The sequence below is a fragment of the Paenibacillus sp. 01T47 genome, from assembly GCF_056398245.1.
Genome location: NZ_JBFTPA010000028.1, coordinates 1 through 47,214 on the forward strand (window position 1 = coordinate 1; position 47,214 = coordinate 47,214).

General features: G+C 44.7%; 27 protein-coding genes and 7 pseudogenes. 5 read left to right on the forward strand and 29 right to left on the reverse strand.

The window, feature by feature from the left end; genetic code table 11:
• Positions 1–161 precede the first annotated feature (161 nt).
• Entirely contained in the window at positions 162–950 is a 789-nt protein-coding gene (locus AC1DOV_RS31300) for a hypothetical protein (RefSeq protein WP_477551902.1), read from the reverse strand.
• 458 nt (positions 951–1,408) lie between these two features.
• On the opposite strand from AC1DOV_RS31300, the gene AC1DOV_RS31305 reads away from it, so the two are divergent.
• On the forward strand, positions 1,409–2,377 hold the full coding sequence (locus tag AC1DOV_RS31305) for a copper amine oxidase N-terminal domain-containing protein (protein WP_477512041.1): 969 nt from the start codon (positions 1,409–1,411) through the stop codon (positions 2,375–2,377).
• 306 nt (positions 2,378–2,683) lie between these two features.
• On the opposite strand, the gene AC1DOV_RS31310 is transcribed toward AC1DOV_RS31305, so the two are convergent.
• From AC1DOV_RS31310 to AC1DOV_RS31365, 12 genes and pseudogenes are all read right to left on the reverse strand, one after another.
• Positions 2,684–3,919: a CynX/NimT family MFS transporter gene (locus AC1DOV_RS31310; RefSeq protein ID WP_477551903.1), complete on the reverse strand. Its 1,236-nt coding sequence runs from the start codon at positions 3,917–3,919 to the stop codon at positions 2,684–2,686.
• Between the two features lie 220 nt (positions 3,920–4,139).
• Complete coding sequence (locus tag AC1DOV_RS31315) at positions 4,140–4,706, reverse strand: helix-turn-helix domain-containing protein (protein WP_477551904.1); 567 nt, start codon at positions 4,704–4,706, stop codon at positions 4,140–4,142.
• A 158-nt stretch (positions 4,707–4,864) separates the two neighbouring features.
• Positions 4,865–5,250 (reverse strand): annotated as a pseudogene (locus AC1DOV_RS31320) (manganese catalase family protein); the annotation flags it as partial.
• A 302-nt stretch (positions 5,251–5,552) separates the two neighbouring features.
• Positions 5,553–6,434, reverse strand: coding sequence for a sugar phosphate isomerase/epimerase family protein (locus AC1DOV_RS31325; protein WP_477551905.1), 882 nt, complete (start codon positions 6,432–6,434; stop codon positions 5,553–5,555).
• Positions 6,431–7,489: a Gfo/Idh/MocA family protein gene (locus AC1DOV_RS31330; protein ID WP_477551906.1), complete on the reverse strand. Its 1,059-nt coding sequence runs from the start codon at positions 7,487–7,489 to the stop codon at positions 6,431–6,433. Before AC1DOV_RS31330 ends, AC1DOV_RS31325 begins: the two co-directional genes overlap by 4 nt.
• 25 nt (positions 7,490–7,514) lie before the next feature.
• Complete coding sequence (locus AC1DOV_RS31335) at positions 7,515–8,840, reverse strand: carbohydrate ABC transporter permease (RefSeq protein ID WP_477551907.1); 1,326 nt, start codon at positions 8,838–8,840, stop codon at positions 7,515–7,517.
• Between the two features lie 22 nt (positions 8,841–8,862).
• Positions 8,863–9,627 carry a carbohydrate ABC transporter permease gene (locus AC1DOV_RS31340; RefSeq protein ID WP_477551908.1) on the reverse strand — a complete coding sequence of 255 codons (765 nt, stop codon included), beginning with the start codon at positions 9,625–9,627 and terminating at the stop codon, positions 8,863–8,865.
• 247 nt (positions 9,628–9,874) lie between these two features.
• Complete coding sequence (locus AC1DOV_RS31345; protein ID WP_477551909.1) at positions 9,875–11,299, reverse strand: extracellular solute-binding protein; 1,425 nt, start codon at positions 11,297–11,299, stop codon at positions 9,875–9,877.
• A 92-nt stretch (positions 11,300–11,391) separates the two neighbouring features.
• Positions 11,392–13,029: a response regulator gene (locus AC1DOV_RS31350; RefSeq protein ID WP_477551910.1), complete on the reverse strand. Its 1,638-nt coding sequence runs from the start codon at positions 13,027–13,029 to the stop codon at positions 11,392–11,394.
• Positions 13,007–14,893, reverse strand: a complete 1,887-nt coding sequence (locus AC1DOV_RS31355; RefSeq protein WP_477551911.1) for a cache domain-containing sensor histidine kinase — start codon at positions 14,891–14,893, stop codon at positions 13,007–13,009. Before AC1DOV_RS31355 ends, AC1DOV_RS31350 begins: the two co-directional genes overlap by 23 nt.
• Before the next feature lie 167 nt (positions 14,894–15,060).
• Positions 15,061–20,547, reverse strand: a complete 5,487-nt coding sequence (locus AC1DOV_RS31360) for an S-layer homology domain-containing protein (RefSeq protein WP_477551912.1) — start codon at positions 20,545–20,547, stop codon at positions 15,061–15,063.
• A gap of 165 nt (positions 20,548–20,712) precedes the next feature.
• On the reverse strand, positions 20,713–21,825 hold the full coding sequence (locus tag AC1DOV_RS31365) for a Gfo/Idh/MocA family protein (RefSeq protein ID WP_477551913.1): 1,113 nt from the start codon (positions 21,823–21,825) through the stop codon (positions 20,713–20,715).
• A gap of 122 nt (positions 21,826–21,947) precedes the next feature.
• Between AC1DOV_RS31365 and AC1DOV_RS31370 the strand changes: the two genes are divergently transcribed.
• A complete protein-coding gene (locus AC1DOV_RS31370; RefSeq protein ID WP_477551914.1) occupies positions 21,948–22,871 on the forward strand; it encodes an AraC family transcriptional regulator in 924 nt (307 codons plus the stop codon).
• Between the two features lie 455 nt (positions 22,872–23,326).
• Positions 23,327–24,297 (forward strand): annotated as a pseudogene (locus AC1DOV_RS31375) (transposase).
• A gap of 397 nt (positions 24,298–24,694) precedes the next feature.
• On the opposite strand, the pseudogene AC1DOV_RS31380 reads toward AC1DOV_RS31375, so the two are convergent.
• From AC1DOV_RS31380 to AC1DOV_RS31430, 11 genes and pseudogenes are all read right to left on the reverse strand, one after another.
• Positions 24,695–25,081 (reverse strand): annotated as a pseudogene (locus AC1DOV_RS31380) (manganese catalase family protein); the annotation flags it as partial.
• 479 nt (positions 25,082–25,560) lie between these two features.
• Positions 25,561–25,650, reverse strand: a pseudogene (locus tag AC1DOV_RS31385) (flagellar biosynthesis protein FliA); the annotation flags it as partial.
• 528 nt (positions 25,651–26,178) lie between these two features.
• Positions 26,179–29,010, reverse strand: coding sequence for a sugar-binding domain-containing protein (locus tag AC1DOV_RS31390; RefSeq protein ID WP_477551915.1), 2,832 nt, complete (start codon positions 29,008–29,010; stop codon positions 26,179–26,181).
• 32 nt (positions 29,011–29,042) lie between these two features.
• Positions 29,043–30,641: a response regulator transcription factor gene (locus AC1DOV_RS31395; protein WP_477512038.1), complete on the reverse strand. Its 1,599-nt coding sequence runs from the start codon at positions 30,639–30,641 to the stop codon at positions 29,043–29,045.
• A complete protein-coding gene (locus tag AC1DOV_RS31400) occupies positions 30,641–32,428 on the reverse strand; it encodes a cache domain-containing sensor histidine kinase (RefSeq protein WP_477512037.1) in 1,788 nt (595 codons plus the stop codon). Before AC1DOV_RS31400 ends, AC1DOV_RS31395 begins: the two co-directional genes overlap by 1 nt.
• 90 nt (positions 32,429–32,518) lie before the next feature.
• Entirely contained in the window at positions 32,519–34,219 is a 1,701-nt protein-coding gene (locus tag AC1DOV_RS31405) for a type 2 periplasmic-binding domain-containing protein (RefSeq protein ID WP_477527907.1), read from the reverse strand.
• 75 nt (positions 34,220–34,294) lie between these two features.
• On the reverse strand, positions 34,295–35,191 hold the full coding sequence (locus AC1DOV_RS31410) for a carbohydrate ABC transporter permease (RefSeq protein ID WP_339208289.1): 897 nt from the start codon (positions 35,189–35,191) through the stop codon (positions 34,295–34,297).
• 3 nt (positions 35,192–35,194) lie between these two features.
• Positions 35,195–36,088 carry an ABC transporter permease gene (locus AC1DOV_RS31415; RefSeq protein ID WP_339208288.1) on the reverse strand — a complete coding sequence of 298 codons (894 nt, stop codon included), beginning with the start codon at positions 36,086–36,088 and terminating at the stop codon, positions 35,195–35,197.
• A gap of 500 nt (positions 36,089–36,588) precedes the next feature.
• On the reverse strand, positions 36,589–37,566 hold the full coding sequence (locus AC1DOV_RS31420) for a glycosyl hydrolase (protein ID WP_441884480.1): 978 nt from the start codon (positions 37,564–37,566) through the stop codon (positions 36,589–36,591).
• 134 nt (positions 37,567–37,700) lie between these two features.
• A pseudogene (locus AC1DOV_RS31425) lies at positions 37,701–38,044 on the reverse strand (hypothetical protein); the annotation flags it as partial.
• A 29-nt stretch (positions 38,045–38,073) separates the two neighbouring features.
• Positions 38,074–40,251: an alpha-galactosidase gene (locus tag AC1DOV_RS31430; RefSeq protein WP_477551916.1), complete on the reverse strand. Its 2,178-nt coding sequence runs from the start codon at positions 40,249–40,251 to the stop codon at positions 38,074–38,076.
• A 203-nt stretch (positions 40,252–40,454) separates the two neighbouring features.
• Here AC1DOV_RS31430 and AC1DOV_RS31435 point away from each other — a divergent pair, with 203 nt between their 5' ends.
• A complete protein-coding gene (locus AC1DOV_RS31435; protein ID WP_441884474.1) occupies positions 40,455–41,273 on the forward strand; it encodes an AraC family transcriptional regulator in 819 nt (272 codons plus the stop codon).
• A 29-nt stretch (positions 41,274–41,302) separates the two neighbouring features.
• Here the strand turns inward: AC1DOV_RS31435 and AC1DOV_RS31440 are convergent.
• Both AC1DOV_RS31440 and AC1DOV_RS31445 read right to left on the reverse strand, forming a co-directional pair.
• A pseudogene (locus AC1DOV_RS31440) lies at positions 41,303–41,595 on the reverse strand (GNAT family N-acetyltransferase); the annotation flags it as partial.
• Between the two features lie 533 nt (positions 41,596–42,128).
• On the reverse strand, positions 42,129–42,971 hold the full coding sequence (locus tag AC1DOV_RS31445; protein ID WP_477512031.1) for an AraC family transcriptional regulator: 843 nt from the start codon (positions 42,969–42,971) through the stop codon (positions 42,129–42,131).
• Between the two features lie 116 nt (positions 42,972–43,087).
• On the opposite strand from AC1DOV_RS31445, the gene AC1DOV_RS31450 reads away from it, so the two are divergent.
• On the forward strand, positions 43,088–45,073 hold the full coding sequence (locus AC1DOV_RS31450; RefSeq protein ID WP_477512030.1) for a beta-galactosidase: 1,986 nt from the start codon (positions 43,088–43,090) through the stop codon (positions 45,071–45,073).
• A 405-nt stretch (positions 45,074–45,478) separates the two neighbouring features.
• Here the strand turns inward: AC1DOV_RS31450 and AC1DOV_RS31455 are convergent.
• The 3 genes and pseudogenes from AC1DOV_RS31455 to AC1DOV_RS31465 form a co-directional block, all read right to left on the reverse strand.
• Positions 45,479–45,610: pseudogene (locus AC1DOV_RS31455) on the reverse strand (transposase); the annotation flags it as partial.
• A 219-nt stretch (positions 45,611–45,829) separates the two neighbouring features.
• Positions 45,830–46,519, reverse strand: coding sequence for a CPBP family intramembrane glutamic endopeptidase (locus AC1DOV_RS31460; protein WP_477512029.1), 690 nt, complete (start codon positions 46,517–46,519; stop codon positions 45,830–45,832).
• 449 nt (positions 46,520–46,968) lie between these two features.
• Positions 46,969–47,214, reverse strand: a 246-nt coding sequence (locus AC1DOV_RS31465) for a transporter (RefSeq protein ID WP_477551917.1), incomplete at its 5' end; no start/stop codon positions are given.

The following is a 47,214-nucleotide window of genomic DNA, read 5'->3' on the forward strand; positions in this document are numbered from 1 at the left end:
GTAATTTGTTCAATCCGTTGATTTTGTGCGTCTGATTGCTTAAACTTCATAGTAAGAGCGCCTCCTTGATGTGTTGTCGACAAACCCATCATACCGAGGTGCTCCTTTTTTGACAAAGACTATTTCTTAGCCTCAACAGGAATGTTTAGAGCTTAACCAATTTACGGATTCACCAAGACTCTAACATCGAAAGCTGAAAGAGACTTTAGACCAATTTTATTTAGATATGATAGACGCAATTCCAGATCATTAATCAATTCGCAAAAATTATCTAATACTTGTTTGTCGAGGCAATTACGTAATTTCTGGACAACTAATAGTGATTCTGAGATCGGCATTCTCAACACATCTGAAAGGGAACTCCCCATAACCAAGCGTTCCTGTTCCAACAAGCTTTCGGTACAATTTGGACACTTTCCATGTTCGGAGAATAATTTTATTGCCCAAAGGTTTCCTTTACTAGTTGTTCCTGTATCACGCATATGTTTCAAATCGAAAACGCACCCACGATAATAGTTTTTATGTTCCCTTTTCTTGTAAACGTATGTTACAGGTTCCTTATCATATCCATAAAGTAAAATATCGGTAAATTGCTTATCTTGCTCAACCAGTGGGCTTTCAAAGTCAATCCCGATCATTTTAGCCAGTTCTCTAATCTTTACAACAGGTCCGCAGTTAGTACCCGCCCATAAAAGCACAGCTCCTTTTTTAAGCGAGAGTTCAGTTGCGACCATACGACTTGAATCAATATCACCAAGGATTGTACCTGTACCGTTACATGTAGTGCATGTTGGAGTGCTTTCTGGTAAAGACCAAATGCCATTTTTCTCTCTGGACTCACCAATATTCGCATACAATGACGAAAGATGTTCTAAGACTCCGGTAATTGTACTAACAAGAGACCCTGGTCTTTTGGCGTTAAACTTTTTACGGGAAAGTCCAAATTCCAATTAAAAACACCCCTTTGGCTGTTTGCTCAATACCCTTAAATTATACCGACCACATGTTATTATGTAAATATTTACCTCTAAACTATCATGCCCGTTAGTTCAATGAAAGACTGAATAATTAAAGGCATCCAACAATACTATTGAACCTGATTAACTAAATTCTAAAAAAAATCGGCGATAACGTTCTCTCCGACGCTCTCCGCGGAGCTGAGCATAAATTTGCGTGGTCGATGCTTTTTCATGCTGAGATCGTGAACCGACCGACAGCCCAAAGTATGTAAAACGATTGATGAGCTTAAGCTGCAATTAGGTTAGCCTCTTTATTTGAGGGAATTCGAAAAAACATTGAATACTTGTGTCACATTTCGACAAAATAACTATCTTTTTTATTGACAGAGTTCCAAATGATAGTAAGATAGTAAATAGTGGAAAAAAAATCTAGTTCTGGAGGCGTTTCTTTGAAGAGATTGTCGATTACTGCTATGATTTGCGTTTTATTGTTCAGTATAGGTGTTATTCCTGTATCAGCAGCCAATAAAGGAGCTTATATTTTTGTAGATGGAGTCCCGCTCAAATCTAAATCAGTAAGCAAGAATGGAGTTTCCTTCGTTCCCTTCAGAGAATTATTTGGAAATTTGAAGATGGAAATTGGTTATGATGCAAAACTTAAACAAGTTACGGGCAAAAAGGATGATTTAAAGATTACATTTACGATTGGCAACAAAACAGCAGTTGTGAACGGCCAGAAGAAAGCATTGCAAGCAGAACCCTTTACGCAAAATGGCAACACTTACATCCCAATTCGAATCGTTGGGGAAGCAACAGGTAACTCCGTTTATTGGTCTGCAGAAGCGAATGTGATTCAAGTTAATAGTCCATCCTTTAAAGGGGCCTCTTACACGATCGATGGTATCCCGATATTTTTCAGTGCTGATGGAGTGATATCGTTTGGTCCCGCTGCAACCAACGCCCTGAATACCCAAAAAGAGTTAGCCGAGATTGATTCCATTACCAAGACAATTGCAAATTTCCCTGAATTCCGTGTTGTTGGTGCGCCACCAACAGAGAAAGAATCCAAACTACCAGGGTATAAAGGATATCCAGATTATTTTGACGCCAATTATGTAGCTGCAGCAGAGAATAAAGAAGCATTGCCGCCACTGATGAGCAAGGGATGGATTTCATTATCTATGCTGTCTGAAATCGAAGGCGTAAGCAAACTTGGCAATAGCAATGCCAACATCATTACGATAGGCAAATATGTCGGCTTCGAAATCGTCAGAGTGGATATTAATTTGACAGCGGAATACAAAAAGGCGACGGATGGCGACTTTACTTTAAGTGACATTCGTATTAAGAAATACAAAGGAACCATGTATCTGAACATTGAAGATTTAATAACAACTGGACTCATAGAATCTAATTAACACTCATTTTTTTCAATTAGGAGTCAAATCATTGCTAATTTAATCGATTGAGCTGATCATGATTGACGCTTGTAAAAAACTAGGGCCACTTTGGGGCCCTAGTTTTTTGTTTGTTAGCGATTATCCACTTTCAATGATAATCAACGAACGCCAATTTAGCTGTCGAAAGCCTTCGATACATATTCCTGGCTGACATTAACCAAGGTAACTTGAGCTTGTTTGTTTCAGGCTATTCAACGGTTGCATCGAGGGGTTTGTTCGTTATTTCAGCTTTATCAATTGCCACAATAATTTTGTCAAACCTATTCATCGTCCTTTCTGTGGCAGTTCATAACTATTTCGGCTACCTACAAAACGGTTTCTTCCTGCTCCTATACCGACTAAAAAGAGTAAGACCGAAGCGCCAAGCAGAATGAAAAGTGGTAGATTCCAACTATTTGTCAAATCATGCAGAAATCCTATAAGGGCAGGACCGATTGCGGCAAGAAGATATCCGATCGATTGCGCCATGCCAGACAGTTCCGCTGCCTGATGCGCATTTTCAGTACGTAATCCGAAAAACATCATGGACAAACTAAAGGCGCAGCCTCCACCAATTCCGAGTATTATGATCCATAACAGAATGATATTGGAGCTTCCATATAGAAGTCCGAGCGTTCCCGTCAAAAGCAAAATGGTTATGATGACCACTAACAAACGTTGACTAGACATGCGCCCAGCAATAACGGGCACAATAAAAGTAAATGGAAGCAGAGCTAACTGCATTATCGAGAGGTACCATCCTGATTGGTTTGAGTCAATTCCTTGCTGCTTTAAAATTTCAGGCAACCATGCGATCAACACATAGAAAACCATGGACTGTATACCCATAAACAAGGTTACTTGCCAGGCAAGAGGGGATTTCCAAACATTCACATCATTACTGGCTATCTGTTGACTCATCGTGGTTGTTTGCTTCGTTTGATTTCTTAATTGGGGTAGCCAACAGAGAATCGATACAAAGCTTAGAATCCCCCATATTCCCAATGCTCCCTGCCATTTTAGACCTGCGTTCACGGCTAGCGGTACACTGATTCCCGATGCGATTGCTCCAAATAAACTCATTGAAATGGAGTAAATACCTGTCATGGAGCCAATTTTATTTGGGAAATCCCTTTTGATTAAACTTGGCAATAATACATTACATATGGCAATTGCGAAACCAAGAATTGCTGTCCCAATATACAAATTAGCTATGCCAGATAAAGAACGTATTACAATGCCAACAGTCAGAAAGATTAGGGCAATCAAAATGATACGTTCAACACCATACCTTCGTCCTAATTTTGGTACTAGTGGCGATAATAAAGCAAAGGCAAGCAAAGGTACCGTTGTTATCAGGCCGGCTAATGTATTTGAAATAAGAACGTCATCCCTTATGAAACTCACTAGAGGACCGACTGAGGTTAAAGGAGCACGTAAATTAGCTGCAATAACAATAATGCCGAGAATTATCAGTCCGATAGAAGATGGTACGGCTTTTTTATTTTGTTTGTTCGACATTCTTCATTTCTCCTTCCTGAATTTATACGTATAATTTGTTTCCTACTGATTGAAAAACTATGAAATAACATCCGCGCGAATAATAAAAGTATATTATAGTATATTATTTTTAACAAGTGGTATTATATAATATACATAAAATCATCTGCAAACAAAAATACAACTCTGAATTCCCGTCATGGAATTCGGAGTTGTATTAAATAAGTAGGATTTCTGACTTTTAGAAATCATACTTTAAGCATATATGGAGCACTGTTTCGCTATTCGTATGATTGGTATAAGAGTGAGGACAATCTGCACGAAAACTGATCGTATCATATTGATTCAATGTGTAAACCTCTCCATTGACTTGAATTTCAATGGAACCCGTCATTACTGTCGCAATTTCATTTGTATTCGCATGATGACCTTCAGGGTGATACGAGCTATTCGGCTGTAAGTAAGCCCGACACATTTCAATATCGTTGCTTGTGTGTTTAAAGACTGGTTCAATGATCCAATTTTTTTGATCATTAGAAAACCGCAGTCCTTCTCCCGCTCGATACAAACTAACAGGCTCTTCTGATTTCAACAAAGCCAACAGCGGTAAAGACATGCCTTTTGAAATTTTCCAAATAATCGCCAAAGTTGGATTTGTATCGCCACGTTCGATATTCCCCAGAGTAAGTTTGCTTACACCCGTTAATTCCGCTAATTCGTCTAAGCTCATGTTTTTTTCTTTTCTGTACTTTTTCAAGGCACCGCCGATTTGTAATACAAGCTGTTTTGATTCATCGATTTCATCCATTTGATATTCACCTCAACAAAAAACAATTATAGCAAGTATACTGTTTATCTAGACTCTTTTCCATACAATTAGTATTGGATGGTGGACTATTCTCCTCTGTAAAATTCTGTACACAAACAAAAAAAACCTCCCCGCAGTACCCTGCAGAGAGGTTCCTTCTAATAGAATATCTTCTCATCCCGCTTATCCTTAAGTATTTCCACCGCTTCCCGAACCGCAGAGAGTGTATAATCTCCCGCTCCCGCAAATACTTCAAGCTATCCTGCAGATCCACATCATCCGTAAGATCAATTAGCCACTGATACGTCGCCCTAACCTTCTCCTCCGCCGCTATGTCCTCATATAGATCCGCAATCGGATCACCTTTGGCCTGAATGTACGTAGCCGTAAAGGGTACGCCGCCTGCATTCTCATAAAACAAGGCGCTGTCATGAGCCACATAATGAGCACCAAGTCCAGCAGCCTTAAGCTGTTCTGGCGTTGCATCTTTTGTCAGCTTGTAAATCATGGTCGCAATCATCTCAAGGTGTGCAAACTCTTCGGTACACTGACGTTATCAGTGATGATTTTCCTAGACACAGCAAGGCTTTTGGATTTTGAATATTTCGGTATTAATGCCTTTTGACTATGAAGCGGCTACTCGACGCCCGAAATAGTATCAGCTTAAGCACCTCAAAAGGGTGCTTTTGTTTCTTATCTTACTTGGGGTCAATTAGCAGTATCAGCCCGTTAGGTTAATCTCATTTTCGCTTCAATAAAGATTATCGATTCCAAAAATACAAAGGAGAGAAGCGATATCCACTTCTCTCCTTTAAGCCGTTCAGATATTAGTGAGACCCCGCTAAGCTAACTCTTGAATTTTTTCAAAAACTGCACCGCTTTAATAATATCCGCTTCGGGATTCGTGCCAACCTCACGTTCAATCGTTAAATATCCCGTATATCCAATATCGGTCAGTGCCTGCAAATAGCCATGCCAGTTTACGCTGCCTTCGCCTAGAGGAACCTCGCGAAAAAATTCGCCAGATTCGGCAGCTTCCGCGATCTGCTCATGATCAAGCAGCTCATAGCCAAGCGACCCATAAATCTGACGTGGGTCCGATTCACGCAGACGCACTCCATCCTTAGCATGGGTATGAACGATATAATCACGCAACGTATACACGCCTTGAACGGGATCATCCCCCGTCACCATAACCAAATTAGCCGGATCATAATTGACAGATACGCCCTTGGAGCCAAGTCCGTCGAGAAAACCCTTTAAGGTTGCAGCTGTCTCTGGTCCTGTCTCAATAGCGAAAAAGGCATTCATACTTTCGGCATACGCACTCAGCTCGGCACAAGCGAAATGCATCGCTTCATAAATCTCACTATTGTTATCTTCAGGCACGACTCCAATATGAGTGGTCACAACGTTTGCTCCGAGCTCAACAGCCAGATCCAATATTTGCTTAGATTTAGCTATCTTCTCGGTATTCGCCCGTTTGTCCTGAAAGCCGTGGCCGCCTAAATCACCAACTAATGCGGATATTTCCAGCCTTAGTGAAGCTATATAGGCTTTCCATTCCTGGCGAGCGGCAGGGATCAGCTTATCCGGAACGAAATCCCCGGAAGCAGCATGGATTTGTACCCCATCAGCTCCGACCTCTTTCGCCTTTATCAAGCCCTCTTTTACGCCAGCCCGAAAGCTGTCCACAATAACGCCAATTTTGTTAGAAACAAGGATCATAGGATAACCTCCACACCCTTCGCTGCCGACTCATAGATTCCGCACAGTATTTTCATAAGCTCCACTCCGTCATCAACCGGACTTAACGGCTGCTGTCCAGTTTGAACACAGTCGATAAAATGATTGATTTCATTCTGAAATGCGGAATCAACGTCAAGACTGGCATGATCAACTTGTGGCACGATATTCAGGATTGTATTATGTTTCTCCGTTACCATAAGTAGTGAAGGATCAATTTCGAAGCCGCCTTTGTCCCCATACAGCTTAACTGATCTTTCATCCTCTTTGATGTGAAGTGAGAAGCTGACATCCACCATCAAGGAAGCGCCGTTATCAAAACGGATCAAGGCGTTAGCCAAATCCTCGACTGTATTCGTCGCCGGATCCCAATCTGCTGCTTTGTAGAATGATAGATGCTGAATATCTGCGCGGTTACCGAGCTTTCGATACGTATTGCCGCTTACGGACTTCACCTTCGGCTTGCCCATCAGATACCAGCAAAGGTCGATCATATGCACACCGATGTCAATTAGCGGCCCACCGCCAGAGCGCTCAATATCAGCAAACCATCCGCCCGGATTGCCCAGTCGACGCAGAGAGGAAGCCTTAGCATAGTAGATATCGCCAAATTCTCCCTTATCTAGAAACGACCTTAACATTTGCACATTTGCATCATATCTGCGGACAAAGCCAACCTGCAGCAGCTTCCCGCTACGCTTCACCGCTTCCTGCATAAGCAAGGCTTCCTCTACCGTTTTGCATAGCGGCTTCTCCACAAGCACATGCTTGCCGGCATCAAGCGCAGCAATACTGATTTCAGCATGTGACACATTCCAGGTGCACACGCTGACTGCATCGATTTCCCTGTCCGCCAGCAGCTCCTGATAGCTTGAAAAGATGTTGGAAGCTCCATACTTTGCACCTTTGAGCCTTGCGCGTTCCTCGTTTATATCACATATCGCATAAATTTCTACATCCGGATGGTTTCGATACGCCTTTAAATGTTCGTCTGATATCGATCCCGCACCAATTACGGCGATTTTAAGCTTCTGCATCTCTCTGTACTCCTTTGATCATTATTTATCCTTTAACACCTGTCCATGCCACCCCACGTTCAATCAGCTTTTGACAGCTGATGAACACAAGCAGTAGCGGAATTGTTGCTATTGCAAGTGTTGACATTACAATATGGGGTCCCATCGACTGATTACTCGTAAAGCTGTTTATGGCTACTGTTAACGTCCAAACCTCTTCCTTGCGCCCCACAACAAGCGGCCACAAAAACTCATTCCATGTCGCCATAAAAGACATGACGCCAATCGTCGTAAAAATTGGAATCGACAAGGGAATAACCATCGTAAAATAAATGCGGTACTCCGAAGCCCCGTCAATACGGGCAGCTTGAAGCAGTTCTCCCGGAAGCTGATCGAAAAAGCCTTTGAATAAAAAGATAGCGATTCCCCATGCGGAATGCGGCAGGATGATTCCCCATAGCGTATCTACCAGTCCCATCTGTTCGATGGTCAAATACAAGGGGACAAGCACAGCAAATTCCGGAATCATAATCGTAGCTACAAAGAACATCGTCAAGCCGACTCCCCATTTCCTGCTAACAAGCCTAGACAAGGCGTAGGAAGCGGTACCGCCAATCAAAATGTGAAGCAAAATAGTAACAACCGTAACGAATATACTGTTGCCAATGTAGGTCTGTAAGCCAACTCCCGAATCAAGGCCCTTCGTCTTCCAGATAACCTTATAATTATCAAAAAAGTGCGCCCAGCTGCCCGCCTGATGAATGGCTAGCAATGATCCTTGCATGAACTGGGCCTTATCAAGAAATGCGCCAACTTGTATGCTAAGGCTTTGATCGGCGGTAATACCCTCTTGTAAGTTCTGCGTCTCTGCCCTGTCTAAAGCAACGCCAGTTGCATACGCCTTAAATTGGGTATAACCCTTATCGCGAATGATCGGAAGCTTCACCTTCATCATCTCATCGGTAAAGACTTGAGCAGGCACAATTTCGGGCCTTCCTGCCGTGAATAGATAAGAGGGCGTTATGGCCTCGAATATTTTGTGATCATCTTTCATCCCAATAACTTTCAATTCGCCAATCGCTTCATTCTGGAACTTCTTCCATGTATACCACGTCGCTTTGGCGGCCTCCCGCTCATAGAATTGCTCATCGGTCGCAGTAGTTCCGCTATAATCAATTATTATGGAGACAGCTTGCGGCAAAGAAGGTATCCATTTGGGGGGAAGAGAATAGATCGACTTCCCATCTTTAAGTGACGAACTGAGCATCCAGGCCATCGGAATCAAACTCACGGCAATAAACACAACCGTAATGATATAAGCTGCCAGCTTAAGGCTGCCCGCGTCTTTCTCTCGAATTCGATTGGATTTCATGTTGTAGCCCTCCTTTCCTTCCCTATTGTGTCTGATCCTTTGATAACCGCAGCTGTACCATGGTGATGGCCGCTATTAACAAAAACATAATTAAAGAAATTGCACCTGCCAGACCAAAGCGATATGATTTGAATGCATACTCAAATACGAGCATCGTCAGTACACGCGTGCTATCAACAGGACCGCCTCCGGTCATAATGTACATCGGTTCGAACGATAGAAATACAGAAGCGATAAACGCGATGAACTGAATACCAATGATGAATCGGAGCCCGGGGAATATCACTCTAAGGATTCGCTGCCAAGGATTCGCTCCATCTATTTTAGCCGCCTCAACCGTTTCTTCCGGTATGCTTCTTAGTGCTGAATAATAGATGAGCACATTGATGCCGCCCCCGAGCATACTCGGGATAACGATTGCCAACTTGGCGATTGCCGGATCGCTTAACCAGTTATATGGACCAAGTCCAACAAGGCCTAGCCACTCGTTCAAAAGTCCGTAATCGGGATTATACATCCACTTCCAGAGCACCAATCCAGCTACAGCTGGAACTGCTGCGGGCAGTAAATACAGCACCCGGAACAGCGAATTATTGCGATGAATTTCATTTAAAAATAGTGCTTGTACGATCGGCACCCAGAAGGTCAATCCGATATATAACGCGCTGAAAGCAAGTGTGTTGCCAAATGCCGTCCAAAAAATCGATGACTTAAACAACAATAAATAGTTACCCAGTCCTTCAAAATGGCCGGGGGGATTCATCAGGTTGTAATCAAAAAAACTCATATATACGGCCCGTATCAACGGAATATATTTAAACATCAGGAAAGCAACAACTGCAGGCGTTAAAAAAAGAATCGCTATCCAGTTGATTTTGCGGCGTTTACGCGGCGGCTTAAGCAACAAAACTTTAGATTGTGACGGTATGTCCAGCTTGATTACCTCCGTTAAATAAATTCCTCAGGGAATGGTTGAACTAGCATAAGCTGCCTGCCCATATCGATCCCTGAGGAAATATTCGAGACTTTACTCTTTATTCCTTAATTTCCTTGTTGTACGGATCAGCGACTTCCTTTTGCGCCAATTTCTCTGCAGCCGTCAATTCAGCAAGCGGATCTGCGTTCTCATCTGTCAATACTTTCTGGATCGCCTTCACGACAAAGCTTCCCAGACGTTCCTTCAGAAAGTACTCCAGTTGGACGTTTTCCGCTGTCTTAGTCACGCTGCTCACCAGATCTGCAGGCACATTACTTGAAAACTGTGATGCATCTACGTCCTTCCGGACGGACAGCAAGTTAGGCAAAACACCATTTTCAGACTGAAACTTCAACATTTTCTCCAGCGATTCTTTGGAATTTCTGAAAGCCACATAAGTCAATGCCGCATCCTGTCTTTCTTTGGGTACCTTTGGATTAATAATCCAATATTGCCCACCCGTTTGCGAAGGCGCAACGCCTGCAGGTCCAACCGGATATGGCGCAAAGCCAATGTCGTTCAAGTCCATTCCGCCCTGTACAACTCCTGCAAACCAGTCAGAGGCAGATAGGATCATTCCTACACGTCCCAGGAAGAAGTCCTTCTGATTATCCCCGATATCCTGCACGATATTTTTCTGAACAACCTTGTGTTTCCACTTTAGATCCTTATAAAATTGCAGCGCAGTTACAGCCGGCTGCTTGCTAAAGTCTAGAGTGACAGAACCGTCCTCATTCTTGGTTGTGAGATCTCCACCTGCTTGCCACACATAATACTCAAACCACCAATCTGCCCAATCCATGCCAAGCAAAGCATAACCGTATTGATTTTTGTCCGGCATTGTCAGCTTTTTAGCATAATCAACAAATTCATCCCAGTTGGCAGGCGCTTTATTCGGATCCAGACCCGCTTCTTCAAATAGCTTCTTATTGTATAGAAGTCCCATGGTATACATATTATTCGGGATACCGTAGACCTTCCCATCAATAGTCCCAGCTGCCATTGCTGAAGGGAGGTACTGATCCTTATCGGCATACGTCTCCCAGAAGGACGTCAGATCTAGAGCAAAGCCCTGTTTGGCCCAATCGCTCATAATCGGAAAGTAAGCTGCAGCGTAAGCATCCGGGCCGTTCCCGCCAGCCATTGAAGTGACGAACACTTCCCGGTCATTGTTACCGGCAGGCTGAACCTCATGCTTCACCTTGATATGAGGATACTTTGCATCAAATTCCGCAAAAATCTCATCATATACCGGCTTCAATATGTCATCCGGCTTCGCTTTATCCCAAACGGTAATTTCTATCGGCTCCTGGTTGACTGCGCTTTCATTTGTGGCGCTGTCCGTTGCTTTTTCTGTTTGTTTCGGAGCTGTCGTTCCTTCATTTGAATTGCCCCCTTGGCCACACGCCGCCATAACAAGCATCATCGCAGTGACGATAACGATGCCAAATCGTTTCGTTAAAACTCCTAAATTACTGTGCATTCCTTTACCTCCTTTGTATTGTGTACTTCCTTATCATAAGGGGTTCTAAAAGGAGAAAAAATCAATATATTAACTATTCAATTTTCGATTTCTTAACACGATGCGAGGATATCATCACGGTATTTTTTGGGAGATACACCGTACATCTTGCGAAAAACGCTGCTGAAATAAGCATGACTGTCATAACCGACAATACCGGCAATTTGCGCCAGCTTCAGATCGACATTGGACATCAGACGAACGGCATGATTCAACCGCACCTTCGTAAGATAATTATTGAAGTTTTCACCGCTGCGCATCTTAAACAGCTTGCAGAAATAGTTGGGATGAATAAAGTAATGGTCCGCCACCCACGTCAGCGTAATATTTTCATAGTAATGATGATCAATGTAATGCCTTACTTCATCAATAACATCATCATTCGAAGCCCCTTTGTCATCTGGGATGAGCAGCATAACGGTACGAGCCGTTTGAAAAAGCGCATCCTTCGCCACCTGCCAGGAACGACAGGACAGTAGAACTTCAAGAAAATGCTGCTGCTCGTTTAGAATAAGCTCACTAGAATCGATATACTCGCTTAAACATCTTCTAAGCAGAGAATAGATCTGCAGAGACAGCTTCTCAAAGTCTAAATAGCCTGCCTCCGGTAAACTACACAAGCTTAGATACTGCTGCTCCAGCCACTGGCTGATGCGCTCCTCATCCTTGTTTTGCAATAATTTCGCAAATACAATTTCCTGATCAACTGCAATAATTGTCGGTCCTCCGGCTCGTTCCTTGGAAGCTGACACACGAAGCGCAGAATAGGAATACACTTTGCCTGTTCCATGCAAAACCTCTCCCCGTACCGCCATTCGAGCTTGTTCATAGGCATTCTTCAAGCTTGCACCTGGAGCATTCGAATTACTGATGCCGACTGCCGCTTCCAGCTGCAAATACTGGCGCAAGGCATAAAGGGCTTGACTCGCGATATTCGGAAAGTCGTGCCCGTTCCCCCTTCCCCTTGTTGGGAGAATGGCAATCATTTCATCAGAATGATAGGCATGTCTAAATGCGCTGCCATTATGACCTGATTGAACAAGCAATTGCTCGACAATATTTTGCACACCGAACCAGATCAACTGCTCGTCCTCTACATGAAACCCTTTATGAGGAAAGGAATACGGACGTATACGAATAACAAATAGAGTAAAGTCCGAGGCTTGCATTCGTACGACCTGCGCTAGGTCTTCATGATCTTGCAGTTCGCGAGCTTCTTCCTGAATTCTCCATGTCAACATGCGCTCACGCTGTGACGTCCTATTCGCCTCGTAATGTCTGAGTAACAAGCTGCGGTAATCCTGCTCACTGTCTTTAGCCAGAAAATGTGCCTTTAACTTCTCCAGCACCTCCGCCAATTCCAGTGCATTTACCGGCTTCAACAAGTAATGGACCACCCCGAAGTTCATGGCCTTACGTGCATATTGAAAATCATCATACCCACTAATGACAACGAATTGAATGTTATTATCTATTTGTCTCGCCCGTTCCAGCAGCAATAGACCGTCCATCACAGGCATGCGAATATCAGTCAATACGATGTCTGGTTTTTTGTCTTGAATTTGCTGGAGTGCGTCCTGTCCATCGACTGCATCACCGACAAATTCCAGCTGCATAGCTTGCCAGTTTATTTTGCAGAAAACACCTTTTCTCATGAATGGCTCGTCGTCAACGATCAGCACTTTCAGCATCTTCTTCACCCCTCATTACGTTTAATGGCACAACAAAAGAAACGGACGTGCCAGCCCCATACTCACTATCAATGGTTAATCCGGCTTTTTCCCCGCAGAACAGCTTTAATCGCTGATTGACGTTTTGTAAACCAATGGATACCCGATCTCTGTTCAAGGGCTGCGCCTGCTTATAGTTGTAAGGATCCTGCATCATTTCCCTGATTGCTTGCAGCCGCCCGGTCTCAATTCCGGTTCCATTGTCACTGATTTGAATAAATACCCACTCCCTATCAAGCGCTCTGGCCATAATCGTAATCATTCCTCCCCGCTGCATATGCTCTATGCCGTGTTTGAATGTATTTTCGATAATAGGTTGTAAAATCAGCTTAGGCAGCCGGATTTGCTCTAGCTCAGGCTCCACGTTAAATTTATAAGAGAACCGATCTTCGTAACGGATTTGCTGAATCGACAAATATAGCCGTACCTGATGAACCTCTTCCCGCAAAGTGGCATATTGACCTCCGCTAATATTGTAGCGAAACATTCCGCCGAGCGACTGGCTAATAAAGCTGATAGATTCGTTGCCGTCGATGGCGGCAATCGCATCAATCGTACCCAGCGCATTATACAGGAAATGGGGATTAATCTGGGTTTGCAGAGATAGCCATTCGGCATCCCTTTTAAGTAGATTGGCCTCCACATTTTTTTTGACCAATCTATCGATTTTCTTTATCATCCTGTTAAAACTAACGCCGAGAAAGCCGATTTCATCATAGGTTTGAATCGGTACCGAAACGTTGAAATTCCCCATCTCCACCCGTTTCATATGGTGGCGAAGCCTATGTATGGGCTTAATCATCCTGCTTGAAATGAGATACGAGGCCAGCATGGCGACCAACAAGCTAAGCAAGCCGATTGTAATCGCATCATTGCGTACCTTCTTTACATCCGCCAATATCGTATTAAGCGGTATTTTTCCAACCAGCATCATTTCGTAGTTATTGAATTTACGGTAAATGGTGACGTATTGCTTGCCATCCATAACCATTTTCCCCTGACCCTTTATACCCGAAAAATCATTAATTGAGAACCCCGGATCATGCAGTATCGAGTGTCCGATCGTTTGATCATCCTCACTGGCAATAATATTTCTGTCACCATCCACAATACTGAAGTTATGCATGCCATTCGGGTCCATATCAGCCAACGCTTTTTTCAACACCTTCCCCCGCATATCAATGCGCATTACGCCAACTAGCTTTTGGCTGTAGGTGTTTAATTTTTTAAGTGGCTGAATGTAACTGAGCGTATACTCGGGCTCCAGCAGGTCTTCCGGCACCGATCGCCCCACATGCCACTGCGGAGTACTATCATCCTGATTAATCAAACGAAACAGCGTCTCCTTCTCCTGCTCCATTAAGCTTTCATAATCAAAGTCGCTTCTTTGTCCATCCAAATCCACGACATTTCTTTCCCCACTATTAAATTGATGACCCTGCTTATCATAGATGGCAATAATGGAAATTTGGTCATTTCTTAACCGTGTCATATGAATTTTGGATTGATAAAGTATCTTTTTTGTCGTATCCACTGACATGCCTTCGAGAAATTGCTGTAGCACCGAATCGGTAAAAAATGCCCATGCCTCATTCTGAATACCACCCATTTGCAGCTCAAGCCTCTCCACCGTCTGATCTGCCAGCTTCTCTATATTGGCGAGTGTATTTCTCTCCACGCTCTCAGACATTCGATGATAATAAATCATACCGGTTATAAATATGGCCAAATAGGCAACACCAAAGAAAGAGAGAATCAGCTTGGCCTTAAAACTGTACTGAATCCATTTCCATAGATTTGATATGGATTTCCAACTGTTATACAACACAAACCCTCCTCATGTAACGAATGTTCTCTGCTGCACTATTTCCCTTGTTCTACTAAGTATTCATCTATTATGTCACAGTTTATTTCCGATTTGCTGCCTTTTTCTAACGCATGAAAACCCGGACCGCTTTACCAATAATGGCAAAAAGGTCCGGGTCTATCAATCTATTGTTTCTTATCCAGCATTCGCATGAGCAGAACGATCACTTCAGCTCTCGTAGCCTTGTCATTCGGCGCCAATCGATTGCCTTGTTTACCTCGAAGCAATCCTTCATTTACCGCTGCTGACATCGCCTCTTTCGCCCAAGCCGGAATATCATTTGTATCATCATAAGTCAATACTGCGTCAACATTAGTCTGCAGTTGAACTGCTCTTGCTACAATAACTGCTATTTCTGCGCGACTAATCTGCTGGCTAGGGCGGAACGTATTATCACTGTAGCCTTTGATTAACCCTGCCTCCACTACTTTTCCCACAATCCCTGCGGCCCACGCCGGTATTTGTCCACTATCGGCAAAGGCTATCACCGAAGAGTTCCCTTCAAGCATTAACGCGCGAGCCAGCATCACAACAAACTCGGCGCGTGTAATGAGGCCGTTCGGTCGAAATGTACCATCGGAATAACCCTGAACAATACCAAGCTCTACCGCCTTCTCGATCTGCCCCTTAGCCCAGTGGAGTTGAATATCCTTGAAGCTCACCTTCCCAGGATTCGGGTTTGCCCCTTCGGTATTGCTCGATTGATGGGGAATCGGGTTCTCTTCGGTATCTGTCGGTGTTTTGGGAAGCTCAAGCGACAGCAGATAAGGTACTAATGGTGACACTGTCATCGGCTCCGCCGCCACACTCTTACCGCTGATCAAATCTGTCCATAACGTCGTTCTTATCCCATTAACCATGACGTATGCTTGCTTTGGCAACGATGTATAATTGACGACATTAACAAGAAGCTTGCCATTATGCTTGACACTGCGCCATTCCGTGCCTTGTATCGGTTCATTGGTCTCTGCATCGATGAGCATGACATCAATCATCTCGGAGGCTGTGAAGCTCGGAAGCAATATATTCCTGATGCCTTCTGATGAGGTATCCGTAGGAATAAGCAGCGTATTGCTGTTGCCCATCAATGCACTGCGGACGACATCCTGCAAAGGTTGATTATGTTCATCAAATTTTAATGCGTTATTGCCGATTATAACCACCTTACGCCCTTGTTCAGCATAATCACGTATCGCCGTCAGCGTCTCCTCGTTCACATGCGTCGCTTCAGGTATGATCAAATATTTGTACTGCTGTGAGCGCCCCTCTTTTAGCTGCTTTTCCGAAATAAAGCCTACTTTTAGTCCGCTTAAACTGATTGCTTCATAAGCGTTTGTTACCGCAGAGTAGTATTTCGGTGCGAAGACGGATGAAGGAATCGAGTACAAAATGGCGACTTCCGCTTGATCCTCCTGTAGAGCGGTTACTTCATAGGCAAGACGATTCAAGTCTAAGTTTGTCTTCCCTACAGCCGCCACAACATCCGGACGATGCAAAATGCTACCGTAGAAATCGCTCGTCGTGTTATTGCTTCGTTCCCATGACCATATTGTTGTAGCCGATTGACCATGAACAGCATCCTGCCACAGCACGGAACGGACGTGATTCGCTTGCTCCGGAATGTATATTTTATCGCCGTCCCGGATGACATGATTCTCTGAGTTAAACACTGGCGCTTTTTTAAACGAAGTTTGCATATCATAAAATTTCAGTTCACTCAAGAAGCCGTCTTTCCCTTGACCCCAATAATTGGAGTTGTCATTGCCGTTGATTTGGCTAAGTTCGCTGAACTGCTCCGGATCAGTTCCCCATGTTAATTGTTTGGTCGAATCCACCGATGTGTCCATGACCTTCGAATGAATCGGTATGTTCATGTCGATCTCGTGGATGATTCCCGCCATCCAGCTATGCCAATCAGAAAACAACTTATTGTTGAATATAACCCAATCATAAAACTGTGGTGTTGGCTCCGCGTGAAGCGGCACAGCTTTCGAGTCTGGAGGCATGCCCACTTCGTCAAATGAATCATAATTTGTTCCGTATATTTGGTTCAACGCACCGATATTACCTTCATAAATTCCCGATAAATAAGTATGCCATTTCGGTAGATTTATCGGATCGACCGCAGAAAAATAGGCAGGTTCATTCGATATTGTAATACTATGCAACGACGGATAGTCTTTAACCAGCGGTATGATCGTTCGTAAGTATGCTTCCATGATTTCTCTGGCTTTCGGCGCATCAATGTCAAATTTAATCCAACCTTCGCCGTTAGTCTTTAGTTCAGGCCACTTTTCCAGTGCCCATGCAGGGAAATAATGTGGCGATAGCAACAAATTGACCGCTATATTATGATCGCTTGCATTTTGTAGTACTTTCTGAATATCGTTTTTGATCGTAGCAGTGGATATGAGATAATCTTCTCCCCCATCGGACACTACATTGTTCTCAAACCCCGGATCCGTCAATAAATTAACTGTGCTTCCCTGAGCGGTCATACTGACATCATCAATCCAGACTTTGCCGATTTCATTCTCAGATAAAATAACAAACGGGAATGAAGTTTCGTTTGCCCCGGTCGTATATTCATAGGTAATCTCAGTCCAATCATACGTTCCCGCAGGGAACATCTTTCGATAATCCCAGTTCTTACCTCCTGGGAACCAGACGTCTTTCACATTCTGTCCTTTAACCCATGCCTTGAACTCGTATGTCGTATTCGGTTTCACGGCGATGTTCTGCATTACATTTATATATTTATTAGGGCTAAGCGGGGTACTGTTCGTAAGGAGAAGCGCGGCTTCACCGGAATGATATACACTCCAATCCACCTTAGCTTTCGCCTGTACGCCGCTTGTCGCATTGACCGTCCAGCCAAATAATGAATCAACCGCCCGAATAACACTGTCCGGCCCAATTTCAATCTGAACGATATTGGTTCCGTAACCCTCGAATTGCGGAATATCCTGCCTTACTTGTTCGAAATGTCCGTAACCTGTGAAAAAGACGGGTCTTTGCTCCGTTTGGTTAGTAGTGGAATCATACGAATTCGCAATGAAGGAATAATTATGAATCGTCGGCCGCTGCAAGCCAGTAATGTAGCGCGGCACAAGCTGCGAATTCTTGCTTCCATTAATATAGCCTTGCAAATTTCCTACAGCTTCGTCATAAAGCTTCTCCAGTTGCTCGATAACGTAAAAGGAACGTTCCAGCATGCCGTTTGCCGCATCTTCTTTGCCATATTGGATAAAGTTGCGGATAACCGTTGCATTAACTTGTTCATAATCCGTAGCAATATGGAGCACCTTGGCCTCAAGCAACAAGTTATCCAACAGCGGCATCTTAGCTGCCAATTCATCGAACTGTGCATGGTCAACTTTAAGTGTCAATGTCTCACTTTTACTTGTACCGCTAGCCGCTTCATGGACAGTAACCGTAATTGGGTATATCCCAGGCACCGAACGAGTGATGTCTATCTTTTTCTTCAACACCGTTTGTGCCGGAAATGTAATCGTTCGATTAAGTCCAAGCTCTGACGAGATCAGATCCAACGTAATCTCATGATCACTATAGTTCGGAATTTGTAGTAAATACATCGATGTTTCGTCTTTGGAAAGCACCGCTTTTCCATCGAACCAAACGCCCCAGTCCTCATTTTGCTGAACCAGATCGAGAACCGCGAATCGGCTAGGATCTTTGCCGTTACCAATGCCGCCAGTCCACTCGATCCACCCTCTTCGTCCATTGCCATCGTTATCATTAATCAGTAGCTCAGCTCTGAATCGATGGTCTGGTTTTCCCGCAGCAAATATCGCCTTCCATGGAATCTTCGCTTCATAAGTCGTCACGTTCATATTTCGCACAGATTTGAACACTACCGCTTCCTTGTCTAGAGACGCTGTCCCGCTGCTCCAGCGCCAAATATCAGGTTGACCATTCACAAGAGCAAGCCCATATTCCGGACCATACGTATTGCCATCCTGACTGAAGGCGATCTGAACACTATCCCCCATCCAAACCCCGTCACCAGCAACTGCTTCGTGGATGTTATCTTTCACTTCGACACCTAAATATAAGGCATCTTGGTCATAAGCAAACTGTGCATTGGCGGATAAATCCTCATTGCCCGACCATCCGTCGAGTATAACTTGACGGTCATTGTCCGAAGGCAGCGATATACCTGTAAAGCTGTCCCATTCATTCAGTAGCCCATTAACTTCAATTCCATCAGTCGCATTGAATACGTTTGCATATTTTCCACTACCAAGCGTACTATTGAAGTGGTTTAAGCTTATGAATGTCTCACCTGCCGTATCTGTTCCTAACGTATAGGCATAATCGGAAACCGCACTATCTATCAAGTCTGTTGCTGTAGCATAAGCCCTAATCAACATGGCTTTGTCCACAACGATGGGCTGACTGTAAGTTGCCCGCGTTCCTGAATTCCTCGGGTCGGTGCCATCAACCGTGTAATATATTGTTGAATCCAAGGTCTCGGAAGATAGTTGAACCGTTGAGTTTAGCAACACTTCTCCAACCCGATCAGCCATTACCCGCTTCACTTGCATCGGAATCAAGCTTCGCATGTTATCCAATAAATATGTCATACTTGTACGTCCTTCAAGATCTGACTTGCTGTGTATGAAGAAATTGATCATACCGATCTGATCCCTTGGAATCGCAATCGAAGCCAAGTCGATTTCCACTGTATTCCACTGATTGGCGACTAATTGTTCAAGTACGCTTTCGTAGACAACCCCAGAATCGCCTGAAATTTTCAGCGTAAGTGGCTCTTCAGCACCAGTCGTTTGCGACACCGGGTAGATATCAACCAACAGCTTCTCTGCCTTGGCAAGATTGAGCTTCGGCGCTGGATTCCAATAAAAATTAATATAACCATCTGCCTCAGAATGGACATTATAGGTTATTCGGGCCGCCTGAGTCCCTTCCGTCAGATTGGAATTCTCAAGTTCCACCGCAACATTGCCTGCTGCAGAGCTATCCCCCGTCCATTCCGCTAGATGATTGAAGCCATTTACAACTTCACTCTGCAGTTGCTTCTCGAACCCCGCATTGTGCAGCAGGTTCGTACCTGAGCCTGACTTGACCATGGACAGATCATCAAACCAGACAGAATCCGTTGTATTTTCCGTAAGAATACGGAAATCGAAGGTATGTTCATTGCTGCCAGTCGTATAGGTTGTCGTCACCTGCTGCCAGTCGTAGCTTCCCGTGGGAACTCCTTGCTGCAGGGACCAGCCTGGAGCTCCGCCGAACCAAGTATTGTTAACATTCGTTCCTTTAACCCATACGGAAAGCACATATTCCGTGTTCGGCTCGACTAATACAGCTTGTGAAGCCGTAAAATATACATTAGCCGATAATGGAGATTCATTGGTTAATCTTAGCGCATGCAATCCCCGATGATACACACTCGAATCAACGGCATAGCTGCTAGCCACACCGCCGCTCCGATGAAATAACCAATCGGTAACAGTAGGGTTACCCGGTTCACTTGCCCATACCTTGCTTGAACTCGTTCCTAAAGACAGTACTGTCAGAGTGAATATCAAAATTACTGCAAGATGAATGATTCCAACTTTTTTCCACATGACTTTTCCTCCCTTATCATTCGTGGTACTGCAACTAGTTAAGTAAGATTATTATAATTTTGGAGGGGAACATTACATATGAATTAATTAAGTATTTAGTTTCACTTTTTTAACTGTCTCTCCTAATATAAAAGGAAGGTCTCTCCTAGTTGAGAGACCTTCCTTTTAATGATCATATGCAATTGTAAGGAATTGTCCCGTTTCAGCGGACTCCTTGGCCTTAAGACACATAAGCGCGCTTATCAATCCGTCCTCGAGAGTCGAAAGTGAACGGGCAGTTCCGCCTTTTATCAGTTCAATGAAGTTGGCGGCAAGTGCCGTATCCCCGCCGAAATGGTCTTCATCTAATTCAAATTGATAGGTTTCCACCCGCGCCGTATGGTGCATGAATACCCTGACCAGTCCCGTTGTGAAATCAAATTCCAATGTTCCCTTATAACCTAGCAAACGTGCTCCCCTGCTGCCTGCTCCACGGCGGGCAAAAAAATTTTGCGAATAAGAGAGATGCATTCCCGTTTCATAACGAAGGAGCGCGCTACCCGAATCTTCGTTGCCAGTATCACTCGTATAACAGCAATGGGTCAATTTGTCGGCCACATCGGGACGGAATGCTGTACTGTCCGGACAGCTTCGGTTGTCTTCGCATGCTTTGCAGGTCAAGCCTACTGGCTTCGTCCCCTTGAATATTTGCTTGGAGGTCATTGCACACACTTCCGTCGGCCGTATGCCTAGAATTGCATTCAGATAATCAAAATCATGCGTTGCCTTTTGCAGGAACAGACCACCAGTTATTTGGTCATCCCGATACCAGGACTGATAATAAACCGCTCCATACGGTACGTTATTGACCGCCTGTACATGCTCCACCGTCCCGATTTTGCCGGAATCGATGATCTCTTTTACGAATTGGACGATGCTTGTCAGTCTGAGTGGGAAGGAGACAACAATTGGGGACGAGGAAGCTTCATACCCTGACCTCAGCCTGAGCAATTCTTCCATTGAAGCGGCAACGGGCTTCTCCAGATAGATTGGCAGGCCGGTTGGCATAACCTTTAGCGCCATTTCCGTGTGCAGCGAGCATCTCGTTCCGATCAGCACGCCGTCCAGCGTCTCCGACAGCAATTCTTCGACTGTTCCCATTAATCGGGCTGGGGCAATATCCGCTGTCCGCAATCCAGGATCAACCACCGCAACGACTTCGCAAGATTCATCTACCTCTTTCATTTTCCGCAACACCGTTTGCGCCCTATCCCCATAACCTATCACGCCTAATCTCATTGACAAATCCCCCTTAAGCTCCAACAATGGTATTACAATAGTTGTAGTATAGTAGGTTTTAGGATGATTGGATTTGTAAAAAAAGCAACTTTATTTGCCCTTTTGGGAGGTTATCAACAGGAATGCAGAGCAAAGAATGGTCACTGGATCAGCTGCGTCGGACAGGTCTGCGATCAACGATTGAAATTCGAAAGCTAATTACGCTATTCTATTTCGAGCACAGCAAGGACTACGTCTTCAATGGGGAGAAACATAACTTCTGGGAATTTCTTTATGTAGATCGGGGAGAAGTCGAGGTCAGGACCGATAAAGCCATACATGTGCTTAGACAGGGGTCAGTCATTTTCCATAAGCCGAATGAATTTCACAGCTTTCGCGCTGCTAAGGGTATCGCTCCCGATGTGATCGTAGTTACATTTGACTGCCACTCTCCCGCCATGCGCGGATTCGAAGGTAAACAACTCCAAGTAAATGAGGAGGAGAGGAACATGCTTGTTCTCATGATGAACGAAGGAAAGCAGGCTTTCGAATTCCCCTTCCGCCATCCTTTGAAACGTCTTCCAAATGCACCTGCAGGTAGTGAGCAGCTGCTTCGATGTTACCTGGAAACCTTCCTACTGCTACTACTCAGGAAACTGGGGGCTGTTGACGGTGGGATCGAACAGCAACAACATTCACTTAGTCCCCCTGCTCGCGAGAAAAGCGAGCAGCTCCTGCTTCGAGACATCATGAGCTATATAGATGAGCGTTTAAACGATCCGCTCAGCATCACGACAATATGTGGTGAATTTTATATTAGCCGCACGCGCCTCCAAATGATTTTTCACAAGCAGGTCGGCTGCTCCTTCAAGCAATATGTCACACGAATGAGGATCCGCAAGGCAAAAATCCTTATCCGCGAAGATACCCGCAATATGACAGAGATCGCATGCCTGTTAGGTTTTGCTAGCATACATTACTTCTCCAAAGCCTACAAAAAGGAAACGGGCATGAACCCTTCGGAATACGCACGTTCAGTGAGAGCGCGGATGGATGCTCCGAAATGATGTAGGCTTCCTGTAATCTTATATAAAAATGAACTTGTCAAAACGTTGTGGGCAATGAAAGTCAAAAATATCTGTGTGCGACTAGTCTTTGTACAAGAAAGATAAATAATTGTCTTAACTCAATTGGAGCATTTGGCTTGCATTAAATATCGGTACAGCCATATTCGCCATCCTTTCAATAAGCATGCTTTTCGAAAGGATGGCGAGTATCTCAAATGCTCCGATATTTGATAATGAATATGCACACGGCGCATTATTGAAGGAAAAGCATTGGAATCGGAATTAAAACAGGTCACTGCATCACCTGCTCATCCATATTTTATTTAGCTATCGTGTCCCGTTAGAATTCCTGTAATACGAATAATTTGGCGGCTGAACAAAAACGAGCGCCTCGGTAAGATGGGGTTGCACACGAGGCCATTGCCTCAAAAAGCCCATCAGGAGGTCGCTCTACTATGAAGTTTAAGGCACAGGAAAAACAAAATCAACCCATTGAAAACATTACCGTTAATCATCTAGTCGTTGGTGTAGACATCGCTCAGGAAGTTCATGTTGCTAGAGCTGTCAGCTTTCGCGGGATTGCTTTAGGCACACCACTAGAGTTCGGCATCAACCTTGAATTGAGCCGTTTGGTGATCGTGTCTCGGTTAGCCATGAGAATTCGCATACTGTAAACCAAATTCATCGTTGGGTAGATATTGTGTTTCCTTAGCTGCGTCAAGTCTTTAAGATCCTTACTTGCGCGAGTGCCATTGCTACGCTCAGGCTCTTCCCCTTACCGAAGGAAATTAGTCGGTTAACCACCGAGCAAGTCCTTACAGGCTGGAAGCAATATGTGAAGCGTCATGCTGGAGTTAAACGAGCGGAGCAGCTCATTTCACTTGCAAAATGCAGTATAGGCACCACACAGGCACTCTATGCCCAAAGACTTCACATAGGGCAACTGCTCGAGGAATACGACTTGGCCCAGCGCCAGCTTGAACAAATTGAGCATGAGCTTCATCTCATCCTTGAACGTATTCCCTATGCGCAGAAACTCCTTGAAATACGAGGAGTAAATGTAACCAGCTTAGCCGGTGTTCTGGGCGAAGCCGGAGATGTGAGCAACTATGCCCATAGAAATGCTTTATTACGACATGCCGGTCTTAATCTAACAGAGGCGAGTTCCGGAAAGTGGCGTGGTAAAATGTCACTTAGCAAACGTGGCCGCCCTCGCCTTCGGCGGTTCCTTTATCTGATGACAATGTGTATGGTTATGACTAATTCATATGTCAGGGATCTGCACCACTTCAACATTGAGGTAAAGAAGTTAAAGAAAATGAAATCCATTATGAAACTATGCGGTAGAGTCGCACGAATACTAGTAAGCTTGACAAAAAGCAGTGAAAGCTATGACTCAGCCAAAGTTTTCCCGCAAGCAGCCTAAAGACTTTCTGTACTCACCAGCTCATGCATTCGCAGGATGACAAGAAGCACGGAGTATCGGAATACGTTGCACAAAAGGGCTCGAACCCGTTCCGTTAGAAAGACCGACCTCCACCCCTAAGTTAGATGTGACGAAGGTATGAAAGGGCTTAGACCCGTTGAGGGAGACGTGCGCATATGGAACAATATGGGTGATCAATACCTCACCTTTATTTCCGCATGCCTTTGCTACGGTCCCCAAATCACTTACTCCTATAAATCTTCTTCTCTCACATCTGCAGTAAGGTGAAATCCTGCGAATTCATGAGTCTGAGTGAGGAAACTGAATCATTTTGAGGCAGCTTAATATCAAGAGTAATCAAAAAACCTCCCCGCAGCACCCTGCAGAGAGGTTCCCTTTAATAAAATATCTTCTCATCCCGCTTTTGTTTAAGGATTTCAACCGCTTCCCGAAACCGCAGTGAATGCACAATCTCACGCTCACGCAAAAACTTCAAACTGTCCTGCAGATCCACATCGTCTGTCATATCAATCAACCACTGATACGTCGCTCTAGCCTTCTCTTCTGCAGCTATATCCTCATACAAATCAGCAATAGGATCACCTTTCTCTTGAATATAGGTAGCCGTAAAAGGAACTCCCCCTACGTTCTCATAGAACAAGGCACTATCGTGAGCCACATAATGAGCACCGAGTCCCGCCGCTTTCAATTGATCCGGCGTAGCATCTTTTGTTAATTTATAGATCATTGTATAGATAATTTCCAAGTGAGTAAATTCGTTGGTACATTGTAATTAACAGTAATGATTTTCCTATACACAGTAAGGCTTTTCGATTTAGAACATTTTAGGTTTTAGGGCATGTGACTACAAATCATCAATCTAAAACCAAAATCTCATCTCACACTGCAGTAGCAACTTATCTTTTCAAAGCCGTTTGGCTCCTCTGTGTCTCAACCTAATACAATCTACGATCAAAATCAAATGCCTTCCAAGACTGACTTGGCATTATGGTATCCTACTCATTTAGACAATATATAAAAAAGCCACATGTTATGCGACTTCCGTTGTATAGATATTCATATCATCAGACAGAACTAATGTTGCTCTTCAAAATAATGAACTCTGAAATAATAACTTCTTTTAATGTTATTTTCTTTTTTGTTTCGATCTATTGGAGTTAGAAAAATCACATCATCTGGGTTTTTCGCAACTCCAAACACTTCTCCTTTAAAACTTACTGTTTCTAAATCCCAAGTCAATAGACTTACCGTAGCTTTGATCAGGGCTATGGTGCCGATTGAAATCAAATCCTCTAAGTCCTCACCCGTATTATCGTATTTTTTGAGGTTGTGGACACAACCCTATGTAAATCATTGCTGCCAAGAGTGGAAAGCTATCCTCTGCAGTTCGATCCACACTAATAGTAAACACCCATTGTATAAATACAATGAGTGTCTGTCTTTCATTACTTAATCGTTTTTAGCTTAGGCGAATTGCTCTCTCATAATGATATCACCGTTGATAAGCTATTTCTCAAAATCCGAACCCAATTAGCCATTCTCCAAAGCAATTGGTCTACGGCCAGCATGCAAAGAAGCTCTTTATTAACGTTCACGTTAACCAGAAGAGGAAGATTGTCGATCGTATTGTCAAAACCTTTTATCGTGCAGCTTTGGGGGATAGGAAACGCCCGTTTCTCTAACGCTAAGAATGCGAATTGAGCAGTGGCTCAGAGCAGATGTCATCAACATCAATAGTTTGTTTTAGCACATAACCGCTGAGATACGGAAGAATGTAGAGACATTTATGATTAATATCATGAAAGAATCCCATGCGTATTATCGATCGTCTTTGCATCAGAATGTAGAAGTGTCTTTAGTTCAACTTATATTATTCGGATAGGAAGGATTAATAACCGCTTGACCGCGATGCGTCTCGCGATCGCTCTCCACGTTCGGATCCAGCACGCTGCGAATCTGGTCATAGCTGAGTTCTAATGATGGGTTGAACTCCGCAGATGCCGCATATTGCAGCAAGCTATGAAAAAGCTGGCGTACCTCCGGCTTATCTTGGTGACCAATAAGGTCGCTTGCGCATATGAGCAAGCTTCCATTGCCAACCTTAGCTTCAACGATCAAGCCGAGCTTATGATTGCGCTCAAAGTTGTCAATGACCTGCACTAGGGGACGGAACGCTTCCGGCCACTTATCCAGTATAAGCGAATGAGAGTGGGTCAGGATCGGCCACCACTGCCAGTTGCTATGAAACTCGGTTGGAAAGGCCTCGAACATGGGATGCTTCTCATCACATAAGATTCCGAGCGTTCCCGGTGCTGGAGCCGCGTTTTTTCCCTCACAGATGGATCTAAACATAGGATAACACCAAAAGTCCGAAGCAAACGCTCCGCCGATATGGGAGGATAGCTGCTCTTGATGGGGAATGAGCAAAACACGCCCGCCTTCTTCGAGAATATCGCTTACCTCTTGATTGAATTCTCTACGCAAGTGAAATTCAGCTTGTTGCGGCTTGGCTTCTGCCTGCGCCGACGGATATACCCAGATCGGATAATGATTTATAACGTCGCTGCCCTTCCATTTCAGAGTAAGCTCCAGCTTGGCGGGAGCCTCTGCTGCGGACAGGTCGATCTGCAGCGTACCCACATTTTCCAAAGCCCCTTGTTGAATATTCTTTGCCGCCATCGCTCCAGCCTCAATTAGTCGGTCTCCTTGCTTTAGCGACCACTCCAACTGCATAGCTTCAAGCGAGTCAGACCCGTAATTTGCGATTTCCAGTTCGGCGACAAACGTCTCCTCCTGGGTATACGTAAACCTCGGAATCCTTGCCAGCAGAACGATTTCCGAGCAAAACTCGCGCCACTTCTCCGGTTCTATAAAGCCTTTGGATTCCATAAACGCGTCCAATACGCCAACCAATGCCGTTCCTTGGCCCGGAAAGTCCTGCAGATCTAGCAGTTGAAACCCGCCGAAGCCCGGAGTGCGCAAAGCGGCTTCAATCTCTTCGCGGTAGCATATAACCGCGAGCTGTCCGGATGCCCGGAAGAAATGATCGGCTTGATCGAGCATTCCCGCAGCCTGAAGCCTCTCGCGAAACACTTCTAAGTTCCGTGCTTTCAGAACGCCTGTGTATTTCTCTATTTCGCCAAAGTTTGGGAAGGATTGATATTGGCCAATTTCATGGCTTATCGTAGGCACTTGAATGTCCGGAAGATTATCACGATAGTCCGTTAAGGTTGAAGGATAGCTATCCTGCACATGCCCAAGGGGCAAGTCCGCATGGGAGAAAGAAGCTCGAACCATCGATTCGCCATGCCCTGTTCGCATGGTAACCCAGAAATCAGAGTCTTCCGAGAAAGCCGGCGCCCAGAAATAGTTATTCGCCCCTTCAGCGTATAAGCGCCTGCTATCTTGTTCCCGATATTCCTTCAACAAGCTCGACATGGCGTTGCGACTGCCATGCAATTCGTTGCCTAGCGTAAACAAAGCAAATGATGGGTGATTGCCATAAGCCTTTAATATGCGCAATCCTTCCTCCCGCAAGTAGTCCGATCTCGCCTCATCATAGTCTTCATCCGCTGGATCTTGAAATCCGCCCCAATACGGCAGCTCAGGCTCGAAATAAATACCGAGCAAATCCGCGGCTATAAATCCTGCTTCTGGCGGGCAGCAGGTGTGGAAGCGATAATGATTAATCCCGTAGGACTTGGCGATAGATAGCACCTTGACCCATTCTTCCACCGTCATCGGCGCATAACCGGTTAGAGGAAAAGCCAACGCGTCATGTTTTCCTCGCAAAAATACTTTACGACCGTTATTCGTGAACTGTGTGCCTTCCGTACCGAACTTGCGCATGCCGAAGCTTACGGATTGCTCATTCCGATACAATTTCCCGTTAGCGTTCGCCTCCAGACTCACAAGCAAGCGGTATAATACGGGGTTGAACTCATCCCACAGCATGATATCTTCGCCGAGTTCATAGTGCAGTTCAACAGACTGGTTACCCGGTACGGACTGAATCATAGCGATCTTTACTGCTGTTGCAGCATTTGCGTTGCCTTGGATTGTTCCAACCATATCCATTAAAGCGATAGCTAGCTGGGTATCCGCATTGTCCATCGTATCGTTGATCAGTTGAAACCTGAGCTGAACGGACTTATTAGCAACATCGGGGAACGCCTGAATGTTGTCCAATCGGATTAAATCCGCTGCTTGAAGCTCCATTCTGCCGAGCAGTCCGTTCCAGTTCGTCTGCGTATCGGGTGATGTCATATGACCGCCTTTTATCGGCAGGCCGCTGTTATCAACCAATATGGTTAACGTATACGTGCCAGGAGTCATGATCCCAAATTCATAGATATGGGGCGCGCTTATGCTGTTCTGCATGCCTTGCAGTTCATCGCCGATCCAAACCTTCGTTACTCTTGTCCGCTCCACGTACAGCTGGATATGCTTGTTCGCCCATTCCGCCTTGATTTCAATCTCGCGTTGGTACCATGCATAACCGTTTATCGGATAAGCCTCAGTTAGGTGAGCGACTTCTTTGGCCGTGTTATATTCGCCTTTTTGATACTCCGAGGTGGTTCCTGGCAGCTGAATGTGATCTTGCAGCCGCTCGTTATACCATTTTTGATCAATGCCTTGCTTGGTCTCATCCAAGCAAAATCTCCACGTTCCCGCAATTGACTCTATCATCATTTTTTCATAGCCTCCAGCTCATAGCAAATGCCTTAATGGTAATCCCTATATTCTTGCGGCGTATAGCCCGTCGTCTTCTTGAACAAGTAGGCAAAATAAGCTGCGGTCTGAAATCCGACCTGCTCAGATACCTCATACACCTTGATGCTTGGATTGTTAAGCAGCTCTTTGGCTTTATTCATGCGTGTTTCCTGTAGAAAATCAGATATCGTTTTGCCCATCTCTTTTTTGAACAACACGCTTAAGTAACTCGCATTCAGATGATGAATTTCAGCAATTTGCTTTACTGTGATATGTTCTTGGAAATGTGCCTCCAAATATTCGGAAACCTTGCCGATCAGATTATGCCTTTGACTGGCTTCACCTTTCTTTTCGATAACCATATGGCGTTGAACGTAATCGATCACGACTTCACGAATTTGCGCCTCGCTTCTGCAATCGATCAGCTTCTGCCACATCTCCAAATTCATTTCCCCGCCCAGCTCTTTATTCCATGTCTGCTTGCGAGCCAGTTCGCTGAGCAATGCCATACCAAACGCCTGTATATACGTAAATGGCATAGAAGGCTGAGGAAGCAGCATATCAAACACATTATTAACGTAGTCAACAACCTTATGAGCATCGGCAGCATCTTCTGTCAGCTGTAAAATCTCGGGTATAATCTCTTCTCGCAGACGAAATTGTTGGAACTCAGATTCATCTAGTCGATCATAGTGCAGAATTTGCCCGCTCTCCATCAAGCGGAATCTTGCCATCATGAATTTAACTTCCTTATAAAGCGTCGGTACATCTTCCCAAGTCGTACATACTCTGCTATTGCCAATCGTAACCGTTGAGCCGTATTGCTCCTGCATGACATTTTGGATGAAAGCAAGCTGTTTTTCAATTGACGCACGTTCAAGCGGACTTAAATTAATGTGCAAGGCCACGATTTCATCAGTGACGGTCTTTGCGATATAAACATGATCAAAATCGCTTAAACCGATATGGACCGTTCTCAAAAATCCGTTGCTGATCACAACCCTCTCTCTTGCGTCCTGCACCGAGGAATGAAAATGATCATAGCCCAGTACGATTAATCCGATTTCTTGGTTGCTTGCAGGAAGCTCCAGCAGGCTGCCCCATGAATGCAGCATCTGGGCATGAATGCCTGCCTCCCCAATAACATCGGATACGAACCGTTCTCTGACGATATCGAGACTGCCGGATACTTTCTGCTGCAGCTCCTGCGCTTGATTTTCAATTTGCTTTAACTTGGTTAATGTCTTGCGGAACCCGGTAAGCTTGCTCTCTACCTCTTCCACTTTAATCGGCTTCAACACATACGCTTGCGCCCCAACGTTCATCGCTTCCTGTACAAATTCGAATTCGTTGTAGCCGCTGATCATCAGCACTTGAAGCTGCGCCTGGATCGCTTTAGCCTCTGCAACAAGTTCAATTCCCGTCATAACAGGCATTGATACATCTGATATCAACACATCAATAGAAGTATTCCGCAATAAGTCGAGAGCTTCTTGACCGGACTCTGCGGTGAAAGGCGTATCATAGCCTAGCTCCTTCCACTTGATATAGCGCACAAGCCCCTGAACATGGGTAGGCTCATCATCCACGATCAACGCTTTTAACAACACTACATCACCTTCCTAATCTGCGGCCTATGAACACTTGCCGGTATGATAATCGTTGCCGCCGTCCATTCGTTCTCTTTGCTGTCTATGGTAAATTCATGTTTATTCTCAAAATAGAGCTGGAGCCGCTCGCGAATATTAGCAGTACCGTATCCGTTTCCGTTCCCCGCCTGCTTTCCTAATTGAATCTGTTTCAGCATCTCTCTTGAGATGCCTATTCCGTTATCGAACACCTCGAATCGAATGTTGTCTTGTTCGAGCTGCGCCGAAATTCGGATAACGCCGCCCTTCTTCCCTGTAATGTTGCCATGCAAATAACAATTTTCCACAATAGGCTGTAATAACAGCTTGATCGTGTAAAGCTCCAGCAGCTCTTGCTCGATATGCCACTCGATGGTCACCCTTCCCGGATAACGCATTTCTTGAATATCCAAATAAGCTCTGACATGTTCAAGCTCGCCCTTTATTTGTATGACATTAATTTTATTGTCCAGCGCCAGACGGTAAAAGGCGGTCAAGGCGTCTATGGTGCGCAGCTGTTTTTCGTCTTGAAGATCCAGCGCACGCCACCTTAGCAAACTTAACGAATTGTATATAAAATGAGGATTGATTTGAGCCTGCAGCGCTTTGAATGATTGCTCGCGTTCCTTGAGCTTCGCTTGCGTAATGTCTTCAACGAGCATACCCAGACGGCTGGACATCGAATTAAACAAAATTTCCAGATCGCCGAGCTCATCTTTAGCCGTATTGCGAATACTGACATCGAACTGTCCTTGACTGACATCGTACATGCGCGTGCCAAGCTTACGAATACGCCATACGACATTTTTCAGCACCGTCATAATTAAAAAAGTAGAGCAAAGCAGAAAAAAGAAAATAACAGCCACGATGCCGTATAAAATCATCTTGGACTGGCGCTCAAGCTGATCCATCTGGATCAACGCGGCCACATGCCAGTTCGAATCAATCGGCCTTACCATAAGCAGATTGCCATCCACCATTACGCCATCAGATAGGCTCGCATTATCCCAGTGATTATTCAGCGTTGTCGATTGAAACTTTAATCCGATTTTTTCTGGATCGGAGGAAACGATGATCATGCCGGAATCGTCAATAATCGATAATTCGCCTGAACCACTGAACGGCTGATTGAACAGATTGCCAAAAACCGATTTATAGTCTAACAGCATATAAATAATGCCCTGCAAATTGCCGGTCGGGCTCATCACTTTATGTGAGATGACAAGCTTATTCTTGTTCACATTGCTCCATATTAACGAGTTGGAAGCCTCGCTCGTTTGGATAAACCAATCCGTCTCATTCAAGTCAGGCTGCAAGATGCGCCCCTCTGGCTTCCACAGCAATCGTCCGTCCTGCACAAGCATCGGATTCGTGTGGTAAATCCGGAAATCATCGATACCCGGCAAGTATTTACTCGTAAATACAAATGAACGGTCTACATACTCAACCGTGTTCAGCTGCTCGAACATATCCGAGTAATTACGGCTTAACCGCGAGATTAGCTCCCCATCCGTTGCCGTACGCGTAGCAAGCACATCGTAGCTTTGCTTGCGGAATTCTATATTTTGAACGGTTTGGCGCATCGCTTCATTAATGGTGACCAGGTAATTGTCCCTGAAGCTTTCAAGCGCAAGATAGCCCGCAACAATGCCTAAAAAAATCGTTGGAACAAAAATAATGGCTCCATACAGAATTAATATTTTTCGGCGCAGGTTCATTTTCTGGGTGTATTTAATAACGATTCGTTCAAGACTGCGGCGTAATAGCATCGTATCCCTCCTTTCCGTATTGTAATCGTATTCGCAACAATGGAAAAGGGAGCAACCTCCCAGAAAGGAGTGCTCCATTTTGGTATACCGCTAGCCTTGCTCTTTCAGCAATACTTCATATTGCTCCTGCCATTCTTGCTTAACTTCAGTCCAGTGCCCACGTTTCTCAAGGGCATCACGGAAAGCCATCCAGGTTGCTTCGAACTGCTCGCCGCTTTTGGACATGATGAGTTTCGCTCTATACTCTTTGCGAATATTTTCGAGCTCAGGCAAGTATTTCTCTAGCAGACCGCCTGCCTTCGCTTTAACCAAGTCATAGGTTTGCGTGCTACGCACGGCGCCCATCTGTCCTACCGTTGCCGTGAATTTCGACGTTTTTTCGTTTCCGACTTTATCGCCTGTGCCGTAATTCCACCACGGATACCAGTCGTTATTATAGGAAGAAATCATATACAGCTCTGGCGTTACTTTCGCTTTCTGTGCAGGCTCGCCAGAATTACGCGCTTTATCATATTCTGCATCAATATAATTCCATCGTCCTAGCGGCTGATCGATCCAGCCCCAGAACTTTCCTTCTGGTCCTTCGTTAATGACTTGCTGCTGATCCGCTCCAGGCTTAAGTGAGTAATCAAGAAACTTCAAAACCGCTTCTAGATTTTTGGATTTTTTGCTAATGTAGACGTCATATCCTGGATACGGGTTGATGACAGTGTTCGCTCCAAGCTTCTCAACGCCCTCTACCTTAGGGAATGGAACGACTTGATAGAACCAGCCTGGCTCAGTCGGGCCGTCCAACGTCTCCCAGATCGAATTATCCACGTTAAAGAAGGAGCCTACGTTCATCGCTACGCGTCCAGCTTTGTTTTTCTCTTTGTAGCGTTCCTTTTTATCGGTTACGACCTCTGGGTCCACCAGATTGGAACGATACATTTTGTTCATCCATTGGTAAGCCACTTTATACTGTGGGTCGTCATACAAGAGGACAAGTTCGTCACCCTTCTTCTCTACCGGGATAATACCGCCTCCCGTCGTTACGCCAAACGTGCTTAAAACCGTATTTTCATCGTTCCAGCCTGCCGTATCGTTAGGATCCATTAAGAAGCTAAGCGGAATCAGCGGCTTGCCTGACGCGTCTTTTTGCTCTGAGGCTTTTTTCAAGTACGCTTCAACACCTTCAATCGTAGCCAAATCAGCTGTGGTCATTCCCGCTTTCTCAAGCACGTCCGTACGGACAAGCCATGTTTGCGATGCCCAGCCCGGCCATGGATTGTCAGGATTTTGGTCGAACCAGGTTGGAATGGACCAAATATGCCCGTCCGCATCCTTCATTTGGTCCAAATATTGCTTAGGAATCGCTGCAAGGTTGGGATATTGATCAGGCATATCGAAATATTGCTCGACTGACAAAATTTTATTGGAGCGAATCATCGCTGCTTTCACGATTTCACTTCGATTGAAGACAGCTGCATCTTCGAAGCCGCCGGTATTCAGCTTCAAGTTAAGCGCCGTAACTGCGTCACCTTGAGTAGCTTCAAGCACAACCTCAATGCCTGGCTCCGTTTCCTTCCAATTTTTTTGGACAAGGCTATCATTATTAACCGTTGCCGACCAGCCCAGCCATAGATTGAACTTGTTGGAGCCTTTTGTCGTTTCCGTTCCGCCTTGCGCTGCGTTCGTGCTTTTCGGATCGTTCTTCGATGCATTCGAACCGGAACATCCTGCGATGACAGATAGCAATACTACACCGGACATAGCCATTAATCCGGTCTTCTTTACCCATTTGCTCTGCATGCTTCTTTTCTCCCCTTTTCGCTTACCTAAGTTACGGTATGTGATGAAGCCCAATACCCTCATTAACGGTGGCTCTTAACCTTTGACGGAGCCGATCAATACGCCCTTTACGAAATACTTCTGAAGGAACGGATACACACATAGAATCGGAATCGCGCTTACCATTACGGTTGCCATTTTGACTGACATGAGTGTCACGTTCTGCATTTGCGATCCTCTGGCTAGCGCTTCCTGATTCGAGTTCGAGCCCAGGATTGCTGACATATCCTGCGCCGACAATAACTGCTGGAGAAACGTTTGTACCGGAATGAGATCCTGCTTAGTGACGTAGAACGCTCCGGCGAACCAATCATTCCAATGGCCGACAGCGGTGAACAATCCGATTGCCGCAAGCATTGGCTTCGACAGCGGAACGATAATTTGGAGCAATACGCGGAACGGCCCTGCACCATCCAGCTCCGCCGACTCGACGAGTGCCTCTGGAATGCCTTGAATGAACTTCAGCATGACAAACATATTCCAAGCCGAGAACATTCCGGGTATGATATAAACCAAGAAGTTGTTAATAAGCCCCAAATTATAAAGCTGAATATAAAGAGGTACAAGCCCTCCGCTGAAAAGCATGGTCAGCAAAATATAGCTCAGAATCGATTTACGGAATGGAACCTTCGTATACGATAACCCGAATGCCACCATCAGCGTGACCATGAGGCCAGCTATTGTACCCGCGATAGTACGCAAGATCGTAATTAGATATGCGTGCTGAATCACTTCGTTACCGAGTACGATTTCATAGTTGATTAGTGTAAATGCCCGTGGCAACAAATATACGCCGCCCTTCGCTGCGTCGGTTCCCTCATTCAGCGAGATCGCCAGCATATACGCGAATGGATAGAGCACGGATAAACACAGCAGAAGCATAAGAACAATAAGAATGATTTGGGAAATGATCTCACCAGATGTACGTTTCATCGATTACCATAACCCCTCGCCATTCAATTTTCTAGATATCTGATTCGTGAGCACCACTAGAATAAGACCGATAACGGATGACAGGAGACCGATTGCTGTAGCCATTCCGAAATACCCCTGTTGAAGGCCGGTTCGAAGCACATACGTATCGAGAACGTCCGCCACCTGCATGTTCGCCGGATTCAAGAGCGGATAAATTTGATCCATGCCCACGGTAATCAAACTTGGAATGCTAAGAATGAGAACGATTGAAACCGTCGGGATCATGCCTGGCAGCGTAACATGCCGGATTTGCGCCCATTTCCCTGCGCCTTCCACCTTGGCCGCTTCATACTGCTGGGGATCAATGGCTGTAATTGCCGCGAGATAAAGAATCGTATTCCAGCCTACTTCCTTCCACAATCCGCTGGAGACGATCATCGGCCGAAACCAGCTCTCCGAGCCTAGGAAGAAGATAGGCTCTCCGCCCATTTTTGTAATCAAATCATTCGCCAAGCCGCCGTCTAACGTAAGAAACGATTGTAAAATATAAGCGACGACAATCCATGAGAAGAAATGAGGCAGGTAGCTAACCGATTGGACGAATCTTTTGAAGCCTGCGCTCACCAATTCATTAATCATAATGGCCAATACAATTGGAGCCGGAAATCCGAATACGAATTTCAAAACCGAAATGAACAACGTATTTTTCACGACAATCCAAAACTGAGGCTCTTGTAGAAACGTGAAGTTTTGGATTCCAACCCACGCGCTGTCCCATATAGATGACCCGATCTGAAAATCGCGAAATGCGATTTGAATGCCCGCCATAGGAACATAATTAAATAGAAACAAAAGCAAAACAGCCGGTAAAATCATGACATACTGCCAACGATATTTGTATAGTTGTGCTAACATGATGTCGCATTCCTCCTTCTGTAATACATTGTAAGGGGTTTCAGTTAGGTAAACCATATAACGTTGATTGGATTTTCATCGTAATGATTTGCTCTTTGTTCGATAACAAAAATAGGCGGCCATGAGGCCATTTGATAAAATCTTCGTCTTTTCTCTCGAGAGAGATTCGGATGAACTTGATTCTTTTCTTAAAAAACAAATCCATAATTCGAATGGGACTCGTTGGTGATTGCCTTGGTCATTGCATAAAGATAATCGGGCCGAACGGACGTTTTTCCGCCAGATCCGCATAACCGAAATAGCCTTCGTAGATCGTTTTCCCGCGATGAACAACCGAACAGCACAGCCGGCAAAACCGTCATCCACAAAATGTTGAAGAAGCTCGTTGCTGCTGTAAACGTGACTGTACCACACAGCGCTAAGTAATATTGACACCTACACATGAAAAAAATCGGCCGTCTCCGTTAAATCCGAGACGGCCTGTTTAGAACTCAACTGGTTTAATACAATACGGGTAATTTATCGAGTGTAATCGCATATTCATGATGGTAAGCCTGGAGTAGTTCCTCTTCGGAAGTCCACTCTGCAGTCGATCCAAATTCGTTTGACCAGATCATGTACCAAACCCACGGAATTCTAGTTATAGAGAGTTGATTTATGCTAGGCAGCACCCCAATCTCTCCTAATGCAACTAACTTCGGTTCTGAGGTTATGCGCATGAGTTCCTCATATTCGGGCTGTAAATCCGTATGCGTATGCTTGGGAGGGTACAGGTCTCTTGATATCACATCAGTCACATCATCACCTGCATATCCTTCCGCCAAAGGTGAGTTCCAGACCCAGATTAGATTATTCAGAGCATGAATGTGTGTATATCGGTCATACATAATACGGTACAACTGCTTTGCAACCTCTGGCCCTTTGTGACCCCACCAGAACCATTCCCCCTCGGCTTCATGGAAGGGTCTCCACAGAATCGGAATCCGATTCTCGCAAAAAGGTTTCAGGATATCGGCCATATGATCCATATCGGAAATCAATGCCTCATACTCCTCCGTTCCTTCTATTACAGCATTGGAGGCGTCAAATGTTGTATTATTCGAATAGAACCCCTTATCCCAGCTTCCAAAAGGAGAGAACCAATGCCAGGTGAAGGTGATCATACCTTTTCGTTCTGCCCATTCCCAAGCGCGGTCAAGCGTGTTTCGGTTCTCATCAATCTCAAGTAGGCACTCTGGACTGCTGTTTTCATAATTAATATTCGGCGAATAACTTAACAGCTCAAAGCCACAAAGCGCAGGAAGCCTCCCCGTAACCTTTTCGATGTACTGGAGTTCCTTTTGCAAATTGGTTTGCGTGTGTTGACCGGTAATAATAGCTTTGCCAGCTATCCCGCTTAAGTACTGTAGTACTGCTTTTACTTCTTTAGAAGCATTCGGATTGCAAGGTACCATAGCAGCGAGATTCGGATTTCTCATGGGTCACTTCCTCATTAGGTATAGATTTGGCATTAAATCAGACAGTGCATAAAAAAGGGCCGTTCCGCCTCCGCTGGGACGGAGAATGTCCCTTAACTTTTCAATCAAAATAAATTACTTGGAAGACCATTAGCCCCCAGGATAACAGCTGGGTCGTCATTTGGATGGGACATCGTGTATGCCGCTCCGTATGCTCTCATTTTGAATTCTTCTTCTTGAGGGAATAGGTCTTTCCAATGCTCGATATTATAGGCTTCCAGAGCTTCTTTTTCCGGTTCACTGTAATTCCCTGTCAGCATCACCGAATAATTGCGAGTAAAATAATATAAATTTGAATCCTTGAAGTCATCGCCGACGACCGACCCGAAGCTACCTTAGCTTTAAACTAGTCAGTCTTCTGCACGAAGTTTTCCGGATCGAGCAATCCAATGTCATTCATATGATTCAGCCAACGGAAATTTTTTTCCGGACGACCAAATTTCTCTAGAACATTAATGAAGTCAGGCCTTACCCAGCCTTAACTGCTTTAAGTCTGAACCATCCACTTTCATAGTCTTTCTGATGATAAGCTAGGTGTAGTCCCAATTGCATGAGCCTGTCTCCCCCATAGCTTGACTTTTCTCCATAGTTACCTGACCAAACTTCGTATTCAAGATCCGGGTTAAGCCCATCAAGCCGCAAGGTTCTTCGCGCTGCATTCGGCACGGCCATCACTTGGAAATAGTACACAACGGCTTCCTCTTTGTCTTCAGATACAAACATCCAAGCCGATTCGTTCCCTTCAAATGGACTCTTCAAGCGATACAAGTCACCCTTTTGAACTAATCCACGAATTTGCTTGTAAGTTATGACTTGGTTTTTGACAATCTCTTTGTCTTCATCGCTGAATTTGGTTAGATCAAGCTCATATCCAAAGTTTCCAGACATGGCGACGTTCCCACGAAAATCAAGTGGCGTTATCCGTCCAACTTGATGGTTAGGAACGGCTGATACATGGGCTCCAATTGCACTTACAGGATAAACAATGCTAGTACCATATTGTATCTTTAACCGTTCTACAGCATCCGTATTATCACTTGTCCAGGTTTGAGGCATGTAGTAGAGCATTCCAGGGTCGAAGCGGCCTCCACCACTTGAGCAACTCTCAAACAGAATATTCGGATATGCCGTGGTGATGCGTTCCAACAGCTCGTACAATCCTAGAACATAGCGATGGACCGTCTCCGATTGACGTTCAGAGGGCAGTGAAGCGGAACCCATTTCAGTCAGAGCGCGGTTCATGTCCCATTTCACATAAGAGATCGGCACGCTGGAGAAGATCGCTGAAAGGGAGTCATAAATGTAATCACGAACTTCCTTTCGAGTATAATCCAGCACGAGCTGCCACCTTGCTTCGCTGCGCCTGCGTCCAGGAACATGAAGACACCAGTCCGGATGCTCCCGGTAAAGATCGCTGTCCGGTGATATCATCTCGGGTTCAAACCAAAGTCCGAATTTAAGCCCAAGCCGATTAATGCGTTCCGCCACATCAGCAAGTCCGTCCGGCAGCTTCCGGCGATCCTCGTACCAATCACCAAGAGATGAATTATCCGAATCCCTCTTGCCGAACCAGCCGTCATCCAAGACGAACAGCTCAATTCCTAGCTTCTCCCCTTCTTCCGCAATTGCTAACAACTTTTCAGCATTAAAATTAAAATAAGTAGCCTCCCAGTTATTAACTAGAATCGGCCGCTCTTTATCTCTATATTCCCCTCTGCATAGCCTTGTCCGGTACAAGCGATGATAAGTACGCGACATATCGCCCAACCCTTGCTTAGAGTAAACCATAACGACTTCCGGTGTTTGGAAACTATCACTTGGATTCAGTAGCCATGTGAAGTCAAAAGAATTCACCCCCATGCTAATTCGCGTAGTGTTGAATGAATCCACTTCAGCAACCGCTTCAAATCCGCCGCTGTATACTAAGCTGAAGCCGTAAGCATCACCATGGTTTTCCGTTGTTTCCGGAGTGACCAACGCGTAAAAGGGGTTTAATTGATGGCTGCTCATGCCTCTCTTGCTATCTATTCGAGTTTCACCTTGATGAAGAGCTCTGCGGGTCATATTACCTTCTCGAGCCCAGGCTCCAGAAAGATAGATGATTTCTAAGTCCCCTTTATCCAGGAAGTCTACACTTGCACTTAGAGCACGGAGAAGCCGAAGCTTCTTTCCCCCTTCATTACTCAAGCGTGTAGAACGGATAATGACATTCCGATCAACAAAAACAGTATAAATAAGGACTACTTTTATATCCGAATAGGCATCCTTCAACTCCAGCTCCAAAGTCTCTGCTTCGGCTTCATTTTCTACATAAACGGCTGGAAGTCCAGCTAATGAGGGCTTCCCCTTAATGAGCTTATAACCTACGTACTTTAACTCCGTAATTCGGGTTCCATCCTCAAGCTCAACTTGATAAGCCGGGTTACGAAAATCCCCGCTCCCGTATTGAGGGTATTCTTGGAATAAGCGATCCAATCCAGCCTTCTCGGGAGTGTGAATTAATAAATCCGCCATGGGTTCCCGATGCTTCAGGTTGCCCCCCCAATATACATGGATAGGATATCCGTCCTTAATTTGAATAAGATAACTCATGCCGGCCGACTGCAGGTGAAAAAGCCCCGTATTCTCTTGAACAATGATGCCCATAAAACTTCTCCTCTCAACACTACCCTCTCAGAGCAAATGTTTTAGTGTTCTCAAAATAAAATATGGTTTTAAGCTTGGTACTAATTAATAGATTATTTGTCAACTATACAGGAATAATATATCAATACTTAATATTGAGTACATAGCTTGATGCTCACTAATTATGTTATAATGCTTGGAATTTAATATTAAGGGGTTATACCATGATTGAGTATTTGTCACGAAGCAAACAGCACACTGAATTGTATCTAACACAATTTGGAATTGAAGAATGTATTCCGAGTCATTTTTTTGGGCCAGCCATAAGAAGTCACTTTCTTCTTCATTATATTTTGGACGGAGAAGGGATTTTTGAAGTTGATGGAAACAAATACCGGCTTCAGAAAGGTCAGGGTTTTCTTATATGCCCGGCTGTCATTACTTATTATCAAGCCGATTCCAAAATCCCATGGTCATATTGCTGGTTTGGTTTTGACGGAACACTGGCAGAATTGCTCCTCAAGCAAGCAGGATTAACGAGGGTATGCCCAATACTCAACTGTGGTAAAGACGATATGATTTATAAATATTTGATGTTAATGGCCGAGTCCAATGGAAATCAAAAAACGAGAGAAACAAGACTGACCGGTTTGCTTTACTTATTATTATCCCTACTTGCAGAATATGGACCGGTAACGCCAATTGAGCAACAGGATAGTCGTGCGGAAATTTACGTAGAAAAGGTGAAGGAAATCGTCGAAACTAACTTTGCTCAGAAAATTACCATTGAGGACATTGCCCGCATCATCGGACTCAATCGAAGCTATCTTTGTTCGTTATTCAAACAACAAATGAATACTAGTATCCAGGAATACTTAATTCGTATTAGGGTCCAAAAAGCATGTGAAATGATGGGGAACGTTGAGCTGACGATAGGTGATATCTCCCGCTCTGTCGGCTACAATGACCCTTTGCTCTTCTCCAAAATGTTTAAAAAGATAAAAGGAGCTTCCCCTAAGAATTACCGATCAGAAACCCAATGATAATCCATCCTGCTGCCTTTACTAAGGTTCTAAGAGTGTATGGTTATAATAAAATCTATGTGTTCTTCATCTCCCATATAAAAGGAGTGAGCTCCCGTTTGAATAAAACCCATTTTTTATAAAAATCAATAGCATTCTCATTCTTTTCCCAAACTCCTAGCCAGATCATCTTTTTGTTTTGTCTAAAGGCTATTTCCATTGCTTTGTTAAAGAGATTTACCAAGCCTTTTTTCTGATATTTGTTGCTTATATAAACCAGCTGTTTAGAGTTAAATGCTCTTACCAAAAAGGCATTCATATTCTCAGGCGAATTCTGATCTTTAATGTATCGTTACTGTTACAGTCATTTAAATATTTAGCTCCTTTACTCTTAGAATAAGATGAAATTGGTCTCTGCTTCGCTTTCGAAAAACCACGCTAATGCAACACTGTTCGAAATAAATGGAAACTCCTGCAGTTCAGATCGTTTTAATCATCTTGCTCATAAACACCCCGGAACCCGGATCCGGATCAAGTCTCGCATGCACGTTGTTATCTTCGAATTCATGTCAAATATATTCGACTCAGCTCTGCTCCAATCTCCGATTTGTCTACAGAAGTTGTCCTCGTTGAGGCTGCTGACGAAACTTATATACGCATACAGTATGGCATTACATTGTTCTTCCGCATCTTCCTAGCAGAGTGCTTTAGGTAATCTTAGCCTAATGCCTGCTCAAGCAAAGCTGGCATTTCACTGAAATCCTAAAAAAATCGCGTTATCCCATTTGGATAACGCGATTTTTATGTCCAATGAATTTGCTTCCAAGTTAACTAGATACACATTTACTCCCCGAACGCAATTAGACAGCACATATGTTACGACTTCTGATAGCTACGGCGGAAGGCACCAGGTGTCAGCCGTTCCAGCTTCTTGAAGATAGCTCCATAATAGCTAGCAGATTCGAAGCCAACTTGATGAGCGATGTCCTGCATCCCGCGCTGCACATTGTCGAGCAGCAGTTCCTTGCTCTTGTTGATCCTTACCTGATTGACATAGCTGATAGGGCGAATGCCTGTCGTCTTCTTGAACAAATGGCAGAAGTATTCCGGTGTGACACACATCAGTCCGGCGAGCGTATGCAAAGCAATCTCTTCGGCATAATGCTGGTCAATGTAATCCATGACCGGTTTTAACCGCTCATACTGCTGCCCGACGGTATCGCTGCCCTCGACAGAGACGCGCTGAATAATCTCCGTCAATAAGGTATAGAGGATGGCGGAACAGGAGTAATTGCTTAACGTTTGCTTTTGCGGCGTAAGGGCAGCTTGCAGCAACTCCCGCATTCGGGATAAAAGGTATTCGGGCGATGCGAGCGCGAATACGCATGTGTCTACAATGCCGACTGTTTCAAACAAGCTCGCTGACCCGCTGCCATCAAAGATAATCCAGTCGACTTCCCAGTTCCCCGACAAAGCATAGTATTCGTGCTTCTGACCGGGGAACAGCAGCATGCCCATGCCTTGCTTGACGATATACTCCGTTTCGCTTAGCTTGAGCTTGCCCTCGCCATTGCGGCATTGAATCCACTGATAATCGAGAATGCCTGGGTCTCGGCGAATATGCTCCTGGTCATGATGCAGACCAATGCCAAGCAAATAAAAAGGGAGCAGCTTGTCTCGAGCGGAAAGTACTGGGAAAGCGAGATTGGGATGAGGCATGCGACCAACTCTCCTATTATCTTAATATTATTATACTGTATTAATTATTTAAGATTTTAACTCCACTTAATATATCATATAATCGCAATATATTGATGAACAAAGGAGATTACAGGATGACGATTAAGATCGGAATTGATTATTATCCAGAGCAATGGACTCCCGAGCTTTGGGAGAAGGATGCTGCGCTTATGCAAGAGACGGGTGTTGCAGTTGTACGATTCGCGGAGTTCGCCTGGAGCCGAATGGAGCCGACCGAGGGTCATTATCGGTTTGAATGGTTGGATGCGGCTATAGAAGTATTCGCCGCACGCGGCATGGAGATCGTGTTATGCACACCTACCAATACGCCACCGAACTGGATGACAGCCCGTTATCCGGATGTGCTGCCAATGGATGAGCAACGTCAAATCATCCGGCCGGGTGTGCGTGGACATCGTTGCAACAACAGCTATTCCTTGAGAATGCTGGGCTCTAGATTTGTGGAAGTGATGTCACAGCGCTATGCGAAGCATCCCGCCGTCATTGGCTGGCAAATCGATAACGAGATGCACTACCAGGAATGCCATTGTGATACGTGTAATCGTGCATTTGTCGCTTGGCTGCAGAAGCGTTATTCCAGTCTGGAAGAGATAAACCGGGAGTGGGGCATGGTCGTCTGGAGCGGAGAGTACAGCAGTTGGGCCGAGGTAACAACGCCGCTCGGTACCAGCAAGCCGATGAACCCTTCTTATCTTCTGGAGTACAAGCGATTCTGCTCGGACAGCGTAGGCTATCTGCTGGGATGGCAGCTTGAAATTCTACGCAGAAACTGTCCAGGCAAATTCGTGACGCATAACATGTGGCAATTCCCGAATAGCCTGGACTATTATGATCTCTACAAAGAGCTGGACTTCGCCTCTGTCGATTATTATCCGAATGAGCTGTATCGCGATCATGGCGATCGGTTTCCGAGGAACGGAGCGCTGACACTGGACTTGGTTCGCGGCATAAAGCGCCGCAATTTCTGGGTAATGGAACAGTTGAGCGGAGCGCAAGGCGCCTGGATGCCAATTCAGCGTACCCCTTATCCCGGACTGATCCGAGCTCGTTCCTGGCAGACAATCGCCCGCGGCGCCGATATGGTCGTCCATTTCCGCTGGCGGAGTGCTGCCGTCGGAGCCGAACAGTTCTGGCATGGACTCATCGACCATAGCAATGTTCCTGGACGCAGGTTCAGGGAGTTCGCGGAGCTTACTCGCGAGGTGAACCAGCTAGGATTACTACTGGCAGGCTCCACAATCGTTACCCAGGTTGCGATTCTGCATTCGCATGATCAGCATACGGCGCTTTCTCTTCAGGCGCAAGCGGAAGGGGGGATGCACTATATGGACAACTTGTCCTCTATGCACAATGCATTTCTGAAAATGGGCGTCGGTACGGACGTTATCAACTGGACCGAGGAGCTCGATGGCTACAAGCTGGTCATTGTCCCTTCCCTCTTTCTGTTAAGTGAAGAAACAGCGCAGCGGCTGGAGCGATTCGCAGCCGGGGGTGGCACGGTCGTCCTCACCAATCGGACAGGCGTGAAGAACATGAGGAATGTATGTGAGATGCTGCCTCTGCCAGGGCTGCTTGCGGAAGCGGCGGGTGTTGTCGTGAGTGAATATGATGCAATCGGCAACAGCGAACATCGAATACGGAACTCGGAGGGACAAACATTCGCTGCGAAGCAATGGTGTGATTTGCTGGAATTGCGAGGAGCAGAACCGATTGCCTGGTATGACAACGACTTTTACGAAGGTGTGCCGGCAGTTACTGTCAATAAGCTTGGTGAAGGTGAAGTGTACTATGTCGGCACTTGGCCGGAGCCATCGTATTTCTATCAGCTGTTCGAAGGGATATTGAAGGAAAAAGGCTTGGCTCCCAAGCTCCAACTGCCAGAAGGTGTGGAGCTGTCGATTAGAACGAAGGGTGAGGTAAGCTTCCTGTTCCTGATCAATTTGACGAATGAGCAACGAGAGGTTACTCTCGATGTTCCCTATCGCAGCTTGTTGACGAGCGAGATATCGGAACAGAAGATGACGCTGCCAGCTCTGGGAGTAGATATTCTAACTTTATAAGATCAGTGGCTTGCATCTTTGCTAAGGTCTGTCACACAAGGCGGAATACCTAGAGGGACAGCTTTTTAAGCTGTCTATGGACGCGTGTTAAAATGAAATGCTGAATGGGCATCGCCTTCATCGATATGCTACTTTGTATCTCATTTTACAAACGTTGTATTAATGTTCTCGGCTCATCCTTCTTCAGACTCACTATAACATACGATTTCGAGTTGTTTTGCTGGAAATGTTGACAAGCTATTTGTCAGAGTTTCATCCGCCCAAAGCATTCGTACCTAAATATGAATAAAGACAATTGATCTTATATGATCAATTGTAAGCTGTAGAGAAACCCAAGCTTTTTCCGATGCAATGGGTTTCTCTTTTTTTAAGACACGGTTTGAAGAGAGGTTAAAGGAATATTCCCTAGATTGCCCTCCTTTCTAGGAGAAGGGCAATCTTTTTCATGTTCTGCACGGCTGCGGTCATGAGCGCTTGCATAGTCGCATTCCGCAATCCCCTCAAACGGCAATAGCGAAACCCGTCATAGCGTTTTGAAAGATACACTTGTCAGAAGTTGCGGAAATAAAAAAAGTTACTACTGCTTGCATACAACGGTTAGCTCTAACGGAGAACTTTAGTTCTTTCGGAATGACCACCAGGTTATCCTATCCGTTTGCTTAATAAAAAGAGCAGGATACCTTAGCCCTTGCTCATCAATGAGTATTACTCAACTATCGTTCCCGTTAGTTCAATCAAATACTCATTTAATTAATTTTACGGCATCTTTTTATTTGGCAAAAATACAAATTTCGCATCAATAATAATGTGTAAGACGATTGGAATCCATAAGACGCCTGTTCCCACGAAAAGAAGAAACAAAATAGCACCTAAGTAGGTAGTAAGTAATACCCCTTTCCAACCTTGATATAAATGAACAATTCCAAATAGCAAACTAGAAACAATACCAATTGTGATGACAGACAGTTCAAATGGAAGATGATTTAAATAATATACTACCACTCCTCGGAAAATGATTTCTTCGCAGACTCCTGCAGAAATAGCTACTAAGAGAAAAAGTAAACGTTCTTTAATTGTTGAGGGTAACAAAAATTGAATGCTTTCATCAGATAGAGCATCAGATAATATTTTTCTTAATTTTTTTGAAAAGATAAGAATCAAAGTAAACATTCCAATACAAATACCTATTCCTAATCCAGCAGCCAATAAAAATTCTAATTGAAAAGGAAATAAGGGTTTATCAAGAAAAAATAAGTCGATTAGGGAACGTTGTGTAATTACCCAAAAGACAAATACAATTATGACCAGTAACCATTGAGTAATCATAATTCCAATGAACAATTTCTGCTTATTCACAAGATTTTGTTCGACCTTTTTCATATAAAAATAATCCCAGATTGGATAACCTACAGCAATTATTAGCAAAAGTGCGGTTAAAAAAAGCATCTCTATCACCCCTTCATTTATTATACACTACAACTCAACGATCAATTTTATTGACTATCAAATACTTCCTTTCTATTAAACTAACCTGCCCGTTAGCTTAACAAAGAAATGGAGCAGCTGCCGCAGCAAACTGCTCCATGATTGTTCAACTATCGTTACCCGTTAGTTCAACGAGGTAAGAGATTGTTTTCAAAAATGATACTGGCTACTTCTGAAGGTTTCTCCACCTTGTTATTCAGTGGCTCAACACTTAGAAACACTGCAAACCCCGCCAGCGCAGCAAATTGAGTGCCTCCCGATTGTCCCCTACCGTCTCGCAGAAACGCATTTTGGAGGCAACATCGGGCGAGCCAAAGGCGCTGGATTATATTTTATTTTCGAGGATGTCCTAAGTATCACTAACAGAGCGCGGTGAGTAAACAGTACCACTGGCACTCTGATTTTAGTGATCAGAAAAGGGTAGGAATCGGAGGACACGATACGGCATCGATGAATCGCGGATCGATACCATAGAAGTACCAGTATGATCCGCTCCATCTATACCCAGCAACACCGTCCATATCGACAGATGTCGGATAAAACCAGAAGTTCTCGCCAGACCTAAGCCAAATATAAGTGTACTGGTAAACGCAGTCGACGATATAAGAAACAGCGGGTTTCGGCGGGATGAATGCGGGAGGAGGTGACTGCGGCGG

Excerpts from the sequence above, each read along its gene's own strand:
- AC1DOV_RS31420 (WP_441884480.1), bottom strand. The coding sequence starts at position 37,566 with ATGAGAAATCCGAATCTCGCTGCTATGGTACCTTGCAATCCGAATGCT.
- AC1DOV_RS31345 (WP_477551909.1), bottom strand. The coding sequence starts at position 11,299 with ATGCACAGTAATTTAGGAGTTTTAACGAAACGATTTGGCATCGTTATC.
- AC1DOV_RS31410 (WP_339208289.1), bottom strand. The coding sequence starts at position 35,191 with ATGAAACGTACATCTGGTGAGATCATTTCCCAAATCATTCTTATTGTT.
- AC1DOV_RS31430 (WP_477551916.1), bottom strand. The coding sequence starts at position 40,251 with ATGGGCATCATTGTTCAAGAGAATACGGGGCTTTTTCACCTGCAGTCG.
- AC1DOV_RS31325 (WP_477551905.1), bottom strand. The coding sequence starts at position 6,434 with ATGATCCTTGTTTCTAACAAAATTGGCGTTATTGTGGACAGCTTTCGG.
- AC1DOV_RS31350 (WP_477551910.1), bottom strand. The coding sequence starts at position 13,029 with ATGCTGAAAGTGCTGATCGTTGACGACGAGCCATTCATGAGAAAAGGT.
- AC1DOV_RS31340 (WP_477551908.1), bottom strand. The coding sequence starts at position 9,627 with ATGAGTTTTTTTGATTACAACCTGATGAATCCCCCCGGCCATTTTGAA.
- AC1DOV_RS31310 (WP_477551903.1), bottom strand. The coding sequence starts at position 3,919 with ATGTCGAACAAACAAAATAAAAAAGCCGTACCATCTTCTATCGGACTG.
- AC1DOV_RS31435 (WP_441884474.1), top strand. The coding sequence starts at position 40,455 with ATGATTGAGTATTTGTCACGAAGCAAACAGCACACTGAATTGTATCTA.
- AC1DOV_RS31400 (WP_477512037.1), bottom strand. The coding sequence starts at position 32,428 with ATGCTATTACGCCGCAGTCTTGAACGAATCGTTATTAAATACACCCAG.
- AC1DOV_RS31405 (WP_477527907.1), bottom strand. The coding sequence starts at position 34,219 with ATGCAGAGCAAATGGGTAAAGAAGACCGGATTAATGGCTATGTCCGGT.
- AC1DOV_RS31365 (WP_477551913.1), bottom strand. The coding sequence starts at position 21,825 with ATGAGATTAGGCGTGATAGGTTATGGGGATAGGGCGCAAACGGTGTTG.
- AC1DOV_RS31370 (WP_477551914.1), top strand. The coding sequence starts at position 21,948 with ATGCAGAGCAAAGAATGGTCACTGGATCAGCTGCGTCGGACAGGTCTG.
- AC1DOV_RS31460 (WP_477512029.1), bottom strand. The coding sequence starts at position 46,519 with ATGCTTTTTTTAACCGCACTTTTGCTAATAATTGCTGTAGGTTATCCA.
- AC1DOV_RS31415 (WP_339208288.1), bottom strand. The coding sequence starts at position 36,088 with ATGTTAGCACAACTATACAAATATCGTTGGCAGTATGTCATGATTTTA.
- AC1DOV_RS31335 (WP_477551907.1), bottom strand. The coding sequence starts at position 8,840 with ATGAAATCCAATCGAATTCGAGAGAAAGACGCGGGCAGCCTTAAGCTG.
- AC1DOV_RS31330 (WP_477551906.1), bottom strand. The coding sequence starts at position 7,489 with ATGCAGAAGCTTAAAATCGCCGTAATTGGTGCGGGATCGATATCAGAC.
- AC1DOV_RS31445 (WP_477512031.1), bottom strand. The coding sequence starts at position 42,971 with ATGCCTCATCCCAATCTCGCTTTCCCAGTACTTTCCGCTCGAGACAAG.
- AC1DOV_RS31450 (WP_477512030.1), top strand. The coding sequence starts at position 43,088 with ATGACGATTAAGATCGGAATTGATTATTATCCAGAGCAATGGACTCCC.
- AC1DOV_RS31315 (WP_477551904.1), bottom strand. The coding sequence starts at position 4,706 with ATGGATGAAATCGATGAATCAAAACAGCTTGTATTACAAATCGGCGGT.
- AC1DOV_RS31390 (WP_477551915.1), bottom strand. The coding sequence starts at position 29,010 with ATGATGATAGAGTCAATTGCGGGAACGTGGAGATTTTGCTTGGATGAG.
- AC1DOV_RS31360 (WP_477551912.1), bottom strand. The coding sequence starts at position 20,547 with ATGTGGAAAAAAGTTGGAATCATTCATCTTGCAGTAATTTTGATATTC.